Origin of the sequence: Hafnia paralvei (genome assembly GCF_020150375.1) — a bacterium.
Classification (GTDB): Bacteria; Pseudomonadota; Gammaproteobacteria; order Enterobacterales; family Enterobacteriaceae; genus Hafnia; species Hafnia paralvei.
The window spans coordinates 2,527,000-2,584,670 of sequence record NZ_CP083737.1; the positions used below are offsets into that span (position 1 = coordinate 2,527,000).

Annotated in this window: 55 protein-coding genes (2 of these 55 only partly in view); 26 read left to right on the plus strand and 29 right to left on the minus strand. The window is 46.6% G+C overall.

What is annotated here, in order from left to right:
• Both K9N75_RS11975 and sodB read left to right on the plus strand, forming a co-directional pair.
• Positions 1-3, plus strand: the end of a protein-coding gene (locus K9N75_RS11975; RefSeq protein ID WP_008813580.1) for a C40 family peptidase. It extends 969 nt beyond the left edge of the window; the window shows 3 of its 972 coding nt (coding positions 970-972); its start codon lies off the left edge, out of view; it ends in the stop codon at positions 1-3.
• A 321-nt stretch (positions 4-324) separates the two neighbouring features.
• Entirely contained in the window at positions 325-903 is a 579-nt protein-coding gene (sodB, locus tag K9N75_RS11980) for a superoxide dismutase [Fe] (RefSeq protein WP_130974553.1), read from the plus strand.
• Between the two features lie 91 nt (positions 904-994).
• Here the strand turns inward: sodB and cydH are convergent, their stop codons facing one another.
• The gene (cydH, locus tag K9N75_RS11985) at positions 995-1,084 is read right to left on the minus strand and encodes a cytochrome bd-I oxidase subunit CydH (RefSeq protein ID WP_020303734.1); all 90 of its coding nucleotides are present in this window, start codon (positions 1,082-1,084) and stop codon (positions 995-997) included.
• 356 nt (positions 1,085-1,440) lie between these two features.
• Between cydH and purR the strand changes: the two genes are divergently transcribed.
• Genes purR through K9N75_RS12000 form a run of 3 tightly spaced genes read left to right on the plus strand, consistent with a single transcriptional unit; the run spans position 1,441 to position 4,742 of the window.
• Positions 1,441-2,466: an HTH-type transcriptional repressor PurR gene (gene purR / locus K9N75_RS11990; RefSeq protein ID WP_008813582.1), complete on the plus strand. Its 1,026-nt coding sequence runs from the start codon at positions 1,441-1,443 to the stop codon at positions 2,464-2,466.
• A gap of 3 nt (positions 2,467-2,469) precedes the next feature.
• On the plus strand, positions 2,470-4,119 hold the full coding sequence (locus K9N75_RS11995) for an ABC transporter permease (protein ID WP_096080801.1): 1,650 nt from the start codon (positions 2,470-2,472) through the stop codon (positions 4,117-4,119).
• Entirely contained in the window at positions 4,116-4,742 is a 627-nt protein-coding gene (locus K9N75_RS12000; protein WP_061060018.1) for an ATP-binding cassette domain-containing protein, read from the plus strand. The genes K9N75_RS11995 and K9N75_RS12000 overlap by 4 nt, the downstream gene beginning before the upstream one ends.
• A 1-nt stretch (position 4,743) precedes the next feature.
• Here K9N75_RS12000 and punR read toward each other — a convergent pair whose 3' ends face one another.
• Positions 4,744-5,652 (minus strand): DNA-binding transcriptional activator PunR, encoded by a 909-nt coding sequence (gene punR / locus K9N75_RS12005; RefSeq protein WP_008813585.1) that lies wholly within the window; start codon positions 5,650-5,652, stop codon positions 4,744-4,746.
• A gap of 140 nt (positions 5,653-5,792) precedes the next feature.
• On the opposite strand from punR, the gene punC reads away from it, so the two are divergent.
• Complete coding sequence (punC, locus tag K9N75_RS12010; protein WP_224451660.1) at positions 5,793-7,019, plus strand: purine nucleoside transporter PunC; 1,227 nt, start codon at positions 5,793-5,795, stop codon at positions 7,017-7,019.
• 319 nt (positions 7,020-7,338) lie between these two features.
• The gene (gene cfa / locus K9N75_RS12015) at positions 7,339-8,490 is read left to right on the plus strand and encodes a cyclopropane fatty acyl phospholipid synthase (protein WP_175319893.1); all 1,152 of its coding nucleotides are present in this window, start codon (positions 7,339-7,341) and stop codon (positions 8,488-8,490) included.
• 61 nt (positions 8,491-8,551) lie between these two features.
• Here cfa (K9N75_RS12015) and htpX read toward each other — a convergent pair whose 3' ends face one another.
• From htpX to msrC, 4 genes are all read right to left on the minus strand, one after another.
• Positions 8,552-9,433, minus strand: a complete 882-nt coding sequence (htpX, locus tag K9N75_RS12020; protein ID WP_008813588.1) for a protease HtpX — start codon at positions 9,431-9,433, stop codon at positions 8,552-8,554.
• A 228-nt stretch (positions 9,434-9,661) separates the two neighbouring features.
• Positions 9,662-11,692 (minus strand): carboxy terminal-processing peptidase, encoded by a 2,031-nt coding sequence (gene prc, locus K9N75_RS12025; RefSeq protein ID WP_061060016.1) that lies wholly within the window; start codon positions 11,690-11,692, stop codon positions 9,662-9,664.
• Positions 11,693-11,711: 19 nt separating this feature from the next.
• Positions 11,712-12,419 (minus strand): RNA chaperone ProQ, encoded by a 708-nt coding sequence (proQ, locus tag K9N75_RS12030; RefSeq protein ID WP_008813590.1) that lies wholly within the window; start codon positions 12,417-12,419, stop codon positions 11,712-11,714.
• A 101-nt stretch (positions 12,420-12,520) separates the two neighbouring features.
• A complete protein-coding gene (gene msrC / locus K9N75_RS12035) occupies positions 12,521-13,012 on the minus strand; it encodes a free L-methionine (R)-S-oxide reductase MsrC (protein WP_008813591.1) in 492 nt (163 codons plus the stop codon).
• A 334-nt stretch (positions 13,013-13,346) separates the two neighbouring features.
• Between msrC and yebS the strand changes: the two genes are divergently transcribed.
• From yebS to K9N75_RS12055, 4 genes are all read left to right on the plus strand, one after another.
• Complete coding sequence (gene yebS, locus K9N75_RS12040) at positions 13,347-14,591, plus strand: membrane integrity lipid transport subunit YebS (protein WP_008813592.1); 1,245 nt, start codon at positions 13,347-13,349, stop codon at positions 14,589-14,591.
• Positions 14,560-17,190 (plus strand): PqiB family protein, encoded by a 2,631-nt coding sequence (locus K9N75_RS12045; RefSeq protein ID WP_008813593.1) that lies wholly within the window; start codon positions 14,560-14,562, stop codon positions 17,188-17,190. The genes yebS and K9N75_RS12045 overlap by 32 nt, the downstream gene beginning before the upstream one ends.
• A gap of 919 nt (positions 17,191-18,109) precedes the next feature.
• Positions 18,110-18,658 (plus strand): GNAT family N-acetyltransferase, encoded by a 549-nt coding sequence (locus K9N75_RS12050; RefSeq protein WP_008813595.1) that lies wholly within the window; start codon positions 18,110-18,112, stop codon positions 18,656-18,658.
• Between the two features lie 23 nt (positions 18,659-18,681).
• Entirely contained in the window at positions 18,682-19,323 is a 642-nt protein-coding gene (locus K9N75_RS12055; RefSeq protein ID WP_185922176.1) for a Vat family streptogramin A O-acetyltransferase, read from the plus strand.
• A gap of 220 nt (positions 19,324-19,543) precedes the next feature.
• Here the strand turns inward: K9N75_RS12055 and K9N75_RS12060 are convergent, their stop codons facing one another.
• Complete coding sequence (locus K9N75_RS12060) at positions 19,544-20,476, minus strand: Dyp-type peroxidase (protein ID WP_008813600.1); 933 nt, start codon at positions 20,474-20,476, stop codon at positions 19,544-19,546.
• Positions 20,477-21,105: 629 nt separating this feature from the next.
• On the opposite strand from K9N75_RS12060, the gene K9N75_RS12065 reads away from it, so the two are divergent.
• Positions 21,106-22,254, plus strand: coding sequence for a porin (locus K9N75_RS12065; protein ID WP_174705398.1), 1,149 nt, complete (start codon positions 21,106-21,108; stop codon positions 22,252-22,254).
• Between the two features lie 59 nt (positions 22,255-22,313).
• Here K9N75_RS12065 and K9N75_RS12070 read toward each other — a convergent pair whose 3' ends face one another.
• The 4 genes from K9N75_RS12070 to osmE all read right to left on the minus strand — a co-directional run bounded on the left by K9N75_RS12070 (position 22,314) and on the right by osmE (position 25,625).
• Positions 22,314-22,781: a hypothetical protein gene (locus K9N75_RS12070; RefSeq protein ID WP_008813602.1), complete on the minus strand. Its 468-nt coding sequence runs from the start codon at positions 22,779-22,781 to the stop codon at positions 22,314-22,316.
• A gap of 149 nt (positions 22,782-22,930) precedes the next feature.
• Positions 22,931-23,368 (minus strand): peptidoglycan-binding protein LysM, encoded by a 438-nt coding sequence (lysM, locus tag K9N75_RS12075; RefSeq protein WP_061060010.1) that lies wholly within the window; start codon positions 23,366-23,368, stop codon positions 22,931-22,933.
• 452 nt (positions 23,369-23,820) lie between these two features.
• Entirely contained in the window at positions 23,821-25,017 is a 1,197-nt protein-coding gene (locus K9N75_RS12080; protein ID WP_008813604.1) for an MFS transporter, read from the minus strand.
• 269 nt (positions 25,018-25,286) lie between these two features.
• The gene (gene osmE, locus K9N75_RS12085; protein ID WP_004095010.1) at positions 25,287-25,625 is read right to left on the minus strand and encodes an osmotically-inducible lipoprotein OsmE; all 339 of its coding nucleotides are present in this window, start codon (positions 25,623-25,625) and stop codon (positions 25,287-25,289) included.
• Positions 25,626-25,873: 248 nt separating this feature from the next.
• Here osmE and K9N75_RS12090 point away from each other — a divergent pair, with 248 nt between their 5' ends.
• Complete coding sequence (locus tag K9N75_RS12090; RefSeq protein ID WP_114445550.1) at positions 25,874-26,269, plus strand: YidB family protein; 396 nt, start codon at positions 25,874-25,876, stop codon at positions 26,267-26,269.
• A gap of 271 nt (positions 26,270-26,540) precedes the next feature.
• Here K9N75_RS12090 and K9N75_RS12095 read toward each other — a convergent pair whose 3' ends face one another.
• The gene (locus tag K9N75_RS12095) at positions 26,541-26,885 is read right to left on the minus strand and encodes a hypothetical protein (protein WP_020303730.1); all 345 of its coding nucleotides are present in this window, start codon (positions 26,883-26,885) and stop codon (positions 26,541-26,543) included.
• A gap of 186 nt (positions 26,886-27,071) precedes the next feature.
• Positions 27,072-27,374: a YmdA family protein gene (locus K9N75_RS12100; RefSeq protein WP_130961184.1), complete on the minus strand. Its 303-nt coding sequence runs from the start codon at positions 27,372-27,374 to the stop codon at positions 27,072-27,074.
• A 339-nt stretch (positions 27,375-27,713) separates the two neighbouring features.
• Between K9N75_RS12100 and K9N75_RS12105 the strand changes: the two genes are divergently transcribed.
• Positions 27,714-27,938 carry a YobH family protein gene (locus K9N75_RS12105; protein ID WP_039186601.1) on the plus strand — a complete coding sequence of 75 codons (225 nt, stop codon included), beginning with the start codon at positions 27,714-27,716 and terminating at the stop codon, positions 27,936-27,938.
• 295 nt (positions 27,939-28,233) lie between these two features.
• Here the strand turns inward: K9N75_RS12105 and pfkB are convergent, their stop codons facing one another.
• Positions 28,234-29,190, minus strand: coding sequence for a 6-phosphofructokinase II (pfkB, locus tag K9N75_RS12110; protein WP_039186598.1), 957 nt, complete (start codon positions 29,188-29,190; stop codon positions 28,234-28,236).
• A 306-nt stretch (positions 29,191-29,496) separates the two neighbouring features.
• Between pfkB and K9N75_RS12115 the strand changes: the two genes are divergently transcribed.
• Positions 29,497-29,739 carry a DUF4060 family protein gene (locus K9N75_RS12115; protein ID WP_008813610.1) on the plus strand — a complete coding sequence of 81 codons (243 nt, stop codon included), beginning with the start codon at positions 29,497-29,499 and terminating at the stop codon, positions 29,737-29,739.
• A gap of 109 nt (positions 29,740-29,848) precedes the next feature.
• Here K9N75_RS12115 and K9N75_RS12120 read toward each other — a convergent pair whose 3' ends face one another.
• Genes K9N75_RS12120 through copC form a run of 3 tightly spaced genes read right to left on the minus strand, consistent with a single transcriptional unit; the run spans position 29,849 to position 31,518 of the window.
• A complete protein-coding gene (locus K9N75_RS12120; protein ID WP_008813611.1) occupies positions 29,849-30,202 on the minus strand; it encodes a YebY family protein in 354 nt (117 codons plus the stop codon).
• Positions 30,203-30,247: 45 nt separating this feature from the next.
• Positions 30,248-31,132 carry a copper homeostasis membrane protein CopD gene (gene copD, locus K9N75_RS12125; protein WP_096080795.1) on the minus strand — a complete coding sequence of 295 codons (885 nt, stop codon included), beginning with the start codon at positions 31,130-31,132 and terminating at the stop codon, positions 30,248-30,250.
• 8 nt (positions 31,133-31,140) lie between these two features.
• Positions 31,141-31,518: a copper homeostasis periplasmic binding protein CopC gene (gene copC, locus K9N75_RS12130; RefSeq protein WP_008813613.1), complete on the minus strand. Its 378-nt coding sequence runs from the start codon at positions 31,516-31,518 to the stop codon at positions 31,141-31,143.
• 1,512 nt (positions 31,519-33,030) lie between these two features.
• Between copC and ompC the strand changes: the two genes are divergently transcribed.
• Positions 33,031-34,143 (plus strand): porin OmpC, encoded by a 1,113-nt coding sequence (gene ompC, locus K9N75_RS12135; protein WP_004094994.1) that lies wholly within the window; start codon positions 33,031-33,033, stop codon positions 34,141-34,143.
• A 118-nt stretch (positions 34,144-34,261) separates the two neighbouring features.
• Here ompC and K9N75_RS12140 read toward each other — a convergent pair whose 3' ends face one another.
• The 9 genes from K9N75_RS12140 to cfa (K9N75_RS12180) all read right to left on the minus strand — a co-directional run bounded on the left by K9N75_RS12140 (position 34,262) and on the right by cfa (K9N75_RS12180) (position 42,711).
• Complete coding sequence (locus tag K9N75_RS12140) at positions 34,262-35,065, minus strand: alpha/beta fold hydrolase (protein ID WP_130961181.1); 804 nt, start codon at positions 35,063-35,065, stop codon at positions 34,262-34,264.
• A gap of 88 nt (positions 35,066-35,153) precedes the next feature.
• Entirely contained in the window at positions 35,154-37,202 is a 2,049-nt protein-coding gene (locus tag K9N75_RS12145; RefSeq protein WP_224451661.1) for a S9 family peptidase, read from the minus strand.
• A gap of 138 nt (positions 37,203-37,340) precedes the next feature.
• Positions 37,341-38,198, minus strand: coding sequence for an EAL domain-containing protein (locus K9N75_RS12150; protein WP_224451662.1), 858 nt, complete (start codon positions 38,196-38,198; stop codon positions 37,341-37,343).
• Positions 38,199-38,859: 661 nt separating this feature from the next.
• Entirely contained in the window at positions 38,860-39,219 is a 360-nt protein-coding gene (gene yebF / locus K9N75_RS12155; RefSeq protein ID WP_004094971.1) for a protein YebF, read from the minus strand.
• Positions 39,220-39,320: 101 nt separating this feature from the next.
• The gene (gene yqfB / locus K9N75_RS12160) at positions 39,321-39,629 is read right to left on the minus strand and encodes a N(4)-acetylcytidine aminohydrolase (RefSeq protein ID WP_008813617.1); all 309 of its coding nucleotides are present in this window, start codon (positions 39,627-39,629) and stop codon (positions 39,321-39,323) included.
• 39 nt (positions 39,630-39,668) lie between these two features.
• Positions 39,669-39,974, minus strand: a complete 306-nt coding sequence (locus K9N75_RS12165) for a YebG family protein (RefSeq protein ID WP_224451663.1) — start codon at positions 39,972-39,974, stop codon at positions 39,669-39,671.
• A gap of 97 nt (positions 39,975-40,071) precedes the next feature.
• A complete protein-coding gene (locus K9N75_RS12170; protein WP_224451664.1) occupies positions 40,072-40,581 on the minus strand; it encodes a GNAT family N-acetyltransferase in 510 nt (169 codons plus the stop codon).
• Positions 40,582-40,659: 78 nt separating this feature from the next.
• Complete coding sequence (gene cspE, locus K9N75_RS12175; RefSeq protein ID WP_004094959.1) at positions 40,660-40,869, minus strand: transcription antiterminator/RNA stability regulator CspE; 210 nt, start codon at positions 40,867-40,869, stop codon at positions 40,660-40,662.
• Between the two features lie 690 nt (positions 40,870-41,559).
• Positions 41,560-42,711, minus strand: coding sequence for a cyclopropane fatty acyl phospholipid synthase (gene cfa / locus K9N75_RS12180; RefSeq protein WP_008813620.1), 1,152 nt, complete (start codon positions 42,709-42,711; stop codon positions 41,560-41,562).
• Positions 42,712-43,138: 427 nt separating this feature from the next.
• On the opposite strand from cfa (K9N75_RS12180), the gene purT reads away from it, so the two are divergent.
• Positions 43,139-44,317, plus strand: coding sequence for a formate-dependent phosphoribosylglycinamide formyltransferase (gene purT / locus K9N75_RS12185; protein ID WP_039186580.1), 1,179 nt, complete (start codon positions 43,139-43,141; stop codon positions 44,315-44,317).
• Positions 44,318-44,360: 43 nt separating this feature from the next.
• Here purT and K9N75_RS12190 read toward each other — a convergent pair whose 3' ends face one another.
• Positions 44,361-44,543, minus strand: coding sequence for a YoaH family protein (locus tag K9N75_RS12190; RefSeq protein WP_008813622.1), 183 nt, complete (start codon positions 44,541-44,543; stop codon positions 44,361-44,363).
• A gap of 185 nt (positions 44,544-44,728) precedes the next feature.
• On the opposite strand from K9N75_RS12190, the gene pabB reads away from it, so the two are divergent.
• The 3 genes from pabB to sdaA all read left to right on the plus strand — a co-directional run bounded on the left by pabB (position 44,729) and on the right by sdaA (position 48,743).
• On the plus strand, positions 44,729-46,120 hold the full coding sequence (pabB, locus tag K9N75_RS12195) for an aminodeoxychorismate synthase component 1 (protein WP_224451665.1): 1,392 nt from the start codon (positions 44,729-44,731) through the stop codon (positions 46,118-46,120).
• Positions 46,117-46,689 carry a CoA pyrophosphatase gene (locus tag K9N75_RS12200; protein ID WP_008813624.1) on the plus strand — a complete coding sequence of 191 codons (573 nt, stop codon included), beginning with the start codon at positions 46,117-46,119 and terminating at the stop codon, positions 46,687-46,689. The genes pabB and K9N75_RS12200 overlap by 4 nt, the downstream gene beginning before the upstream one ends.
• Positions 46,690-47,378: 689 nt before the next feature.
• Positions 47,379-48,743 (plus strand): L-serine ammonia-lyase, encoded by a 1,365-nt coding sequence (sdaA, locus tag K9N75_RS12205; RefSeq protein ID WP_114445555.1) that lies wholly within the window; start codon positions 47,379-47,381, stop codon positions 48,741-48,743.
• 91 nt (positions 48,744-48,834) lie between these two features.
• On the opposite strand, the gene K9N75_RS12210 is transcribed toward sdaA, so the two are convergent.
• Positions 48,835-49,716 carry a hypothetical protein gene (locus tag K9N75_RS12210; protein ID WP_224451666.1) on the minus strand — a complete coding sequence of 294 codons (882 nt, stop codon included), beginning with the start codon at positions 49,714-49,716 and terminating at the stop codon, positions 48,835-48,837.
• Between the two features lie 177 nt (positions 49,717-49,893).
• Here K9N75_RS12210 and celB point away from each other — a divergent pair, with 177 nt between their 5' ends.
• From celB to K9N75_RS12240, 6 genes are all read left to right on the plus strand, one after another.
• A complete protein-coding gene (gene celB, locus K9N75_RS12215) occupies positions 49,894-51,174 on the plus strand; it encodes a PTS cellobiose transporter subunit IIC (RefSeq protein ID WP_039186573.1) in 1,281 nt (426 codons plus the stop codon).
• A gap of 35 nt (positions 51,175-51,209) precedes the next feature.
• Positions 51,210-52,175, plus strand: coding sequence for a glycosylasparaginase (locus K9N75_RS12220; protein WP_039186571.1), 966 nt, complete (start codon positions 51,210-51,212; stop codon positions 52,173-52,175).
• Positions 52,168-53,643, plus strand: coding sequence for a M17 family metallopeptidase (locus tag K9N75_RS12225; RefSeq protein WP_039186568.1), 1,476 nt, complete (start codon positions 52,168-52,170; stop codon positions 53,641-53,643). The genes K9N75_RS12220 and K9N75_RS12225 overlap by 8 nt, the downstream gene beginning before the upstream one ends.
• Before the next feature lies 1 nt (position 53,644).
• A complete protein-coding gene (locus K9N75_RS12230) occupies positions 53,645-53,956 on the plus strand; it encodes a PTS sugar transporter subunit IIB (protein ID WP_008813630.1) in 312 nt (103 codons plus the stop codon).
• A 1-nt stretch (position 53,957) separates the two neighbouring features.
• Positions 53,958-54,269: a PTS lactose/cellobiose transporter subunit IIA gene (locus K9N75_RS12235; protein ID WP_039186566.1), complete on the plus strand. Its 312-nt coding sequence runs from the start codon at positions 53,958-53,960 to the stop codon at positions 54,267-54,269.
• 332 nt (positions 54,270-54,601) lie between these two features.
• A complete protein-coding gene (locus K9N75_RS12240) occupies positions 54,602-56,173 on the plus strand; it encodes an EAL domain-containing protein (protein WP_102961587.1) in 1,572 nt (523 codons plus the stop codon).
• Positions 56,174-56,233: 60 nt separating this feature from the next.
• Here K9N75_RS12240 and K9N75_RS12245 read toward each other — a convergent pair whose 3' ends face one another.
• Positions 56,234-57,671: the 3' portion of a TerC family protein gene (locus tag K9N75_RS12245; protein ID WP_130961174.1), read on the minus strand. It continues 122 nt past the right edge of the window; only the last 1,438 of its 1,560 coding nucleotides appear in the window; the start codon falls outside the window, past its right edge; the stop codon is at positions 56,234-56,236.

Here is a 57,671-nt window from a genome sequence, read left to right on the forward strand (position 1 = left end):
TAGATATGCCAAGCAACAGGGATTTATTCATATAACGGATAATCCCTGTAATTTCCCCTCTCCTTTCTCAATATCCTTCCTTAGTACCTTGATGTCTCGCAGTGTTACTGATGGACAATTCATCAATTGATAACCAAAAAGCAAAATTTAGCCTGTTATTAGACTCAAAACTTGCTAAAATCGATCCCCATAACAAGAGCACAACAAGATCGTTTCAAATTTAAAAACCCGCACACTGACGTTAACGTTAGTGTGATGCGTGAAACATAAAACACTTGCGTGTAACTGTTTCATCGCAAAATAGATCAATAATAGGAGAGAGCAATGTCTTTTGAATTACCTACATTACCATACGAAAAAAACGCACTCGAGCCGCACATCTCCGCAGAAACTCTGGAATACCATTACGGTAAGCATCACAACACCTACGTGGTAAACCTAAACAACCTGATCAAAGGCACCGAGTTTGAAGGTAAATCACTGGAAGAGATCATCAAGACCTCTACTGGCGGTATCTTTAACAACGCCGCTCAGGTTTGGAACCATACCTTCTACTGGCACTGCCTGTCTCCAAAAGGCGGCAACGCACCTACTGGCGCAGTAGCAGACGCCATTAACAAAGCCTTTGGTTCTTTCGAAGCCTTCAAAGAAGAACTGACTAAATCTGCCGTGGGTAACTTTGGTTCTGGCTGGACGTGGCTGGTTAAAAAAGCGGACGGTTCTTTAGCTATCGTTAATACCTCAAACGCAGCAACCCCATTGACCAGCGGCGACAAACCACTGCTGACCGTGGACGTTTGGGAACACGCTTACTACATCGATTACCGCAATGCGCGTCCTAAATATCTGGAGAACTTCTGGGCTCTGGTAAACTGGGAATTCGTCGCTAAAAACTTGGCATAAGTTTTTAACGTACGTATATAAGAAAGGCGGTCGATTGACCGCCTTTTGTTTTAGTCATGTTAATAACTAAAGATTCCAACACGTCTTTAAATCAGTGCAGCGCTGCTACAAAGCTAAAGATAACAATAACTGCCAAAGCAGCAACCGTCGTCATTAGGGAATATTTCAGATCGGTTTCCATGTGCTCATCTCCCGCATTTCGTTATCAGATCAATTTTTATTATACATAAACACTTGCAGAAAGTGTGTGAAATCATTTTTACATACATCAAATGAGATCACACGCAGAAAATCATTCTATTATTCTTTCTCTTATCCCCTAATTTTGACTTCCCCTTTTGCATTTTATAGGCCAAAATTTACGGTTTACTGCTACGTATCAGCTTTCATAACGAAAAAGAATAGGCTGGCACTCGAAGTCTCTGCATATTCATTTATTTTATGTGCTTTCATTCGGTGTAATTTTAGATGTACGTAAGCAAACGATTAACACAATAGCTATGTTTTGATTACATAAGCTTAGGAGTCATCTGTTTCATGGCAACGATTAAAGATGTGGCAAAACGCGCGGGCGTTTCCACCACGACTGTGTCTCATGTCATTAATAAAACGCGCTTTGTCGCCGAAGAGACCAAAGCCGCGGTATGGGAGGCAATTAAAGAGCTGCACTATTCTCCCAGTGCCGTCGCCCGTAGCCTGAAAGTTAACCACACTAAATCGATCGGTTTACTGGCCACCTCCAGTGAAGCGCCCTATTTTGCTGAGGTCATCGAAGCCGTAGAGAACGCCTGCTACAGCCAAGGCTATACCCTAATTCTGTGCAATTCGCATAACAATCCAGAAAAGCAAAAAGCCTATCTCGCCATGTTGGCACAAAAGCGTGTTGATGGCCTGCTGGTGATGTGCTCTGAGTATCCAGAGAACCTACTACAGACGCTAGAAGACTACCGCAATATTCCGATGGTCGTTATGGATTGGGGAACGCAGCGCAGCGACTTTACCGATGCGATTCAAGATAACGCCTTCGAAGGGGGCTATTTAGCGGGCCGTTATTTGATTGAACGCGGCCATCGTGACATTGGTGCCATTACCGGACAGCTGTCGCGCAATACCGGCGGTGGACGCCTGCGGGGCTTCCTGAAAGCGCTACAAGAGGCCAATATCCCAACGCGCGATGAGTGGATGGTTGAAGGTGACTTTGAACCCGAGTCTGGATACAAAGCTATGCACCAAATCCTCTCGCAAAAGCATCGACCGACAGCCGTTTTTGTGGGTGGAGACATCATGGCCATGGGCGCCATCTGCGCCGCAGATGAAATGGGGTTGCGCGTCCCACAAGATATTTCGGTGATCGGGTATGATAACGTACGTAACGCACGTTACTTCACTCCGGCATTAACCACTATTCATCAGCCGAAAGAGCGTCTAGGTGCGATGGCCTTTGATATGCTGCTTGATCGTATCGTGAGCAAACGCGAAGATTCTCAGACTATCGAAGTGCACCCTAAATTGGTAGAGCGTCGTTCAGTAGCCGATGGCCCTTATCTGGACTATCGCCGCTAAGCGATGAAGAACGGCTGCTCCTGTCTCGCGCTGTTCCCTCTTGTGCTGATACTTGCTGGTGCGCTGCCGATTGCGGCGGCGCTACTGGTTATGCTTCAACCCCTTTCAGATACTTTTTCCCTTAGCCATTTTCTTGCGTCGTGGCACCTGTTGCTACAATGGCCAGGTATATTGCAATCCATCACGCTGAGCATATTCAGTGGTTTTGCCGCCACGCTAATATCACTATGGCTAGCTCTGGCGTTATGTGGGCAGGTCATTCTCAGACAGAATAGTCATATCGCGCGGGTTATCTCCACTGCTATTCTCGCTATACCGCACATTGCTTTAGCGACCGGATTGATCCTGCTGTTGTCCCCATCGGGCTGGTTGCTAAGGGTCATTTCCCCCACGCTTACCGGATACTCTCGCCCACCTGATTGGCTGATAATCAACGATCCTTATGCACTTTCATTGACGTTGCTATTAGCGGTGAAAGAAACGCCTTTCCTGTTTTTAATGGCGCTGAATATCGCCGGACGTATTGATGTTCGACGACAAATACAGTCAGGTGTGGCGCTAGGCTATCCTTCAACTCGCGTCTGGTGGCTGTTGTTAGTGCCACAGATTCTGCGCGGCCTGCGGTTGCCCGTCTTCTGCGTGTTGGCATTTGGCTTATCCGTGGTGGATATCGCTATTTTACTTGGACCACAGCAGCCCACAACGCTATCCCTACAGATTTGGCAATGGATGACCGATCCGGCACTGACGCATCAAGTATTGGCGACCAGCGGAACGTTGCTCCTGCTTGGGATCACGCTTTTTAGTTTTGTCCTCTGGCTGATGATTGAAAGGGCCTGGCTGCGCTATTGCCGCAACGCGCACGGTCAAAGACGCTATAAACGTCATATGACGCTACGGCCTCTATGGATCGTTGGCATACTGCTGACGCTGGGTTCGTATAGCGTTTTGTTTATCTGGTCGATTGCTTGGCGATGGCCGTTCCCTGCTGCCTTACCACTGCAATGGACATTCGATTATTGGCTCAGCAGCCTAAGCCAACTCGGTACCCCCATCATCAATAGCCTGCTCATCGCTGGCATCGCCAATCTCTGTAGTCTGATTCTCTGTGTAGGCTTTCTTGAATGGCAATTCTTACGCCATAAAATCACGGGATTATGGCTGCTACTCACACCTCTTTTGCTACCGCAAATCAGTCTGATTTTTGGTTTACAACATTTAGCGGCTTGGTTCGACGTGATTGGCCTGCTGCCCAGCGTGATTTTCGCCCATGCGCTGTTTATTACGCCTTACTACTTCCTCAGTCTGAGCGGCACATGGCAGGCTTTTGATCGTAGACTCCTTTATACGGCCCAATCACTAGGGAAAACCCCGTGGTCGTGCTTCTGGCATATTAAAATTCCACTATTGAGTAAACCGCTGGCGATATCCGTCGCCCTAGGCTTTGCTGTCAGTATCGGCCTTTATCTGCCGACTCTGGGGTTCGGGGCTGGTCGTTTCCCTACTTTAGCGACCGAAACGGTGGCCTACGCCAGCGGAATCGATCGCCGCATGGCCGCCGTTGCAGCTCTGTGGCAAACCTTTCTGCCACTGCTCGGCTACGGGTTAGCACTGTTTATCCCCGTCACATTCTCAAGGAGTAAGCAGCAATGAGCACGTTGACTCTCGAACAGTTTCAAGTCTATTTACATGATGTGCCGCTAACGCCTGAACTCAACGTGAGTGTGGCCGGCGGAGAAACGCTTACGCTAATGGGGCCGAGCGGGTGTGGAAAATCAAGCTTGCTGTTAGCGCTTGCAGGACATGCACATGCTCCGATTTCACGACGAGGAAAAGTGAAAATTAATGGGCAAGATGTGACACACCTTCCAGCCCATCAACGCAAAGTCGGTCTGCTATTTCAAGATGACTTATTATTTCCTCATCTCAACGTAGAGCAAAATCTGTTATTCGCGTTGCCTGATGATGTTGCTCGGACAGAACGCCACTCACAGGTGACTCAAGCCTTAGCAAAGATTGAGATGAGTGAGTTTTCCCGCCGCTTTCCAAATGAACTCTCCGGCGGGCAACGCGCCAGAATCAGCCTGCTTCGCACCCTATTATCTAGCCCTGCGGTCGTTGCGCTAGACGAGCCTTTTTCTAAGCTCGATAAAACACTGCGCCAACATTTTCGTCGCTGGGTCTTTGATGAGTTAAAACAGGCCAATATCGCCGCCCTTTTAGTCACACACGATGAAGACGATGCGCCAGAAAATGGGCAAATGATTTGCCTGTAGTTTACTCTGGGCTCAGCCATTCCTGATTCATGGTTTCGGTATCTCCCAGATAATCCAGTAACCAGTCAATTGCCGGTGAGCGAGTATGATCCTCCCAGGTGACGCAGCAGGCGCTATCAGGAAACGGCTGCGCCAACTGCAAAATATGTAATTTCCCCGCACTGACCAATGGCTCTGCCATATGAGCCGGCATCAGCCCCACGCAAAGACCGCTTTCCAGACAATCGCAGGCAGACTGCCAGTCTGGCACCACTAAACGGCGCTGGTTATCAAGTAGCCATGTGTCGCGCTTAGGCAGATTGATTGACGTATCCTCAATGCACAGCGCAGGGAATGGACGAATTTTATCATCCGTCAGTTCGCCTTCGAGCATCGCCAACGGATGCTCTGGGCTGACTAGGCAATGCCAATGCAAAAAACCCATATCGCGAAATGAAAAACGTCCTCCGGCCGGCACCGCACGCGTTGCGCCAATAGCCACATCAACCCGTCCGGCAACTAAGGCATCCCACACACCGTTAAACACTTCTGGATGGATCATTAATTCCATATCAGGAAAGTGACGATAAAAATCCACGACCAACTGCCGACTCCTACGCGGGTTAACGATGCGATCGACGGCGATATTTAGCTGTCCACGCCAGCCGTTTGCGACTTGCTGACACTGGCGACGGGTGGAATTCATTTTTTTGATAATAGTACGCGCTTCTTCTACAAAAAATGCGCCTGCTTCGGTTAACTCCACATCACGATGGCGTCGTTCAAACAGCGAAACGGCTAACCATGTTTCCAACTGACGTACTGTGTAACTCACGGCAGACGGCACACGGTGCAGCTCTTGTGCTGCGGCGCTGAAACTCCCCGTTCTAGCAACCGCGTCTACAACCTCTAATGAGTATTCAGACCACATGTGCGCTACCTCACCTTTCTTGCTTTCAAAAATTTTCACTCATGATAGCAAATATTAGCGTTTCACAAGTAATTAGTGAGATCGCTAAACTCCCCACGTCACACTTTCACTCTGCAACAAATATATAACGAGTCAAAATAATGCGAACTTCCTCATTTTTTATGTTCTATCTGGCCGGCTTGAGCATGTTGGGATATCTGGCCACCGATATGTATCTTCCTGCTTTTGGTGCCATGCAGCAGGATCTGGGTGCGTCTGCGGGCGCAATTAGCGCTAGTTTAAGTATTTTCTTAGCCGGTTTTGCCTTTGCCCAGCTCGTTTGGGGCCCTCTGTCTGACCGTATTGGTCGTAAGCCCGTCCTGCTGATGGGGCTGACATTGTTCAGCCTTGGCTGCTTGGGAATGATCTGGGTAGACACAACTGTCGAGCTTCTGATTCTGCGTTTCGTACAGGCTATCGGTGTATGTTCTGCCGCGGTGACCTGGCAAGCGCTGGTAATCGACCGTTACAGCAAAGGCATCGCCAACCGCGTATTTGCCACCATCATGCCGCTGGTCGCACTGTCGCCAGCCTTAGCGCCATTACTCGGTGCATGGCTACTAAATCATTTAGAGTGGCAGGCCATTTTCGCCGTATTGTTCGGGATTTCACTGCTCCTACTGATCCCTACGTTGATGCTGAAAGATACGCGCCGTAAACCAACAGAAGATAAAACGCAGAAAAAAATTAGTTTCTTCCAGTTGATGCGCTCAAATATCTTCTCTGGCAACGTAATGATTTTTGCTGCCTGCTCTGCGGGTTTCTTTGCTTGGCTAACCGGTTCACCGTTCATTCTCGGTGATATGGGCTATGGTCCTAACGATATTGGTTTGAGCTATGTGCCACAGACGATTGCTTTCTTAATCGGTGGCTATGGCTGCCGTGCGCTGCTTAGCCGCATCGGTGGAAATCTGATGCTGCCTGTACTGCTGATTGTTTATAGCCTGTGCATGATTGCGATGTTTGTGATGGCGATGTTTAGTACACCAGGACTGTTCGCCATTCTTGTCCCTTTCTGCATCATGGCGATGGCGAACGGGGCTATTTATCCTATCGTGGTCGCGAATGCGCTAACGCCATTTCCTGAAAACAGTGGTAAAGCCGCCGCGCTGCAAAATACCTTACAGCTTGGCGTCTGTTTCCTTGCCAGCCTGCTAGTATCGGTCTTTGTTGAATCTGCGCTATTAGCAACTACGGCTATTATGGCGGGAACCGTTATTTTGGTCATGATCGGCTATTGGCTCAAAAGTGACAGCGTCACTAAAAAACTCAGCGCAGATAAGTTAACTACAACAGAATCAAGCAAAAAGCACGTTTCTCAACACTAGTATTTTTTGTCTCCTTTACGCTAACCCATTGACCAGCGGTATAGATTCATACTTGAGTCTGTCACCGCTGCGTCCTATACTGCAACAGTTGCATTCACAATTATTTTGCTAGTGAGTAACTTTTACTTTTCTGGCGTGCGGAGCACGTCACGTTTTCTAAAGGATGAGTCCCTGCTAAACGCATGGGTTTCCTCAGTTTTCCATTTTTCTAAGTCGGGTTTAAACACCGCGGGTTGGCCGTTGGTACTCGTGCGCCTACAGATTGCCCATGCGTTCTGGCAGGTCGAGTTATATGAAGAATATGGGTCATGGAGAAACTATGAGTTCATCGTGTATAGAAGATCTGAGCGTACAAAACAGTCAGTGGTACAGAATTGCCAGTGAGATGTTGCAATCGGCAGATATAGAGGTAAATGGTTCACGCCCTTTTGATATTCGCGTCAAGAATCCTCATTTCTTTAAACGTGTATTGCAAGAGGGTTCACTGGGCCTTGGTGAGAGCTATATGGATGGTTGGTGGGAATGCGACCGATTAGACATTTTCTTCCAGAAAGTGCTACGTGCCGGACTGGAAAACCAGCTTCCCCATCATATTAAAGATACGTTGCGCGTTGCGGCGGCTCGATTGACAAATCTACAATCTAAAAAGCGTGCATGGATCGTGGGTAAAGAGCATTACGATTTGGGCAATGACCTTTTTAGCCTGATGCTCGATCCCTACATGCAGTACTCCTGTGGATACTGGAAAGACGCCACCACGCTTAAGCAGGCGCAAGAAGCCAAGCTAAAACTTATCTGTGAAAAACTTCAGTTAAAACCGGGTATGACGCTGTTAGATATTGGCTGTGGCTGGGGAGGACTTGCCGCTTATGCCGCTAAGCACTACGGCGTGTCGGTCGAAGGTGTCACTATTTCTGCGGAGCAGCAAAAATTAGCACAGGAACGTTGCAAGGATTTAGATGTAAAAATCCTACTGCAGGACTATCGCGATCTTGATTCGCAGTATGATCGCATCGTTTCAGTGGGAATGTTTGAGCACGTCGGACCGAAAAACTACCAGACCTACTTCAAAGTCGTTGCCCGAAATTTAAAGCCTGATGGTCTTTTCCTTTTGCACACCATTGGTGCTAATGAAACGAATATGAACGTTGATCCTTGGATCAATAAATATATTTTCCCTAATGGCTGCCTGCCTTCTATTAAGCACATTGCTACCACAAGTGAAGGTAAATTCGTCATGGAAGATTGGCACAATATTGGCGCTGATTATGACCGCACCTTAATGGCTTGGTACGAACGTTTTGTACAAAATTGGCCAAAGCTGGAACATAACTACTCTCAGCGTTTCTTCCGTATGTTCAGCTACTATCTGAATGCCTGCGCTGGTGCGTTCCGCGCACGCGATATTCAGCTGTGGCAGGTCGTATTCTCACCACGCGGCGCCGAAGGCGGTTTGCGTGTCGCGCGTTAAACAGAGCGCCATAAACGTCAAAGGAGCCTTTCGGCTCCTTTGTTTTTTCTATCGTGCTGAATTACTTCAGGTATTGGCCCGTACGCAGCGCTTCAATACGCTTGTCCAACGGAGGGTGAGACAGGAACAGTTCGCTAAAAGACTTATTACGGCCGTTAATGCAAAATGCCATCATGCTCCCTTCTTCCTGCGGTTCATAGCTGGTTTTTAGACGCTGCAATGCAGCAATCATTTTCTCGCGCCCCACTAAGTTTGCAGAACCCGCATCGGCACGGAATTCACGGTAACGCGAGAACCACATGGTGATGATGCTCGCCAGAATACCGAACACAATCTCCAGCACCATAGACACCGCGAAATAAATCATCGGGTTACCACTGCTGCTTTCACCTTCATCGCGATTGCCAGACAAGAACCCTGCCGCCACCTGCGCAATCAGGCGCGAGATGAAGATAACAAAGGTGTTCACCACGCCCTGAACCAGCGTCATAGTCACCATGTCACCATTGGCAACGTGGCTAATCTCATGCGCCAAAACGGCTTCAGCCTCATCACGGCTCATGTTTTGTAGCAGACCGGTGCTCACCGCCACTAATGAAGCATTACGACGTGCGCCTGTAGCAAACGCATTCATATCCGGTGCATGATAAATAGCCACCTGTGGCATATCAATGCCTGCCTGCTGCGACTGACGACGCACCGTTTCGACTAACCAACGCTCGGTTTCATTGCGAGGTTGCTCAATCACCTCGCCCCCAACCGAACGCAATGCCATCCACTTAGACATCAACAGAGAAACAATAGAACCACCAAAGCCGAACAGCAGTGCCATCACCATCAGCCCTTGCACGCTGCTGGACTGGATCCCTGTTAGGCTCAACACCACACCAAACACCAGCATAACGGCTAGGTTGGTTAGCAGGAACAAAGCGATACGCATCATATTATTTATTAATCCTCATTCATGGAGTACGCACTATGCGATGACTAGATCGTAAGGGCATCTGCGCGGGATTCAAGAGGTGTTAAGCAATAACACACTAAAGAAACATAACTTTACAATTTGACGTACTAAAAATCACATAACTGACGATTTATACACCAATACAACTGAGCCGCAGGCATAAAAAAAGAGCGATCTCTCGCTCTTTTTTACTCTAACTCGAATCGATTATTTTGAGCTGCCTTGCAGTTGCTGAGCAAGATCGAGCGCAATTTTCACCGTTTCGTCCAGATAAGGATCTGGCTCCTGATAATCCTTCGGCACATCATCAAGTGACTTGATTGGTTTTTTGCCGCTAGCTTTCAGTCGTTCATTAATACGCATCAGACGCGTTGCATCATCATCTTTGTTCTCTTTTTCACGCTGGGCGTAGTTAAGAGACACGATGTTTTTGCGATCTTTGAGTGCCTTATAGTGAGCGATATCCTGCTCGATATATTGGAACTCTGGGTTTGAAGCGATGCGCTTGTTGTGATCAGCAAGCAGTACCGGATCAAACTTCTGCACGTTGCCCGCACTCTCATAGGTCGCTGCTTTAATGCTGTCCCATGGCAGAGCGTTATCTTCAAAGCTTTCGCCAGTGTCGATGGACTCTAAACCGGTTGGCATGATGATATCAGGCGTAACACCCTTACGTTGAGTACTACCACCGTTGATGCGGTAGAACTTCTGGATGGTGTACTGCACGGAGCCTAATTCAGGCCACTCAGGACGCAGCATTTGATCGTAGATACGGTTAACCGAACGGTACTGTTGAACGGTGCCTTTACCGAAGGTCGGCTCACCAACAATCAGCGCACGGTCATAATCCTGCATCGCAGCGGCAAAAATTTCTGACGCTGACGCACTAAAGCGATCGACGAGAACAACCAGAGGGCCTTTGTAGTAAACAACCCCGTCGCTATCGGCATCTTCACGGATTTTGCCATTATTATCGCGCACCTGCACCACTGGGCCACTCGGGATAAACAGGCCTGAAAGCGATACGGCCTCAGTCAATGCCCCGCCGCCGTTGCTGCGCAGATCGATAATCACGCTGCTGACGTTCTGTTTTTCCAGTTTCTGTAGCTGTACTTTGACGTCATCGGTCAAACCAACGTAGAAGCCCGGAATATCCAACACGCCAACTTTCTTACCGTCGACGGTTTTCACACTCATCTTGACCGCACGATCTTCTAAACGAATGCGTTCACGGGTCAGCGTAATGGTGCGCGTTTTGGTGCCTTTGCCCGCTGGCAGAATTTCCAGACGAACTTTGCTGCCCTTCGGCCCTTTGATCAGCTCAACCACGTCGTCGAGACGCCAGCCGATCACATCCACCATCGGTTTGCCCGGCTGTCCCACACCAACAATGCGATCGCCCACTTTCAGCGCTTTACTCTTAGCCGCAGGGCCACCAGCAACCATTGAGTTAATCTGGGTGTAATCATCTTCCGTCTGCTGCAATACCGCACCAATACCTTCCAGAGAGAGGCTCATCTCGGTATTGAACTGTTCAGTATTACGCGGTGATAGATAGTTGGTATGCGGATCAATTTCATGCGCAAACGCGTTCATAAACAGCTGGAAAACGTCTTCACTCTTACTTTGCGTGAGGCGTTTAATCGCAAACTGATAGCGTTTGGTCAGGATTTTCTGGATCTCGGGCCAATCTTTGCCGGCGAGTTTCAGATTTAATTCGTCATATTTAACTTTGGCTGTCCAAAGCTTATTCAATTCTTCCGTGCTAGTTGGCCACGGCGACTTACTACGGTCGACATCAATAGTGTCGTTGCCATCGAAGGTCATCGGTGACTTAAGCAAAGAAAGTGCATATTCATAACGTTCAAAGCGACGTTTCTGAGCCAAATTGAACAACGCATAAGCGGTATCTAGCTGACCGGATTTCAGTTCATCATCCAGCGTCGTTTCACGGTCTTTAAACTGCGCCACATCAGAGGCCAACAACACGTTATGGTTGTAGTCCAACATATTGAGGTAGCGAGCAAAGATCTTTTTGGAAAAATCGTCATTCAAATCGAATTGACGATAATGAGAGCGTGTAAAACGCGACGTCACCCGTTCACTGACGGTCGCATGTTGCGGCTCTTGGCGCAGCTGCGGTAACTGATTAATGTTGTAAGCAACATTATCAGCCGCAAAGCTGGCACCAGCGAATAACGCCAGGGCCATCGCTGATACCCTGAAAATTTTGTTCATGCCTTGGTTGGCCTCCGTATCAGAACTGCAAGTGTTCTGCGCGCACAATCATCGCCAGACCGTTAGAAAGCTGAACGCGTACACCATCTTTGGTGATTTCCAATACGGAAGCGTCCATTGCACTTTTACCCGCGCTGACTTTTACATCCTGACCTACGGTCAGTTTGGTAATGTCAGTCACTGGCACAGTACGCGGCTTAGCTGATTCAGTGTTAGCGCGAGGCGTGCGATCCTGCTGTGGACGCGGAGTGCGTGGTTTACGCGCTTCTTTGTCTCCGTTAGCAGCATCGGTGCGACGTGCAGCAGGTTTTTTGCCCGCTGGACGAGGACGACGGTTTTCTGTCGCTTCACCGGCCTCACGTTTTTTCGCCTGCTGTTCTGCACGTTGTGCTTGAACTCGCGCTTTGGCTTCTTCTAATTGTTGACGAGCGTGTTCTACGTGCTGCTCTTCCAGCACCCCACACGAATTACCGTCAAGATCGACTCGTTCTGCACCCACTTTCACGCCGTGCAGATAACGCCAGCTTGAAGTGTACAGACGGAGCGCTGAACGTAGCTGAGTCTTGCTCAGTCCGTTTTCATCTCCCTGCATCCGCTCAACCAGATCTTGGAAGATACCGATTTTCAACGGACGTGCTTCGCCCTCTGCGCTAAAGCACTGCGGGAAACGCTGGGCTAAAAATGCAATGACTTCTTTACTACTATTCAACTTGGGTTGATTTTCCATGAAATTTCCTGATTACAACGGGTTTGCCAACCAGCGATGGCATGAACAGGCGACATTATAATGGCGCTATCGCCAAAAGCCACGCCATACGCACGACAACCTTATGCAAATGTCACAAATTTTGCGCTGTCACACTCTGCCAAGTGCTCACAAAGTGCGTAAACAACTGATTTCAATCCAGTTTCATCATCTTCGTCGAATCGGTCATAAACTGTGCTATCGATATCTAAAACACCAATAACCTGTCCATTTACCTCGAGAGGCAGCACAATTTCAGCATTGCTGGCGGCATCACAGGCAATATGTCCTGCAAAAGCATGCACATCGGCCACGCGCTGAACCTCATTTTTCGCATACGCCGTTCCGCAAACGCCCTTACCCACTGGAATACGTACACAGGCCAATTTCCCCTGAAATGGCGCAAGAACCAGCGTATTACCGTCAATGAGGTAAAAGCCTGCCCAGTTCACGTTCTCTAAACGCTCATAAATCAGAGCGCTAGCGTTAGACAATGTTGCAATAAAGTTATATTCACCACGGCTTAACGCAGCCAGATCGCGGGTCAGATCGGCATAAAACTCTTTTTTACTCATTTAAATCTCGTTACCTTGTTACTTGGACATCGCCATAAGGCTTGAATAATAGGTCACATTAACACTTGTGGCGCCAGATCTAAGACAAAAACACTTAAGCCTTTTTTAAGCAATACCAAGCGGTGTCCTTAAGTTTCTGAGCCTGAATAATGACGAGTATAAAATAAGCATTAAATGCGTTATCACACAAGACCTATCCAACATCACTACACATTAACTCGTTACACATTGTATCTTTAGGCTAATTCGTCCTACATTTTTATAACAATCATTCTGTTTTAAGGCTATCAATGCGATACTTCATCTCCTTGCGACACCCATTCTGCGTTTCTAAATGAATATCACACGAATAACAGCGCTCCCAGAACAGCACATCAAGCGTTGCCATGAATGCGACTATGTATTCAGCATACCTCCGCTGGATAAAAACCATACCGCCTACTGCCCACGTTGCTGTGCAAAGATCTGTTCGGGCCGTGATTGGTCGATGACTCGCCTAACTGCGTTGTCTGTCGCTATTTTGCTGCTGATGCCCTTTGCATTGAGCGAGCCGCTCATCCAGATCCGGCTGCTAGGGACTACCATTTATGCCAGCCTGCTTGAAGGCATATGGCAAATGGCCATCCAAGGCGATCCTGTGACAGCCAGCATGGTGGCATTTTGTACCGTCGGCGCGCCGCTCATATTGCCACTGTCGATTCTGTATTTACGTATTGGCGACAAATTAGGAATGAATCTTCGGCCGGTCCTATTAATGCTGGATAGGCTCAAAGAGTGGATCATGCTGGATATTTACCTCATTGGCATGGGGGTCGCCTGTATCAAAGTGCAGGAGTATGCCGATATTGATGTCGGTAATGCTTTTTTCGCTTATGTCATGGTGACATTGTTAACGCTAGTGACGCAGATCCATCTGAATTTGAATCAGCTTTGGGAGCGATTTTACCCGCGCATTCAGCCTAAAGTATCGCCTTACTCGATGATACTCTGCTGTGCGTGTCACTACACAGGGCTACCCGATGAACGGGGTCGGTGCCCTCGCTGCCATACCACCCTACATACTCGCCAGCCATACAGTTTACAAAAAACTTGGGCAGCGTTGATTGCCGCGATTATGATGCTGTTTCCTGCAAACTTACTGCCTATTTCTATTCTGTATGTGAATGGTGTGCGCATGGAAGACACCATTTTTTCCGGTGTAGTATCGCTCGCGACATCCGGAAATATGCCAATTGCTGCTATCGTATTTATAGCGAGTATTTTAGTGCCCTTTACTAAAGTCATCGTGATGCTATTTTTGCTTATCAGCATTCAGTTTAAAACACAGCACAGCCTAAAGACTCGCATGCGCTTACTGCGCATGGTGACGTGGATTGGGCGCTGGTCGATGCTCGATCTCTTCGTCATCGCATTAATGATGTCGTTGGTTAATCGTGACCAACTACTCTCTTTCACTATGGGACCGGCTGCCTTTTACTTTGGCGCCGCCGTATTCCTAACCATCCTCGCCGTGGAGTGGTTAGACAGCCGACTGATTTGGGATGCTCATGCAACAGGAAACGCCGAATACACCGACTAACGCGACGCTACGACGCAAACGTCGTATCTCACCGTTTTGGTTATTACCTTTTATTGCGCTGCTAATTGCAGGCTGGTTGATCTATTCCACCCTGCAAGAGCGCGGTGACACCGTCATCATCGATTTCCAATCGGCGGCGGGTCTGGTTGCCGGACGTACGCCGGTGCGCTATCAGGGGGTTGAAGTCGGCACCGTGCAAAAAATTGCGCTCAGTGAAGACCTCAATAAAATTGAAGTCAGCGTGAGTATCAAAAGCGATATGAAAGATGCGCTGCGCGATGGAACCCAGTTCTGGCTGGTAACGCCAAAAGCGTCTCTAGCCGGCATTTCTGGGCTAGATGCGTTGGTTGGCGGCAACTACATCGGCATGATGCCGGGAACCGGAAAACCAAGTAAGCATTTTGTCGCGCTAGATACTCAGCCTAAGTTCCGACTCAATACCGGCGAATTGTTGATTCATTTATTTGCTCCCGATTTGGGCTCTCTTAGCGCGGGCTCGCTGGTCTACTACCGCAAAATCCCAGTGGGCAAAGTGTATGACTTTACGATAGCTGAGAATCAGCAAGGGGTAAGCATTGACGTGCTTATCGACAAGCGTTTTGCCAATTTAGTGAAAGATAACAGCCGTTTCTGGAACGTCTCAGGCTTCAAAGGCGACTTTGGTTTAGACGGCGTTTCGGTGCAGATGGAAAGCATGGCGGCCTTGGTCAATGGCGCTATTGCATTCGACTCCCCACAAGACGGCAAGCAGGCTAAGGCAAACCATAATTACACGCTTTATCCTGATTTAGCGCATAGTCAACGCGGCGTCGCAATTGGCTTAGATCTGCCAAACGGTGATGGCTTGGCGGCCGATCGTACCCCGCTCATCTATCAAGGCCTGCAGGTCGGTACGCTAACCAAAATGACGTTAGAAAAAGATGGCAAGGTCAATGGCGAACTAACCATCGATCCTAGCATCGTTGATCTGATGCGTAGCGGAACGCGCATCAAAATGACCAGCCCTAAATTGAGCTTGGATAACGCTAAACTCAGCCAGTTGCTCACCGGTAACGTATTTGAACTGATTCCAGGTGAAGGCGATCCACAAAACCATTTCACCGTGCTTCCCAGTGCAGAATCGCTCTTACAGCAACCCAACGTGCTGAAAGTCACGCTAAGCGCCCCTCAAAGCTACGGCGTAGACGTCGGTCAGCCATTGAGTATGAATGGCATCAAAATTGGTCAGGTGCTTAATCGCGTTTTAAAAGACAATAACGTTGTTTTCGATGTTGCTATTGACGCGCAATATCGCAACCGCATTCATGCAGACAGCAAATTCATCGTAAACAGCCGCCTTGATGTTAAATTCGGCGTTGACGGCGTACAGGTACTTGGCGCTAGCGCGCAAGAATGGTTGGATGGCGGTATTCGAGTCGTGGCGGGCAGTAAAGGCGAGCCGAAAGATAAATATCCGCTGTATCAAAACAGTGAGCATGCAGAACAAGGGTTTGTTGGCGATCTGCCACCGGCCACACTAACGCTGCTGGCGGATACGCTACCGGACATTCAGACCGGCTCTGTGGTGCTGTATCGTAAGTTCCAAGTCGGTGAGATTGTCGACGTTCGTCCTAAAGTGAACACGTTTGAGGTCGATATCTATATCCAACCCGCTTATCGTAAACTGCTAACGCCACAGACTATTTTCTGGGCTGAAGGCGGCGCCAAGGTTCAGTTGAATGGCAGTGGATTAACGATTCAAGCTTCTCCTCTCGACCGTGCGATCAAAGGCGCAATTAGCTTCGATAACATTGAAGGGGTTAACGTCACCAAAGGACAGAAACGAGAGCTGTACGCCTCTGAAACTGCGGCCAGAGCAATTGGTAGCCAAATTACTCTGCGTACCTATGACGCATCTAAGCTTTCAGCCGGGATGCCAATTCGCTATTTAGGTATCGATATCGGTCAAGTGGAGTCGCTCAAGCTCTCCAATGAACGCAACGAAGTGTTGGCGAAGGCGGTGCTTTATCCTGAATATGTGGACTCTTTTGCTCGCCAAGGCACTCGTTTCTCCATTGTGACACCCGAGATTTCCGCCACCGGCGTCAGCAATTTAGAAACCCTACTTCAGCCATATATCAATCTGGAGCCGGGTCATGGACGCACCATGCGAACCTTTGAGTTACAACAAGCATCAATCGCAGACTCCCGCTATCTCGATGGCTTAAGCGTGATCGTGGATGCACCAGAAACCGGCTCGCTGCAAATTGGCACTCCGGTTCTATTCCGCGGAATCGAAGTGGGAACGGTTACCGGTTTGTATCTGGGATCGATGTCTGATCGAGTGCATGTAGCATTACGCATCAGCAAGAAATATCAGAGACTGGTACGTGAGAACTCGGTGTTCTGGCTGGCATCAGGTTATAACGTAGAGTTCGGCCTTACCGGCGGCATGGTTAAAACCGGAACATTCCAGCAGTTTATCCGCGGCGGTATTGCGTTTGCGACACCACCAACCACACCGCTCGCGCCACAGGCTCAGCCAAATACGCACTATCTACTTAACGATAATGCACCAGATAAATGGCAGAGCTGGGGTACCGCGATCCCTCTACGCTAATATCTCAAACGGCCTAATTCGATTAGGCCGTTTCTTCCTCGAGCTCTCTAATGAGCTCAAAACCGCGGGAAGCTTCTACGCTTTCGAGTCATAGTCCATATCCCGATAGAAACCACGCGATGCACCTCGTGGCGGGTTAAAATGAATATGCTTATCTAACGCTCTATAAATTCTAAATACTTGCCAAAAACTGACTATTCAGGCCATCAGAGGGTTATCAAGCCCCCTCTGCGCCGCCATATTTGGCACAAGAGCCCCCTAAGCGAAACGCCGCGCAGAACCTGAGCCTAAGAGCATTTCAGCAATATATTGATAGCAATTAAGGCATTAACATTTTCTGTTACCGCGCTTAATCGCACGATTTGCTAAAAACTGGAAAAAAAAGCATCGTCGACTACTATTAAATAGCAAGGCAATCCAAGCCTGCATTAATGCCAACTTTTAGCGCACGGCTCTCTCCCAAGAGCCATTTCCCTAGACCTGATACAGGAGTCGTATCAGGTCTTTTTTTATATACTCTTATAAAACAACTCCTCGCGCCATTCTCAATGGCTTCCCCCATCCTCTCTTTTTAATCAGTGACGATGTTATTCTCAAGGTATGTGGGCTATCTAAGGAACCTCATTGGACGGCCAGACAAAATGGCGACAATCTTTCGAATCTTGCCCCCTTTGTTGACTTGATATGGAACAAACATTACTGATGCCCTATTATCCAGAGACAAATTTTATATAGTGGAAAGTGATAAGAGACGTGACCAAAACGTTCCGTGCTCCCCCTTACAAGTAACGTCGTTTTTTCAGTTTTGTAAGGTTGTAAGACAATGAATATAGCCAAGCGTATTTGGACTATCTATAGAAGTAGCTAATAATTTCAATCAGGTATAGACCGGATAATAGAAACAAGTAGAGAAGAACGTATGCAGATACCCACGCTAAAAACAGAGCGCTTGCTGTTAAAGCCATTAGTTTCTGAAGATGCACTCCAAATTCAGAAACTCTTTCCACGCTGGGAGATTGTGCGCTATTTAGTGTCATCGATTCCTTGGCCTTACCCGGACAATGCTGCATCGCATTACGTTGATAACATCGCCCTGCCTGCTATGGCAAAAGGACTCGCTTGGTTTTGGACTATACGGCTTCGGGATGATCTTGACAATTTGATAGGCGTTATCAGCCTGGACGATGCGAAAGATAATAATCGTGGTTTCTGGCTGGTACCTGAATATCAGGGTCGAGGATTAATGCGGGAAGCCAGTATTGAGGCAACAAATTACTGGTTTAACACTTTGAATAAGCCCGTTTTGCGAACATCAAAAGCGGCCGAAAACATACGTTCTCAGCAAATTTCAGCCAGTAGCGGCATGCGATTAATCAAAACCGAAAAGGCACAATTTATCGGTGGACTTTTAGACTCAGAATTGTGGGAAATTACTCGTGATGAGTGGAATATCCATCACTCGAACTAACAGAATATGACACCGGAGAGTGTATGCAAGGCCCAGATCCACTCAATAAACATCCAATGGAAGGTTTCCCTCAGGTTTGTTTCATCAAAAATACGGTGACGAATCCAAATATTATCATAGGTGATTTCACATATTACGATGATCCAGAAGACTCTGAGAATTTTGAACGGAATGTTCTCTATCACTTCCCCTTCATCGGTGACAAGCTGGTTATCGGTAAATTTTGTGCTATCGCAAAAGGTGTCCAGTTCATAATGAACGGTGCGAATCACAAATTATCAGGCTTCTCTACGTTTCCGTTTTATATATTCGGGAATGGATGGGAAAAGGCGATGCCACAGCCTGAAGATTTGCCATTCAAAGGTGATACAATAATCGGGAATGATGTCTGGATCGGGTACAAAGCCCTGATCATGCCCGGCGTGAAGATCGGCAACGGCGCGATTATTTCCTCTCAGTCTGTTGTCACTTCGGACGTCCCTGCTTACACCATCGTCGGTGGTAATCCAGCAAAAGTCATTAAGAAACGATTTTCAGATGAAATAGTATGTGAATTAGAAAAACTAGCGTGGTGGGATTGGCCTGTAGAAAAGATAACTAAACACCTCACTGCAATAATGTCTAATGACATTAAAACCCTTCGTACAAAATTCACAATGCGATAGTTTTCATTCTCATACAATAATCAACAGAGGTTCACTACTGATATACCCGCCCCCTATTATAGCTATGGAGCTATAGTTCTATAGCCAACATAAAGTCATCATAAATTCAGCACATGAAAGTTTCATTGCGATGCAGGTCAGTAGATTAGCGTTTAAAAAATATGCTTACCCGATGACCCATGACCCATGACCTGCACCTTTCGTGCACACAAAAAAGCTATCAACCACCCAATCTTTCTAGCAAGTCAGGAGAAGGAATAAAAAATAGCGTACCGGTCACGGCGACACTAAAATCCAACAATTTATCTGAGTTACCGATAGGATCGCCGATAAACATATTCTCCAACATACGTTTAGTCGTTGAAAAATAACGAGAGTAACCAATAAAGTATGTGCCATATTCCCCTTTGGCTGGATTTGAAAATGGCATATTTGCGCGTACGATTTTCAGGTCGTTCCCTTGCTCATCCTGAATATTAGTGACAACGTTATGAGTGTTCTCATTTTTCTCTTCGTCAGCTAACTCTACATCATTGAATTTATGGCGCCCAATCACCTTCTCTTGCATTTCAGTCGGCAAATCTTCCCATGCTTTCATATCATGAATATATTTTTGAACGAAGGCATAGCTACCACCACGAAAACTAAGGTCTTCATCACCGATCACAGCACATTCAATACGCTCATCTGGGTATTCTGGATTTTCTGTACCATCTACAAATCCAATAATTGAGCGTCCATCAAAATAACGAAAACCATGGACTTCATCGACAACAGTCGTTATCTCTGACAATTTCTTGCAGATAATGGATGCCATTTCATAGCAAGCATCAACACGTAGAGCCCTGATATGAAAAAAGATGTCACCGGGGGTAGATACTGCCGTATGTTTTTGCCCTTTGATTTCCTCAAATGGAAATAACTCTTTAGGTACGGGTTGTTCAGGGAAATATTTTCTCCATGCCTGAGCACCAAACCCCATAACGCTACTTATCTGTAGTTCTGGAAAACGATTTCGCATACTTCTTGAAATGGCTGAAAACTCTGAACAAAAATCAATTAACGTGTTTTTGGTTTCTACGGTATCCATCAGGTTGAATACCAAAAAAAAAGCATTCTCACCAGGTCCATTCGTTACATCAAAATGACTCATATCTACTCCTGTTTTTATCTTTTCGTCTAAAGTCCTAGTGATGATAACAGGGGGTTCATCCCCTTTAAATGAAAATTTTGCCGTTAAGATTAACGTCAAAAGTAAAGATAACACGCTGAAAAACAATGATGAAAACTAGGTAGGCTACCGATGTTAGAGCACTTTCTACACCTACGCCGATGTGACTTCTGGCTTAATAGAGGAAGTGTCATCTTGGTGAACTGCTGTGCATTTCGGCAAAATTCGATAAAGAGAATAATCCGGTGTCCTAAAACGGCTCAACAAAAAATACCAATACGGTATTATTTACCCCCTAAAATATCATTTTTATTTTACCCAATATATTTAACGTTCATATAGCAGCCACTTTGATTTTAAAATCACCATCTTAAATAATAAAGCAAACGCTCCCTTGCATGAAATACGAAACCAGACTCTCTATTTTTTAGTTTAATTATACGGCTATTGTTGCTTTTTTTGTCGCTATATAGTTGAATGCACACCGCATTTGGCTGTTGAATATAAACCTCAATGGCTTTATGTATTTCTATTATTTTACCTATAAAACAGTTACGAATGTAAATTACATATTCACGAATATGCAGGGATAAATAATGTTTAAACATCATGTGGCTAAAAAAGTAGCATTAGCTGTGGCATTGGGCTGTGCGTCGTTCTCTTCTTTCGCAGAAATTACATTGCTGGAACAAAATCCTCAGGCTGGCGATCCGCTGAGCCGCCTGAAGTTTCAGGTTGGTGGTAGTATTCGTCCTCAGTTTATTGACGAGATGGGTAACAGCGATAAAGGATCTTACAAACGTAACGGCTATGATGGTGGTACTCGTGTCCGCTTCTCGGCAGATTACTATCTGTTTGACGATGTTAGCCTGATTGGCTATTACGAACTGGGTCTAAATGTTCCAGCCATATTCAACTGGGATAATCACTATGCCGAAGGCGCCGCAAATACCGACCGTCGTATGTTGTTTGGAGGTCTGAAAAGCGCAACGTGGGGGACGCTAACCTACGGTAAACAAAATAGTATTTACTATACGGTTGTCGGTGCAAAAACCGATATCTGGGACTTCGACATGCAGGCGCAGGCTCCAGGTAATGGTTATAACGGTAACTATGATGGTTCTTACCGCAGTTACAATCTGGTTCAGTATAAAAACACCTTCGGTCCCGTCGATTTATATGTAGGTGGTGTGTTACATGACGATTCTCACCCTGCCGGTTTAAATAACGGCAATCCATTGCGTTATCAGCGTAAAGGTGGTGGTGCACTGGGTGTGGATTACCACATTACTGATGAATTGACCTGGGGTACGGCATACAGCTATATCCAGCAAAGCATTAAGCAAAGCAACGGTGTAGACAACGGTAATAAAGATAATGGCCAGCAGTTGCTAGGCACCGGGTTAAGCTGGAAACCTGATAACTGGACTCTGGCGGCATCGGCGGGTTGGTATCGTAACTTCCTGATGACCGGTGTGAAAAACCGTCATGATTACTTTGCAGGAAACGCCTACGGCGTTGAATATTATGCAGGCTATACCTTCCCAGTAAGCCAGTATCTTGTGAAAAATATCACGCCTTACTACGCAGGCGACCGCCTGAAATTCAATACTGGACGTGATTATCAAAGTAACCACCAAACGCTAGGTATTTCGACCAAATTTGACTATGGTTTCCAAATTGACGTAGAGCACGTATTTACCAATACGACTGATAACAAAAGTGATCTGAATTTAGTTCGTCTGCGTTACGATTTCTAAGTTAATTCAAGAGATAAAAAAGCACCTAGATATATCTAGGTGCTTTTTATTAGCTTTGATCACATTTTATCGTAATTATCTGCGGCGCTATTGAAAGCTTGCGCTAAAGAAGCGTCCACGCCTTTTTGTGTTATCGAGTTCATATAGGCCTGCCATTTACTGTCCACGTCATTCAACGCATTTATCTGTGCAGACTCCGTGGTCACACTCTTAACACGTTCAACTTGGGGTTGAATGATCGCCATAGACGCATGCAGGATCTCGCCAGTACAGGCTTGAATTTTTGCTTTCTCTTCAGAGGTCGTCGCCTGTTGAGCCCATTGCGCGGCAACAACATTCTTACGTTCAGCCTCAACACCGAGCTTACGCATATTCACCAATAAATCAGATTTGGATTCAATCCGAGGATAGTGGCTTGCCGCAGGCACATCACAGGAAAAATAGCTTTTAAATGGGGATTGCCCTTCTGTGCTCACACAGCCTGCCAAAACAAACGCACTCAAACATAGGGTAAGAATCTTTTTCATCCAACCAGCCTCATTATTTTAAGTGGAGTGATAATAGCAAGACGGCGTCACAAGGCAATCAGCGGATAAAATGATAGTGAATGAAATATCATTGATTGATATGAAAAAAGCCGCATAGGCGGCTTTTCGGTTTGGATGGTTTAAGTCATTCACTTCTGAGGAATGATTAGCATCTGCCCCGGATAAATTTTATCAGGATGCGAAAGCATTGGCTTGTTAGCTTCAAAAATACGCATGTATTCATTGGCATTACCGTATTGCGCCTTAGCAATGGCACTTAATGTATCGCCAGCTTTTACGGTATAGAAATGGCTTTCAATCCCAGCCTGAGCGGCAGCAAGTTGATCATCCACCTGACTAATGCCAGCAACGTTACCAACTGCAACCAGAATTTTCTCCTTTAACTCTTGGCTGATCCCCTCGCCTGTTACCGTCGCCGTTCCATCATCGGTCACTTTGACGTCAACTTTATCTGCATCCGGTAAACCCAGCTTATTGATATGCTCTTTCAGCTTATCATCGCGGTTTCCACTTACTGCATCCCAGATTTTTTCACCAGCATCTTTTACAAAGCTAAGCAGTCCCATTTAGACCTCCAATGAAAGTGTCACTACAGTATTGAGAGACACAAAAAATACCTTTTTAGAGTCTAGCAGAATATGCATAGGCTGAAGCACTGTGACAACTCCGAGTTTGTCACTTCAGCTTGACAGACATGTAAATGCATCAATTTATTTAAATAACAATGGATTAGATTTCCGTGGAAAATCATTTTCTCATAGGGTGAAGCAGATCACGCTTCAAGTGCTCACATCGCGATATGGTGTTTAAACCGCAGGTCATGAAGGAGTCAAATGAAGAAGTTGATTTCATTAGTGTTAGGTGTTATTTCAACCACAATACCGGCCATCTCAATGGCTTACCCGGCGGAAACCCACCCATATGGCGGGACGGGATAACATCCATTAGTGGCTTTATTCCAACTAAACGTTATCTCCACGACTAAGGCCTCATTCGAGGCCTTAGTTTTGTGTCTAATTTATGACTCTACTGCTTGCGGTGAAACCGGACGCATAAATAATAGGATCATCACGATCCCTAATGCAGAGCAGGCAGCACCCACGGCAAATACCGACGAATAGCCTAAGCGGGTTGCCAGAATGCCAGTCAGTGGACCTGCAATCGCATACGAGACATCCTGAAATGCAGCGTATCCGCCCATCGCCGTACCACGCATATGTACTGGGACACGCTTCACGACTTCAACACCTAAAGCGGGGAACATCAACGAACATCCAGCTCCCGTCAATGCAGCACCGATTAAAGCAATAACCGACGTACTCGCGAAATAAATAAGAACTAATCCTACGGTTTCCACTAATAAAGAGGCGATTGCCACTTTTATCCCCCCTGCGCGATCGGGTAATTGGCCAAATAATACCCGCATTAAGACAAAAGAAAGCCCAAAACAGGTCAGTGCTAAACCGGCATGCCCCCAGCCATGAGAACCAAAAAAAAGTGAAATAAAGGTTCCAATAACGGCAAAACCTACACCTTGTAACGCTAAAGCGACACCGGGTTGCCAAATTTTCCCCAGCATTCTCCACATAGGTATACGTTGTCCTGCATGAGGTTCCACCGCCTTGACTTTAAAATTAATGAGTATGGCCACCAGCGGTAAAATTAAAGTGGAAATCCCCAACGCTGCGAACCCCCAATGCTGATTCAAAAGCAGCCCGAGCGGTGCTCCGGCAGCCAATGCGCCATAAATAGCCATGCCCGTCCAAGACATTACCTTGCCTGAACGCGAAGGACCCAAAAGGCCAAGTCCCCAGGTGAGGTTTCCGGTCAAAAGTTGGCTTTCACCAAATCCCAGCACTAATCGACCAACGAGCAGAATGACAAACTTGGTCATGGCTTCAGCAGGTAGCAACGCAGCCAAGAGATAAGCCACTCCAGCCAAAGAGCACGCCAGCATTCCTTGTAAGGTTGAGCGTTTGGCTCCTTGCTGATCCGCAAGGCGTCCCGCATAGCCACGTGTAAACACGGTTGCCAAAAACTGCGTACCGACTGCGATCCCCACCATGGTATTACTCATACCAAGCTGGTTATGCACGTACAATGGAATAACAGGTAAAGGTAATCCTACGGTGAGATAAGTAAGAAAAACAGCCGACGTCAAAGGAAACAGCGCATGATTTGCTTTGGGTGTACTAACAAAAACGGGATGTGACATACAGTGCTAACTCCAAAACAGCTGAGAGAAAGCCTAATAGAAACGCCTTCTCTCCTGCTTAAATAGCACACAGAATTAAACGCGTTGGATGACGTGAACGCTTACGCACAGATATTTATCGGTGTTGAATTGGAGCTTAGTGAGATTTTATATTTATGTCAATTTATAGTCTAAATGGCGCGCAATAAATAACCATTGGTAAAATAAGGAAATAAAAGCGGCTCCAAAGAGCCGCTTAGTCAACGCGAATTTATTACTATCACCTGATTTTATTTTTGCGGGTTAGTATCGTACTCAGCGCAAGACTGGTAACCCTTATTCAATACTTTGCCGGTATCATCAAAGCTTACAAAGTAGTTTTGTGGTTTTTTATCTGTACCTGTAATTAGGTAGGTGCTACACGTCCCGCGCGCATTTACCATGGTGATGCTTGTTGCAGGCTGACCTGCAATATCTACCACTTGTTGTTTAGTCATACCTACTTTTACATCTTTAACGACGGGCTCAGTAACATAACTTGCTGCACGATCGTAAGTACTACAAGCCGAAATAGCAAATGCCGCTGCTACCGCAGCGATTCCCATAACAGCTGATTTGGTATATTTCATTCTCTCATTCCTTGTAGCTATTGTGTTCTATAAGCCTAGGAGAAGAATCAAGATTATTCAAATGCTCAGTCCTTTTTTCCTTAAGAACCTTTCTTTTCGGATTGATCCTAAAGTCGAAATAGTGATGAAATTTTGCCCTAATAAACGATGATTAACCCTACTTTGCTAATTGGCTTCAATGCCACGCGCGGTATACTGTCTTCACGAAGTATAAGGTTTTCTTTATTTACCAAGTTTGGAGTCATATCATGGGATTACTGGATAGTTTAGGCGGAATGCTAGGCGGTCAAGGCCAGAATGCAGATCAAATCAAAGCAATTATGGCTTGGGTAGAACAACAAGGTGGTATAACCGCGTTGATCGAAAAATTTAAAAGCCAAGGCCTAGGAAGTATTATTGAATCTTGGATCGGTACAGGTAATAACCAACCGATTTCCGGCGAACAGGTTCAGAATGTATTTAGCATTGAATCTATTACTGCCCTTGCAAGCTCACTCGGCATTAATGCTGAGAATGCATCGCAACTGCTTGCAACATATTTACCTAAGCTGATCGATGGCTTATCACCTAATGGTGAAATTCCACAGGGAAATTCGCTGGTCAACGCAGGCTTAGATATACTTAAGGGTAAATTCTTCAGCTAATTCGCTAAGCCTTGTCGCTTAGGTGGCAAGGCACTCGAGAACCGTCATTATGCTCCACGATGGATTAGTCATTATTTGGGCAAGTCTTTTTATCTTTTATCCAATAACCCTATTATTAGGGACACTTTCACTTTGGGTCTTTTGGTCAAAACGCCATTATTTATGCAGCAGACTCATGATGTCATGTGTTGCGCTATTGATGCTTTTAATTATCTATAACGTCGTTGAACAATGGGCTCTCAGCTAAAACATAGGCATTCAATCGCGCTCGTTATACGCAGGATTTCGCCGCTTCCAGCAAGGCTTGTTGGCTGTTGCCGCGCGATGTCAAGAAAATCTCCACGTCAGATTGGTTATCGCTGATAGTTTGAATTTTGGCCGAAGCCATCTCACCCTGCCCGTCTAAGTAACTGGCAATCGTGTGTGTGTTATTATTGTTATAATAACGGGTAGCCGGATTAATATGAGACCACTTTTTATTTAGGCACTGAGAATAAATACCGGCTGCTCGGCTTATCTTTAAATCCATGACTTGGTGTTTATTCGCAGTTATTGATTCGGGACTACTACACCCGGCCAGCGCTATTAATAACGCAGCAGTTAATATTTTTTTCATTGAATGATTCCCCTTTATTGGCAGCGATCATACACGGTGTGAATAATCTGCGTTTTGCCGTTAGTGTGATCGCATTCACGCACTATCCGGACTTTACAATAGTGGCTCAAGGAGAAAAATCTTAAAGCAATTGAGGTGAGTGCTACCAAAATAGAAGAGTCTGGCAGCACCCAACCGGCAGAATAGTTAATGATAGCTAATCACTAAATGTCCCAAGTTTGGATGACCCACTATAGGTTGTAGCCGCACATTAGCCACGTTGGAGGGTAAAACAACCTGATCTCCCGATTTTAGCGCTTCATATGCGCGATTTTGATAGTCGCCATCCTGATAACATGACGAATGAAAACCTTTGACTGTAGGGATGATTTCACACCCAGACTCAACGAGAACGCCAACGAAACGTATGGTGCCCTTGTTGGCACTTACCGATGAATTAAGCGCCAGAGCAAATACCATCGCTGCAACCCATGCTCTATTCCTAAGCATATGTAACCTCCATTTATTATTCACTTTGAGAGTACTTACTAAAGGGAAAGATAAACTTGATTTACATCAGCTAAATACTTCGTAGATGACTATTTTAATAGTTTTAAATGTCACTTTATTTAAAAAAATGAAATTTTATAAAAATAATTTTTAGCTTTTACCAAAAAATTTTGAATAAACTCTCAAAAACAACAAATTACAGTGCAAGGTACCAGCTCTACAACGTCGTACTATTGGGCAATTTCTGACCGCTGCACATTAAGAATTAGGCTATAGACGCCCCCCATCAGATACTTGCTATGTTTATTACAACTTTTCTAAAGCTCAGGGGACTTCGGTTTGAAAACCATTCTGGCAGTATTTGTACTCACCTATGTAACGCTATTTTTATCTGGCTATGGCATCCTTATCGGCAGCCATAAAACTGTTGCTGGTCTTGGTTTGAAGTGTAAATACTTAACAGCGCGCTCTATCGTAGCAGCAGATTATCTGCACTCATCAAATGGCGTAATGGGGGTAGCTGAATGCCCTATTTTTAAGAAAGTTAGCAACATCGTTGATTAACAAACAACATAGCCCTCTGTATAACGTCAACCAATACGTAAGTAAAAATGCATCCACTTTTAAACATTCATAATATGAATATGTTAAGATCATGACCGCATTAGAGGATGTAGAAGTCATGATTAAGCAATTTTATTTTTGGATGATAGTGGGATGTGGTCTGTTCTTATTGATGTCTGGTTTTGTCATGAGATCAACATTTGAAGGTGCAATAGGTACATTGCTCATCTTATATAAAACGGTGATGGACTAAGTTTTCTACCCATCTCAATGATGGGTAGTATGAATTGGCAAGCTACACATCGTTAAGCGGTGTCTGTTGCTGGCAAAGATAGCCGTACAGAGCATTAACATCGTGCTGCTGACATAAGCGAGTTCCTTTATTGAGCGTAGCGGCACTGCCTGCTGCTACCCCATAGCGCGCAATATCCAGTAAGTCGGCCTGCTGTGATAACTTCAGCACCATTGCCCCCACCATACTGTCGCCCGCCCCTACGGTACTCCGCATTTTTACCGGCGGTGGAACCACCTGGACCCAGTGGTTCTGCGCCACCGCTAGCGCGCCTTGAGCCCCAAGAGAAACCACAACATATTTTGACTTACCGGCAGCGACAATCGACTGAGCCGCTTCTAACACTGAACTTGGCTCCTCAAGCAAATCTTTACCGCTAAGCTCAGAAAGTTCTTTCTGATTAGGCTTAACCAGCAACAGACCGCCGACTTCGAGCCCCGCTATCAGCGCCTGCCCCGAACTATCCAGCACGCACTCAATGCCTTTCGTTTGCGCTAAGCGTATGAGTGACTGTAATTCGTCCACCGTAACACCTTCAGGTAGACTACCGCTGATGACTAGAATACTGCCATGTGGAAGCGCTAACACGCATTCACGCAATTGATCAAACTCCTGCGTGGTTAATTTGGCACCCGGCATCACAAAACGATACTGCTCACACGTCACTTCAGTGTGAACATGCATATTTTGTCGAGTCCATGCCTGAGTTTTTACGGTTTGGATCTCTACACGTTCTTGTTGTAATAGCTCAGCCAAATGCTGTCCGGTTGGACCTCCTGCAGGAAAAATAGCGCAGGCTTTTCCACCAAGATGAGCAATAGCGCGCGCCACATTAATACCGCCGCCGCCGGGTTCATAGATAGGTTCAGAACATCGCAATTTGCCATCGGGATACAGCTTAGCAGTGGTTGTGGAAGTGTCTAAGGAAGGCGCTAGCGTCAACGTGAATATTGGTGTCATAACATATCCTTTTTATGTGATGCCTAGTACCAGACTAGCATCCTTGCCACCAATTTCGTTGTGCTAATTCATAAAAGGATCTTTGGGATCACCCTAAAAGATCTTTTTCGTCCCAGCGATGACAATTTGCGAGAGATATACAAAATAGCAGTTCAATAAATAAGCACTTTGCTTCGTTAAAACCGATCCGGATCGTGTCATAAAAAAGTCATGCTGCAATGTTATTGATATTGGTGCTATAACAAAGAGGTCAGCTTAGTACTGACAGACTAATAATTTGATGGATTTATGTATTACGGAGCCTCTATGAAGCGAATCATTAAAGGCGATACAAACTTCTCTCACCTCGTTGTCGCGCATGCAGCGATCGATCAGCATGCCAAAGCCTATGGCCTTGCCCGTCAAGGATGGCCTTCTACTTACCATATTAAATATCGAGATAAACTTATCGCGGTGGAAGTTGTGACCCGCCGTCAATCCTACGTTGCCACCGTCATGGTTGGCGCTCGAAGTTTAACCAAACTATGCGGTATGCCAGCCGCAGCATAAATCACACTCAGTGGCACGCTGGCAGGTGCCACCTAACATCATTCCGAGCCCATAAACAAAAAGAAGCGGCTTCGTTGCCGCTTCATTTGGTTCAGATGAGCCACAGTATCTACTGACAAAGTTGCTGCGCACGCTCAATGAAAGGAGCCACGCTCATTTTATGCCCCGCATTATCTGGGTCGTCTAACAGAATAGTTTCTAGCGGCTGAGCAGCCATTTTTTTTGTTTTGACCAATTCTGCCGCTTTCTCATCGAGCGGATACTGCGCCAACGTACTGGCGTTGATCACAAACAACGCGTGATCTTTAGTACATTGCAATTGCACTTCTTCTTTGACAAAAGCCCATTGTTTACCAAACTGAGCCTTGCTCACGGTTTCCACTGTGCGAGCAGCCAAAGCACTGCCTGATACGGTACAGCCCCAAATCGCCAATATTCCTGTCAATACAACACGTTTTTTCATCGCAGAATTCCACAATATTTCAATCTTAACCTGAGACTATCCTATCTAAATTGGCGGTTGTGTGGCGAAAAAACTTACCGCAGCCAACACCAGCAACGCCAATACCCACTCTACCGCCGCATTACGCGCCAGCAGTATAAAAGCTTGTTGTCGATTGCTGCCAATAGAGCGCACCACGCGATAACGATTATACAGTGCAATAGCCACCATCGCGGCCACCAGCAAGACTTTCCCCCACAGCCAACGCTCATAGAGAGAATTAAAGTCCAACGGCCAATGACCTAATATCAAAATAGTATTCGCCATCCCCGTTACGATAACGAATGCCACAGCCAAGTGTCCCCAGCGTGAGTAACGGATCACCGCATCCATAGCGAAATTTTTCGCCGCGGTCTGGCGCTGTAATTCTCTAATGCATAATCCAAACGGAACTAAGCCCCCAAACCAGAATCCTGCACTGAGTAAGTGAACACCGTTGTTCAGTCGATGGACGATACCGAGAACGCCTTGCTCTGCCGAGGCATGCCCTGTTCGCGCTAAGGTAACAAGCAATGCGAATGCCAATATGATGAGCATTCCACGACGCATAACTGCTGGGAGGCAAAGTACAGCCACGAGTAGTGAAGAGAATATCAGTTGGAACAGCCACGCCTCACCAAAGGTTGTCTGCATCACTGCGAGCCAAATCATAGGTTGGAAGGCATCGCCCCACCCATCCCCCATCAGCCCCGCTTGCAGTGCCACTATCAGCCAAGAGCTTAATGCACAAAGCGTTAAACACACGCCACGCAATGGATTAAGCTGCTTTTCCAAGCCGTTACGCAATTTGGGTGGAGCGATCCACCCAACATACAGCGCTAGGCCAAATATCTGTAATGCACTGGCAAAATGAATCCAGCGGCATAACACATAAAGAGCCGCAATACTCATGATTGGCCTTATTTCACAGAGAAGGTGTATTCGCCTTTAGTTTTATGTCCATCGACGGAAACCACATTCCAGTTAACATTGTATTCGCCCTGCTCCAACGGCTGGGAGAGTGGCAGTGACACATGTGTTTTATCGGCGCCTGTCACCAACAGCTTACCGGTTGTGATGTTTTTCTTTTCAGGGCCAACCACCGTTACTTTGCTGAAACTGGGTTCAATTCCCTCGCTAAACACCAAAGTCAGTTCGGAGGGTGCACTCACCACGCTTTTTGCCGCTGGGGTTTGCTCGGTAAGATGAGCATGTGCAAAAACCTGAGGCGATACGCTCAACAACAGCGCGGCGCAGAGTCCTGAAAGATGTATTTGGGTTGATTTGATCAATTTCATGGCGGTTGCGTTCCTTTTGTTAGAGGCAGGTGAAGATAAATCCAATCGGTACCACTGAGCCCACGCATTTCGTTTGAACACCCAAAATACGCTAGCATATTGATTTTAATCTTACATTTTCACTCAATTCATTACCATGCTATCTGCTACAAAATGACAACTTACTATTTACGTTTTGCTAGTAACTCGACGTTGCCTTAGCATTAATGCTTTCACTGCGAAATAAACCAGATCAATAACACCTTAAAAATCATACAATTGAACTATCTATACAAAATGGTGCTTGCAAGTTTGGTCTCAGAGAGCTTTAGTTAACAGGCATACCAACCTAACTACGGTTAAGAGAGGCCAAAATGAGTAAGGGAATGGATAGCAAAAAGAATGCGAAGAAGAAACCGTTGAAGAGCCCTGCAGAGAAACGCGCAGAGAAGAGAGCAAAACGCGCACATCCCGATGGTGAGTAATAAGTAAACGTATCTCGTATCTTAAACCCGCTACGGCGGGTTTTTTGTTGTTCAAATCTTTCCTTCGGAATTATCTAGTCAATTGATTCAGCTTAACTCACTTTCACTCTGAGCGATTTCTGTCTCTAGGCTTATTCCAGTGAAAATACTCCGTAGCAGTTGAATAATAGAACGCCATCCTGACTATATTCCCACCGAAAAAAATCCACTCTATTTCATGTTGCCCGCCTCAGATTGACATGGGCTAAACAATGAACAAATTGGTTTATTTTTATATAGAGACTGTAATTTCTTAACAATACGTGCTCTTAATTTATGATTTAGCATGAATAATCAAAAGCGTTATTTTTAAAACAAACGAATACATAAAATACAAGTTTGAAGGGGAAACAGAAAAAATCTATACCTGAAGTTACGCACGAATAATCAAAAACAAACTTAAAAACAGCATTTTTAGACAAGCAATTATTAATTATAGACCATAACAAACAGCCTCACCAATATATTTTCCATTGATACGCCCTCACAAAAACAATAACTAAGTAATTGTTTTTAAATGAATTTAAAAATATAAAAGATAAAAAAAACCGAACTCTAATAGGAGTTCGGCTTAAAAAGAATCTTAAGACACAGTAAAAAAATGCAGTAACAATGATGAGATTTAATTATACATCATAATTTTCACTTCAATTTGCAATTTGTGTGGTCGCTGGCAAATTATCATTTTCCAGTCAACATCAAGCATATGAGTCGTCACTTAACGATATCTTTTTAAAAGGAAAAAACAGTTTATTCGCCAGCGAATTTGTATATTAACCCCAGCCTCATTTACATTTTAATACATTTAATTACTATAAAATATAAATAAACGTCGTATTTGCACTTTTTATTTGTAGCGCATTAAACATATTATTAGGCTATGCTTGTAGCGTGAACTTTGACTGATGGAACGCACTTAAGTTCACACAGCAAGTGTAAAAAAACATAAATAAGCAGTGGCACATATATCTGACCTTGGCCGGTCAAAAAACTAAGAAGGAATATCATAGTGAAACGTAATCTGCTGGCAGTAATCATCCCTGCACTTTTAGTTGCAGGCGCAGCTAACGCTGCAGAGATCTACAACAAAGACGGCAACAAGCTGGATCTGTTTGGTAAATTAGATGGTCTGCACTACTTCTCCGATAACAACGGTTCTGACGGCGATCAGTCCTACGTGCGTTTCGGCTTCAAAGGTGAAACTCAGATTAGCGACCAACTGACCGGCTATGGCCAGTGGGAATACCAAGCCAACCTGAACCATACTGAAAGCCAAGATAACAACAACTTTACCCGTGTTGGCTTCGCTGGTTTGAAATTTGCCGATTTCGGCTCTCTGGATTACGGCCGTAACTACGGTGTGATCTATGATGTCGGCGCATGGACTGACGTGCTGCCAGAATTCGGTGGCGATACCTACGGTGCTGACAACTTTATGTTCCAGCGTGGTAACGGCATGCTGACCTACCGTAATACCGACTTCTTCGGTCTGGTCGACGGTCTGAACTTCGCTCTGCAGTACCAGGGTAAAAACGATAGCCCAACCGAATCCAACAATGGCCGTGACGTTCAAGGTCAGAACGGCGACGGTTACGGTATGTCTCTGTCCTACGATCTGGGCTGGGGCGTAAGCGCAGCGGCGGCTTACTCTTCATCTGACCGTACCAACGATCAGAACCGCATGAAATTTGGCCATGGCGATAAAGCAGACATCTACACCGGTGGTCTGAAATATGACGCTAACAACGTATACTTAGCAGCTATGTATACTCAGGCGTATAACGCTAACCGTTTCGGTGATTTCTCTGCAAGCGGTCCAGATGCAGTTTATGGCTTTGCTAACAAATCTCAGAACGTTGAAATCGTAGCACAGTACCAGTTCGACTTCGGTCTGCGTCCATCCGTTGCTTACCTGCAGTCAAAAGGTAAAGACCTCGGTAACGGCTATGGCGACCAAGATCTGATGAAATATGTTGATGTTGGTGCGACTTACTACTTCAACAAAAACATGTCTACCTATGTTGATTACAAAATCAACCTGCTGGATGACAACCGCTTCACCAACAACGCTGGCATCAACACCGATGACATCGTTGCACTGGGTATTGTTTACCAGTTCTAATTCGGTAATTAACGAATCTAGACAGTATGTGAATGCAACAAGGGGCCTAAAGGCCCCTTCTTTTATCTCGCAAAGGCATCAAATCAGCCGCGTTTTACTACTCTATCATCACGCCCCATCATTTCAACGGGACTAGGAAATTCAGCAAGGCTTGGTTGACCCACTCTGGCTGTTCAAGCGTACAAATATGCCCTGCCTGTGGGACGATCAGTTGTTTGCAATTCAGCAATTCAGCCATCAGATAGCCTTCTAGCGGTGGTCTTGGTGCATCTTGCTCACCCGTAATCACCAATGCGGGCATTTCGAGCTCTTCAAGCAGCGGGCAGTTATCGCCGCGGCCAAATATCATACGCCCTAGTGGCACAATACTTTGGCGTAAAGCCGATTCAGACATATCACTTAAATGCGCGGCTAATGCTTCGACTAAATGCGGCAAGGGGTCACGGCGGAAAAACATGGGGGCAATTTGTTCAACTAACGCAGCAGGCACTTTTCCAGCCGCCTCGATCGCATTAAGCATCGCATCATATTTTTTGAATGTCACTTCAGGCTCTAGCCCAACAAAAGTATCCATTAACACCAAGGCTCGCACACGTTCGGGAACCATCGCCGCGAGTTCTACCCCCCACATTCCCCCAACGGAAAGCCCTACGATCGCAAATTCGTTGATGCCTAGTGCATCAATGACCGCGAGGTGATCGCAAGCTAAATCCTTCAGAGAATGCCGCGATTGCGGCAGCGGGTCTGACTTCCCGTGTCCCCATAAATCAGGTGCAATAACGCGAAAGTGCTGGCTTAACGCCTCGATTTGAGGCGCCCACATGTTTGAATCAAACATGTAGCTATGACCCAGCAGCAACGTCAAGCCTTCGCCGCGATCGATATAGTGTATTTGACGGTCATTTATTGAGAGAAAAGGCATCAGAGGATCCTTGCGAATAGAGAAAAATTTTCAATAAAAAAGCCTATGCATGAGGCGATATTACGCACGAAAGCATAGGCATTAAAATTTACTGATGAATACCGGCTAAGGCCAGAATAAAAGCATACTCCAAGGCGATATCCTCATAAGCTTTGAAGCGCCCTGATTTACCACCGTGCCCTGCATCCATATCGGTATACAACAGCAACTGATTATTATCCGTCTTCATATCACGCAGTTTTGCCACCCACTTAGCGGGTTCCCAATATTGTACTTGGGAATCATGGAGCCCAGTGGTCACCAGCATATGCGGATAATCTTGGGCTTTCACCTGATCGTAAGGGCTGTACTGCTTGATATAGTGATAGTATTCTGCATCATTTGGGTTACCCCATTCGTCATACTCACCGGTTGTCAGGGGGATAGATTCATCCAACATCGTCGTGACAACATCGACAAAAGGCACCTGAGCCACTATCCCGTGATAGAGCTGAGGAGCCTGATTCACCACCGCTCCCATCAGTAAACCACCGGCGCTACCGCCCATGGCATATACTTGCTTAGGATTGACGTACTGCTCATCAACCAAATGCTGCGTTACGCTGATAAAATCGCTGAACGTATTTTGCTTATGAAGCAGTTTACCGTCCTCGTACCATTGTTGACCGAGATCAGCACCGCCACGAATATGCGCTAACGCAAAGACAAAACCACGATCTAACAGGCTCAAACGGCTGATGCTAAACGCCGGATCCATGCTACTACCATAAGAGCCATAGCCGTAAACCAACACCGGATTTTGTCCAGCCTTAAACATATCCTGACGATAAACGATGGAAACTGGTACCTGGACCCCATCATGAGCAGAAACCCATAATCGTTCGCTGCGGTATGCGCCCGAATCGAAGTTTTTCACTTCTTGTTGCTTCAGCAAAGTTCGCTCACCGCTATCCAAATCAATCTGGAAAACAGAACTTGGCGTAGTCATCGATGAATAACCATAGCGCAGCAGTGCGGTATCCGGCTCTGGATTAAACGACAGCCACGTCATATAAGTGGGATCGTCAAAACGAATGTGTTTTTCCTCGCCAGACTGCCAGTGGATCTGACGTAGATGGGTTAATCCCTGCTCACGCTCCTCCACCACCAGCCAATCTTTGAAAAGACTGAAGCCTTCAAGCATGACATCATCACGCGCGCAGATAATCGGCTGCCAAGCTTTCTCATCGGCAGAAGCCGACTGATAGAGACCAAAGTTTTTACCCTCTTTGTTCGAGCGGATATAAAACGTATCACGATAATGGTCGAGGCTATATTCATGGTCGCGACGGCGAGTGAGGAACGTCTGCGGCGTTGCATCGGTATCATCCGCATCCAGCATTAATATTTCAGACGTGGTCGTGCTAGAAATATGGATCAGGATATATTTGTTAGAGATCGTTTTTTCCAAACCCACATAAAACGTGTCATCCGTTTCTTCATAGATGAGCTGATCGTCCGCCACAGAAGTCCCCAGACGATGGCGATATACCTGATATGGCAGCAACGTCTGTGGATGTTTACGCACGTAGTAAAGCGAGGCTGAATCATTCGTCCATTCAAAATGACCAGCGGTATTTTCCAGCACTTCATCGTACCAGCTCTGATCGCCTAAACGCTTAATGCGAATGTCATACTGGCGGCGTGAAAGAAAATCTTCGGCGATTGCCATTAGTTGATTATCAGGGCTAACCTCAAGTCCACCCAAGGCGTAGAAATCATGCCCCTGCGCGCGTTCATTACTATCAACGAGTAGATCCCATTCCGCGTTCTCACCAGTATCAACCTTCTGGCGCACGTAAAGCGCATATTCCTGTTCTGGCTTATAACGAGACTGATACCGATAGCCATTTCGCTGATAAGGCACCGATTCATCTTCTTGCGGAATGCGCTCAACCATTTCACTAAACAGCCGCTGACGGAGTGCTTCTTCGCCGCGCATACAGGCTTCAGTATAAGCATTTTCAGCTTTAAGATAGCTAAGAACCGCATCATCACTGCGTTCATCGTCGCGCAGCCAATAGTAATTGTCGGTTCGAGTGTCGCCATGAATTTCCATGACGTGCGGATGTTTTGCTGCAACCGGTGCTTTATTCATTGTGTACACTTACCGCCTGTGATCTGATACTTCGTAACTCGATAGCGCTAATTCCTGACGAATGAATGACCAAGAATATTCATGCACCCTACTTGTCCGACGGATATGACACCATCGCCGATGTGCGGGGCGGAAAGTTTAACGCTTGTTGTCGATAGGACAAAACGCTTCCTTATCAACATCAGTATACGACCTGCGGATCTCGGTGAGTTGTTTACTCACAATTAAAAACTTTTTTTCACTCATTGGGCTAAACAGATAAAAGCCTTGAAGCGCCGGACATCCTAATTCTTCCAACTGCTTAAACTGCTCAGCAGTTTCAACATGTTCGGCCACAATATTCATATTCAGCGCCTTGGCGATCAAGATCAGATGTTCAACCAGTTGGCTCGCCTCAGGTTTGGCAAGGGCCTGAATTAACTCCCCTGGTATTTTAATCTGTGTCAGCGGGAGATCTTTTAGCAGTGCCAATAACTGATAGTTTTCACCAAAATGATCAATGGATAAACCGACGCCCAATGCGCGTAATCGTTCTAATTCCGCAAGAATTATCTCGTCACTAAAAAGTTCGTTATTGCCCAACAGCTCAATAACTAACTTATCTGCGGGTATTGCATAACGTTCGATATAAACAGCGAGCTGATCGATAAAACCCTGAGTGTAAAGCTGAGCGAGTGGCAAATTAAACGACAAGGCCAAATCAGATGAAACTGCCTGATGCAAATGCTGCAACAGCTGACATACCTGATCGATCAGCCAAAGGTTTAATGTCTGCATCAAACCAAAGCGCTCAAGTGAGTCTAAGAAATCTGAGGGCTGCAGGATGCCTTGTTGTGGATGGTGCCAACGCACTAATGCTTCTGCGCCGAGCAATGTGCCTTTAATATTACACTGTGGTTGGTAATCTAAATAAAACTCATGCTCTGTGAAGGCGGATTGCAGCGCTGCTTGCAACGCAATCTCTAATTCCAAAGGAGAAACATTTGGGGCTGGCATTCCCAAAACATTATAGTGCTTATTATTCATTTTGTTATCTAATTATTAATAAAGTGATGCTTGATTTAACTGCATTCAGATTAGTTCTCTCTAATCTCAAAACACTTAAACAAAATCATAAAATAAGTATTGATTACTGCTAACAACTATCAGCATTAAGTTGAAAAATTAGCGGGCTAAAGCCACTATCAACCATCACATCGAACACTTAAATAGGCCATTTCTGAGAATGCACTAACATGTAAAAACCATTAACAACCAACATATGGCGTATAAAATCGTCAAGAATTGGCCAAATAGTTTTTACTTTTCAAAAAGATAGGTTTTATGACGAAACTATTTTACATGATATTTCTTGAAGAAAGAAACCATGAATTTAGCACTTTTATCCTGATAAATAAAATTTTCAGACTTAGATTTCACAATAACGTAAATTTTTAGACCAAGATTTGTTATTTATAGCAGTTTACCAGTCAAAAATGTTTCTTTATGCTTTCTATTTTAAAGTTTCAGCGTTAGAGCAATAACAAAGGAATTTAATGATTGCGCAGATATATCGCGAGGTTAATACATAGTACCTGTGGGGTTTTACCGTGCTGCTAGAATATAAAAAACCTCTTTATCTATTAATAAAGAGGTTTCCAATGATGAACCGACAAATTTATTGCGGATGCGAATATTCGAGCTTGCCTGCTTTGCAATCAACTTTTACGGTATAGGTCTTATCAATCTTAGTACCGCGAACCGTCAACAAAAGCTGCCAATCGTTTCCATTTTGAGTGACCTGATCCTGATTAACCCACACGACTGGGGTGCTGGTGCCTAACAGATTTTTATCATCGGCCCAGCGTGGCAGGCGGTTTTGCAAGAAATCGTTTTTCACCATAGTAGACAACTGAGTCGCCGTGGTTTGCTCACAATTTGCGATCGTCACAACTCTCTGCTCACTCTGTTGAGCCTGAGCGACTCCGGCAGAAAAGGCAAATACCAGTCCAGTCACACTTAACGCAATTTTGTTCATCTTAGATCCTCTTTAAGCTTTAGCGCGGAGCTCTTCCTCACCGCTGCCGACTACTCCATCGTATGAACGCACGCTCTGTGTGCCGAACGCGACACAGCGTGCTATCGCATGTGAAAACTAATCACATACAATTCATTCAGTCCTGGGTAAATCTCGCTGATCACCTGCTTCAGCTCGCCCAGTGTCATATTCTCTTGTGCCGCATGAACCTCTGTCAGCTCGTTCATCAGTACTGGAGTGACGCTATCAACCTCAATCGTACAAAAATATTGTCCATCTTCATTACGACTGACGCTGAGCAACTCTCCTTTCTCAAAATGAGATTCGCTACTGTCGCGAATGGTGATAGTTTTCTTGCCTGACAAGATGTCAGATTCAAAACGGCTATAAAATGTTATCTCACGTTTCATTCTAGATCCAGAGAAGTAAATAATATGTGAACTAAAACACTAGGCTGCGTTATCAATCGCAACTTTAACCTTTTTTTCGGATTTTTTGTTTTCTTCAGTACTCTTTAGCGACGCCAATGAGCCTCCACGCAGCAGCTGAGAGAGTGAGTCTTTATGCTCGGCTAGATAAAAGCTCAGCGTTTCTATCGTGTCATCCTCAATATCCAAAGGTGACATTTTCAGCCATTCGCCCAAATTGTCAGCCAGATTGAGCATCTTATCGTAGGCATCAGCTTCTTTCTTACTGGCAAAGGTCATTTTTTCAACTCCATCACGAACGACGACGTACTGAATTTCAACGGACATAAATCACTCCAACCATACTGTATATAAAATCAGTATATGTATTTTTATCTTCTACTGCAAAATTGATGAGCGCGAGGAATAACGCCGAGGATTAAATCTAAAAGTAATAATACATCGCAACCCTCTGCACTAAGCCGGCGCTGCGCTCTCCATGCAGAAATTGTTCTAAAACGGGGAACTGTTCATCACCGACTAACGTGAAGCCAACTTTTTGGTAAAAAGGTGCGTTCCAAGGTAGATCAAGAAAAGTGGTCAACCCTACTCCGCTGAACCCGCGCTGGCGAGCGGCAACCAAAGCATGATCCACTAAATAGTGTCCAATACCACGTTGGCTAAATGTTGGTAGTACACTCACTTCAGCTAAAAGCGCAAACTTTCCATGAGTTTCAAGCATGACAAAACCAATCGGTTTCTCATTGCGAAGGGCTACCCACAAATTCTGCGCGCGCTGAGCTATCTCTAACCGCTCAGCAGAGACCGTTGTGTGGCGCAACGATTCAGGAAGTCTATCAGCAGGAAATTGTTCAGCGGCTAAACGTTCAACCTCAGCCAGCGCGGCAAGGTGCTGGGGCTCTGCGAACTGAAAGGTAATATTTTCATTAGTCATTGCTTGGATCCATTCTGAGGCTAAAATGCAAAAAACCCGCACTCGGCGGGTTTTGTCAGCATGATAATATCAGCTTAATTACAGCGCAATAACATCAGCCGCAGACGGGCCACGTGGGCTGTCCTGAATGGCGAATTCTACCTGCTGGCCTTCAGCCAGAGTTTTGAAGCCGTCACTCTTGATGGCAGAGAAATGGACGAATACATCTTTGGAACCATCAGCAGGAGTGATGAAGCCAAATCCTTTGCTTTCGTTAAACCATTTAACGTGACCAGTTTTCTTGCTCATTGAACTTTCCTTTACTTAAAATTGCTTGCCCTTAAAGGGCATGGTAGACCTATTATCCCGCGTAACTGACAAGACCTGACTTTGCTGAGAGATAATTAAACACCCATCAAAAAAATAAGTGAAAATATAAATCTAAGCATTGGGCAGGTCAAATCTAAGACCAGTGCGCAGAGTTTTCAGGCGACGCTATTAACGCATAGTTTTATGCGCAGCGCAAATATTTCATAACGAAAGCGAGCAAAGCTTAAATGCTTCAGATTATATCTTCTCTTTTTCTTTTAATTGCTAAATATTAGCTTATGCAATCATCTGAAAATTTAAATAAAACATTATTAATCAATAGAATAAAATAAAACCGCATGTCTTACATTATTTTTTATGTCTAAGCAAAAACATTAGCAAATAAAACCGAGACACGTGTCACAAATACAACTTCACTGTTGAGAAAATAGGCTGAATCAGGACGCGACTACCGGTATGAAATAAGACAATATAACCCCATGCTATTATGATGGTATCCAGAAAAGGTGAGAAAGTGTCAATTACGATAGGTTTGTTTTTAAGATGAAGTGCTCAAGGAGTAAACATCAACGATGCTATCTAGAATCTATGAACATTTTATTCCACCTCGTGTTATAAGCAAAAAACCGCAGCCACGCTGCGGTTTTTTAACTCACGTTAAAAGGCATGTTAGCGAGGAACGCGAATTCCGCCCTCCACCCCTTTCGGACTTAGCAACACCTGCCATAGCTGGATGTTTCGCGCACGAAACGCACCAGCGCAGGCATTCAAATAATAGGTAAACATGCGATAAAAACGATCGCTGTAGTTATCTTTAATCTCTGGCCAGCTTTGCTGGAATGCGTCATACCATGCCATTAGCGTGCGATCATAATCACAGCCAAAATTGTGCCAGTCTTCCAAAACAAACAGATCTTCGCTTTTCGAAGCAATATGTGCCACTGAAGGTAAGCATCCATTCGGGAAGATATACTTATTAATCCATGGATCAACATTGAGGTCGGTTTGGTTGGAACCGATGGTATGCAACAAAAATAACCCATCTGGTTTCAGATTTTTAGCAACCACTTCGAAATAGGTACGGTAGTTTTTAGGTCCAACATGCTCAAACATCCCTACCGATACGATGCGATCAAACTGCTCATCCAAATCACGGTAATCTTGTAGCAATATTTTGACATCAAGCCCCGCACAACGGTCTTGAGCCATTTTCTGCTGCTCAGCAGAAATGGTTACGCCCTGTACAGAAACACCGTATTCTTGCGCGGCGAACTGTGCTAATCCGCCCCACCCACAGCCAATATCCAGCAACTTCATCCCCGGTTTGAGCTGAAGTTTTTCGCAGATCATCCGCAGCTTGGCTTGCTGAGCTTGTTCAAGCGTTTCGGCATCTTTCCAATAGGCGCAGGAGTACTGCATATAGGGATCAAGCATACGAGAAAATAGATCGTTGCCTAAATCGTAGTGCTCTTTGCCTACGATCCATGCCCGTTTGCGAGTTTGATAATTAAAGATACGCGCTGAGGCAATACGCACAATATCACTGAAATGTTTAGGCAAATGTGTATCAAGCTCGGCGGCTAAAATACGTTGGAAAAATATATCTAGGCGGTCACATTCCCACCAGCCATCCATATAGCTTTCGCCCAGCCCCAAAGATCCCTCTTGTAACACGCGATGAAAAAACTCGGGATTTTTGACTCGGATATCCTGTGGTTGATTGCCGTTAATCGTGATCCCCGCTTGGCTAAGCATTTCCTCAGCGATTCGGTACCAGTTATCTGCTTTTATTTCTGAATCAATAACACATGTCGAACTCATTGCTTACATCCCCTATACCGCACTAACCCTCCTGCTGCGCGGCCATAACTGTTTTCAATCTACCAAAATTCAACACAGGGAGGGGATCCCGCCCCACCTAAGGCTGCAATCATCATACAATATAATTATCATACAAATAAACAATAAACTTTCAACGAGCCTAAAGGCTTTCGCGCTGAAAAATATATTTTTGCGCCTTATCACTGTATTCCTTGTCATTAATCTGAATTGCAAACTAATGACACCCAACAATAATTAGTCAGCTATGTGCTTTTAGTCCACTTATCTGCCGCAAAAAACGCCGCCTAATCTAACAAAAAGCATTTGTTGTTCTTTTTTCAGTGGCTAAATAGAATCGGATGCCAATACGCAAACGTTTTCGTATATACTGCGCCTGACTTTTTGGCTCGAACTTAGGATGATCATTATGTTGTCAATTGGAACCGCGCTGCGCCCACATGCTACCCGCGTCATGCTGTTGGGCTCAGGGGAATTAGGCAAAGAAGTAGCTATCGAATGCCAGCGTTTGGGTATCGAGGTCATCGCCGTTGACCGCTATCCCGATGCACCGGCTATGCAGGTTGCACATCGCAGTCACGTGGTTAACATGCTTGACGCTCAGGCACTGAAGGCGGTGATTGAACGCGAACGGCCTGACTTTATCGTGCCGGAAATTGAAGCGATTGCGACGTCGATGCTGGTAGAGCTTGAACGCGATGGTCAAAAAGTCGTTCCTTGTGCTCGAGCCACTCAACTCACCATGAATCGCGAAGGTATACGTCGTCTTGCCGCTGAGACACTTCAATTGCCTACATCCCGCTATCGTTTTGCCGATACAGAAAACGAGTTCAATGAGGCTGCACAGGAAATCGGTTTCCCCTGCATTATCAAACCAGTGATGAGCTCATCAGGTAAAGGACAAAGCCTGATCCGCAGTGCCGACAACATGGCACAGGCGTGGCAGTATGCACAATCCGGAGGCCGTTCCGGCGAAGGCAAAGTTATTGTTGAAGGCTTAGTAAAGTTCGATTTTGAAATTACGCTGTTGACGATCAATGCCTGCGACGGCTTACACTTCTGCGCGCCCATTGGACATCGCCAGCAAGACGGTGACTATCGCGAATCTTGGCAGCCACAGGCCATGAGCGATATCGCGTTGGCAAAAGCACACGACATTGCAGGTAAAGTGGTCACCGCGTTAGGGGGTTATGGCCTGTTTGGGGTTGAGCTTTTTGTTTGCGGTGATGACGTCATTTTCAGCGAAGTGTCACCTCGCCCGCACGATACCGGTATGGTTACACTGATTTCTCAAGATTTATCAGAATTTGCGCTGCATGTGCGCGCTTTCCTCGGTTTACCTATCGGCACAATCCGCCAATTTGGTCCAAGCGCCTCTTCGGTGATCCTGCCACGACTGCACAGCAATGATGTCGTTTTTGACAACACACGCAATGCACTGCAATCGCAGACACAGCTGAGATTATTCGGCAAACCTGAAATTGACGGCACACGTCGTTTAGGGGTCGCGCTGGCCTATGATGAAACCGTTGAGAAAGCCATTGCGCTCGCTAAACAGGTCAGCAATAGCGTTGTAGTGAAGGGATAAAACATAGGGGCGCGGAAAGGAGTCCGCGCCGCTTTCTGACTGATTAATCTTCGTCTTCGTCATCAAACGAGACTTGAATATGTGCACCGGTATGGTTGGCGCGAATTTCCGCGGCGACCTGAGCGATGGCTTCACCGCTGCTCATACCTTGCTCCATCAGTCTATGAATGCGATCGGCAGCCACTTGCTGTTCTGTATGTGATAACGCTGGCATTCCGCTGTTCATCAATAACTCCTGCTGCTGAATGTTAATACGGGGGCGTGAGTATAGCCGTAATCCCGCCACAAGCCTAGACATTGCATGGCCATTTAACACCTAATCTTGCCGCTGATTTGTGGTAGGCTTATGATCGCCTTATATATGCTTGAACAGGCAAAACCTGCATAACAAATAAAAGTGATCTATCGTTCATGAATGCCACTACCTCATCGTCTGCTTCGCTGTCACGCATTGATTTAAAGTATACCCCGGATGCCATTCTGCATTATTTTGCGCCACTTGCGCAGCAACCGTGGGCGATGTTGCTTTATTCTGGTGGGGCAAGCCATCCGCATAACCGTTTTGATATTCTGGTTGCCCAGCCGATTCTGACCTTAACCACGCACGGTGAACAAACCGCCATCGCAGAACAGAGTGAAGTGCGTTACAGCACGCGGGATCCCCTCTCTCTCGTGCAAGAAGAGCTACAGCGACTGCTCCCAAAGATGAGTGAGCAAGAAGACACACCGTTTTGTGGTGGTGCCGTTGGCCTATGGGGATACGATCTCGGACGCCGTTTTGAAACGTTGCCTGCGTTAGCTCTCGCCGATCTCACTACACCTGATATGGCGGTAGGCATTTATGACTGGGCGTTAGTTGCCGATCATCAACTCAAGCGTTTAACGCTGCTAGCTCATGGTGATGCACAGTCTCGGCTTGACTGGCTGAGCCGCCAGACAACTCAGCCACCTCAACATTTTCAACTGACGTCTGGCTGGCAGGCTAATCTCACCAAAGCCGAATATGACCAACGTTTTGCCCAAATTCACGACTACCTGCACGCCGGTGATTGTTATCAAATTAACCTCACTCAGCGTTTTAGTGCTCGCTATCAGGGCGACGAGTGGCAAGCCTTTTTACGCTTAAATGCGCAAAATCGCGCCCCCTTCTCCGCCTTTATCCGCCTGCCGGACAGTGCGATTCTAAGCGTTTCTCCCGAGCGTTTTTTGCAATTGGAACAAAAGCAGATTTCAACACGCCCCATCAAAGGTACCCTGCCTCGCTTAGCCGATCCACAGGCCGATAAAATCCAAGCGCAGAAGCTGGCTGATTCCAAGAAAGATCAGGCTGAAAATTTGATGATTGTCGATTTGATGCGAAACGACGTTGGCAGAGTCGCACTAGCCGGCAGCGTGCGGGTGCCTGAACTGTTTGTGGTTGAGCCTTTTCCCGCCGTCCACCATTTGGTTAGCACTATCACGGCTACGTTGCCAGAAACGCTCAACGCGACTGATTTATTACGCGCCTGCTTCCCTGGAGGCTCTATCACCGGTGCACCAAAAATTCGTGCCATGCAAATCATCGAGGAACTCGAGCCTCACCGGCGTAATGCCTACTGTGGCAGCATTGGCTATATCAGTTGCTGTGGCAATATGGATACAAGCATCACCATTCGCACGTTATTAGCCGAAAACGGCCAAATACATTGCTGGGCTGGCGGTGGTATTGTGGCCGACAGTCAGGTTGACGCGGAGTACCAGGAAACCTTTGACAAGGTAGGGAAAATCTTGCCGATACTTGGCGATATGGAGATATTGTCATGATGCAGCTTAGCCCTGAGCTCGCTGAATTTGTGACACGCTTTCAGCTTCAGTCGCCTTTACCGACCCATGAAGGGCATAACCTACGTCAAGCAGCGGTGCTCATCCCGATAGTCAATCGCCCACGGCCCACGCTGCTATTAACTCAGCGATCTAGCCATCTACGCAAACATGCTGGTCAAGTCGCCTTCCCTGGGGGCGCAGCCGACATCACCGACGGTTCACTGATTTACACCGCCCTGCGTGAGGCTCATGAAGAAATCGCACTGCCGCCAGAATCTGTTCATATCCTTGGGCAGCTTCCCGCGGTGGATAGCATAACCGGTTTTCACGTGACCCCTATCGTCGGCCTGCTGCCAGCCGACATCACACCAATCGCCAGTGAGGACGAAGTTGCTGCGGTATTTGAAATGCCACTTCATGAGGCTCTCGCACTCTCACGCTACCACCCGCTAGACATTCACCGACGTGGTCACAGCCACCGAGTTTATCTCTCGTGGTATGAGCGTTTTTTTGTTTGGGGAATGACGGCAGCCATCATTCGTCGGCTCGCTCAGCAGGTTCATTGTTAGTCTATTATCTCTGGTAACAATCGAATTCTTCGCCTCTTATTTTCATCAAAAAAACTAATCCAAAGCTAAATTTCCCTCATCCATTCGGACTGATTAGGTATTCCTCGATCCCAGTCACTCTCTTTTTTCTGTGATCGGCTAAAGTAAATACAATAACCTTTGGTAAATACGGGTAAATTCGCCCGTCGTCGCTTGATTTATCTGGCATATGCCGCAATATCATTGATAAGTCACTATGAAATTCGAGATGTACAGAGCGAGATTTTTTTCATCATACCCGGCCTGATTTTGCTTAAGGCCCAGTGAAAATAGGACGTATTTGTCGCATAAATACGCGCCCAATCCTTACCCGATGTAGGGTTAATCGATTTTTTTGCGTTTGAGATAGATAAAATGAAGGATTGGACGTGCGTCACCCATAAAGTTCGGCTATTGTTGGCGCGTTTTTATCATGACGTGACCATGATGCGAAATGTTACATTAATTTTTATAATGTGAACCTGCTTCCACGGCAGCAAAAGCATTGGACGTTAGAGCAAAAGCACCAGAAAAAACCACGGACCAACGGTGGCAAATCCGTTATCCGCAGTCTGTACCCTATAACGGGTATAATAACTTTTATATAAAGACAGCATCTCACGGAACACTCGGTGTTCTTATGAGAACAATGTCTACTAAGGAGTCCCAACGTGATTAGCGTTTTCGACATGTTTAAGATCGGTATCGGCCCTTCTAGTTCACATACCGTGGGCCCGATGAAAGCCGGCAAACAGTTTGTCGACGATCTGATTGATAAAGGGTTGCTACCTTCTGTCACGCGCATTTCCGTCGATGTTTATGGCTCTCTTTCCCTGACGGGGAAAGGCCATCATACTGACATTGCGATCATCATGGGTTTGGCGGGCAATATGCCTGACACCGTTGATATTGACGCAATCCCGGGCTTTATTCGCGACGTCGAGCAACGTCAGCGCCTGCTGTTGGCTAATGGCCAGCATGAGGTTGATTTCCCACGTGAAGGCGGAATGAATTTCCGCAGCGACAACCTGTCCCTGCACGAAAACGGCATGCAAATTCATGCGTTTGCCGGTGACAAGGTGATCTACAGCAAAACCTATTACTCTATCGGCGGTGGCTTTATCGTTGACGAAGAACACTTCGGCAAAGATCAGGCTGGCGGCGTTACCGTACCTTATCCGTTCCATTCAGCCCAAGAACTGCTGGATCATTGCAAAGAAACCGGCTTGTCTATCAGCGGGTTAGTCATGAAGAATGAATTGGCTCTGCATACCAAAGAAGAGATCTATGCTTACTTTGGTGACGTATGGACAACCATGCAGGCCTGCATCGATCGTGGTTTAAACACCGAAGGTCTATTGCCGGGGCCATTACGCGTGCCGCGTCGTGCCTCAGCCCTACGCCGTATGTTGGTTACGACCGACAAATATGACAAAGATCCAATGACCGTTATCGACTGGGTAAATATGTTTGCCTTGGCGGTTAACGAGGAAAACGCCGCTGGCGGGCGCGTCGTTACAGCGCCAACCAATGGTGCCTGCGGGATCGTTCCTGCGGTATTGGCCTACTATAACCACTTTATCGAACCTGTTACGCCAGAAGTGTTTGTGCGTTACTTCTTAGCTTCCGGCGCAGTGGGTGCACTGTACAAAATGAACGCGTCAATCTCAGGTGCCGAGGTCGGTTGTCAGGGTGAAGTGGGCGTTGCCTGCTCAATGGCCGCTGCAGGCCTGACCGAGCTGCTTGGCGGTAGCCCAGAGCAAGTATGTGTCGCCGCTGAAATCGGAATGGAACACAACTTGGGGCTGACCTGTGACCCTGTTGCGGGTCAGGTTCAGGTTCCTTGCATAGAACGTAACGCCATTGCATCGGTTAAAGCGATCAACGCATCGCGCATGGCATTACAGCGAACCTCTGAGCCACGTGTTTCTCTGGATAAAGTCATCGAAACGATGTATGAAACCGGTAAAGACATGAATGCTAAATACCGCGAAACCTCTCGCGGTGGTTTGGCCATTAAAGTTCAGTGTGATTAAGTAAGTTCTTAAGCCCGAGTCTCTCACTTCACCATGAGATTCTCGGGTGTCACACCTCTAATATACAAAATACTGAAGCCTCCGCTGTACGTTAATAAGAATCCCCCTGCCTTGCCCAAAACATTTCAGGCGTCATGTCGCCTAATTTCTTCTGCGGCCACTGTTGGTTGTACTGAACACTTATCTGTTGCAAATAACTATCTAAATCCATCGCGACAAGCGCAGGGATTAATTCGCTCAACGCACACTCTAATCTTAGAGTGATATCGGTGGTATCTTCAGCCCGTAATGTCAGAGGTAAGCCCTGCTCAGCACTCCATTTCTGTAATGGATGATCGGGCGACAATTCGTTTCCGAAAAGCTTTTTATTTTCAGTCTCAATAGATTGTATAGCAGCAGGCACTTCCGCCATCAGCGACGTTAGCCAATGTACCACCAGCATAGGCGAGGCACCGGCAAAGGCGCGTGCTGCGATCCAACCACTGACCTCCTCTTGTGCCCACAAAACATGATGCTCGCCGCCATCCTCGGGTAACAGACTCACTCGCTGATAAAACAACCGTAATTTTCCCGGCTTAATCCCCGCTTTAAGCGCTTTTTTACCACGTAGTTCTCTGGCCTCTAGCACATTCATATGCGCCAGCTCACCGCTGCGTAAATAACGATCTAAGCCCGCTCGCGAAACACTTTGCTGCATTCCCACATTGACTAATATTAGCAATTCATCAAGCGGCATCATGAGCTTTTGTCTCAGCCAGTTGATCAGCAGACTTTGCTCTGGTCTCAATACCTTGTGCACGTTTTTAGGTGCGGTGTGCTGATCGGCCACGTCTTGCCTCTGACGCCAGCGACGTACCGTAGCGACAGAGATGCCAAGCTCCTGTGCCAATACACGGTCGCTCTTATCGGACTGCTGAATATAGCGACGGATGCGCGGCGTAGTCGTTGCATTTGCATGTAGTTTTATTTCCATTACATCCCCCGTTGAAAACTCCACTCATGATATCCAATCATGTGAGACTTGTTTGCCATAACCGTCACATTGTGAACTAACGCAACTTTATCGTTACGCTATTCACACATAATCGCCGCATAAAGAACCTCTTCTTTCCGTTACTTCATCATAAAAACCAATTTTGCGGAGTTCACTATGAGCAACGTTTTAGGATTTCTAGAGGCAAAACTTATGCCGCTGGCAGCCAAAGCTGCGCAACAGCGTCATCTGTGCGCTATACGTGGAGCCTATGTTTCATTCATGCCGTTTATTATTGTCGGCTCGGTGCTACTGATCATTTCGTCGTTTCCAAGCCAAAGCTATCAGCAGTTTATGAGCGGCATGTTTGGCTCCACTTGGAGCAATATCGTTGAGATCCCGTTCAACGCTGTTTTCTCCACTATGTCACTGTTTATCAGTTTTCTGGTTGCCTATCGCTTAGCTGAACACTATGAAGAAGACCGTGTATCCTCTGGCATTTTGGCACTGGTATCTTTCCTCATTCTAACGCCGTTCATCAAAGTTGAAGCACTTGGCAACCTCACCGTCGTCCCCACTGAATGGATCGGGAGCAAAGGCCTGTTTGTCGCGATGATTGGCTCCTTGCTGTGGACCGAGCTGTTTTGCTTCTTAAAGCGCAAAAAGCTGGTCATCAAAATGCCGGAAGGCGTTCCTCCTGCTGTGCAGGAATCTTTCGCCGCCTTGATCCCCGCGCTCATCGTCATTGTACTCGTACTTGCAATCCGCATTATCTTCGAGCACACCCGTTATGAAACCATTCATCAATTCATCTATCAGGTAGTCGCCACGCCGGTACGCCATTTTGGTACCTCTTACGTAGGGGCACTGCTAACCGTGCTATCGATTACTATTCTGTGGTCGGTCGGCATTAACTCCGGTTCCATGGTGAACGGCATCATTCGCCCACTTTGGATGGAAAATCAGACCGATAACATTGCCGCCATTCAGGCCGGCGTAACGCCGCCACACATTATTACCGAACAGTTTTTCGATATGATCTGGATGGGCGGCGCTGGTGCCACGCTGTCTTTGGTTATTGCTATGCTGTTCTTCGCACGCAGCAAAAGCATGCGCGAAGTGGCTCGTTTAGGGGCTGGAGCATCCGTTTTCAATATCAATGAGCCTATTCTGTTTGGCTTACCTATCATAATGAACCCGATCATGTTAATCCCTTTTAATCTGGTGCCTTTGGTGCTAGTGACGGTGCAATACATTGCCATGAAAATCGGCATGGTGGCTGTCACCACCGGCGTATTCATTCCTTGGACGCTGCCGCCTGTCATTAGCGGTTTTATCGTCACCGGCCATCTCAGCGGCAGTCTGATGCAAATTGTAAACCTCCTGATTGGTGCAATGTTGTATCTGCCCTTCTTACGCATTTTAGATAAGCAATATTGCACGGCTGAAAAAGCCTAATTTGTGCTCGCCATACACAGGATAAGGAGCTTTACATGTGGGGAATGATCGCAACATGGCGCATGGCGCTCGAAGGCATCATCAGCGCCAGCGAAACGTTAAAGAATGGAGAAAAATCAGCTAAGGCGGTGGTTAACGCCGTTGCTGAAGTGGAGGACTTCCCATTCTACAAATCCGTTGGCTACGGCGGTTTACCCAATGAGAATGGCGAAGTCGAGCTAGATGCGGCCTTCATGGATGGCGATACGTTGGCCTTTGGCGCGGTCGGCAATTTGGTTGACATTGCTAATCCGATTCGCGTGGCTCACGCTCTGAGCCGCGAGCGCTTTAACAGTTTACTCGTCGGTGTAGGCGCCCGTGAATGGGCGCTTAGCCAAGGTTTTCCTGAGAAAACCATGCTAACCGAACGCGCCCTGCAGCATTATCGTAAACGCTGTCATGAGACTATCGATCGTGGTCTGAGCCCCTATGATGGCCACGATACCGTAGGCATGATCGGTTTGGATAAGCGCGGATCCATGAGCGTGGCGACGTCCACCAGCGGACTGTTTATGAAACGTCGCGGCCGCTTGGGCGATTCTCCGATCATTGGTTCTGGATTCTATTGTGACAGTCAAATCGGTGCTGCCACCGCCACCGGCGTTGGTGAGGATCTGATGAAGGGCTGCACCAGCTACGAAATCGTCCGTCGTATGGAAGGCGGCATGTCGCCACAAGACGCTGCTGATTCCGTCATCGGCGAATTGGAAGACAAACTGATGGCACGCTTTGGCCGCGTTGGCGATTTGTCCGTCGTGTGTATGAACCGCCTCGGAGAATTTGGCGTATCCACGAATATCCAAACATTTTCATTCGTCGTCGCTACACGCGACTTGCCAGCCACCGTTTATTTAGCCGAGCGCCGGGACGATCACACCCACTACGCCCCTGCTGATGAACAATGGATGGCTGATTATGCCGCGCGCATCCGTGCCCCTATCGGAGAACCTCAATATGATTAAGTCTCAGGTAACCAGCGACTATTCAGTATCCGCAGACGCTGATAGCCATTTGATTTCATTTCCTAGCAGTATTTTACTGGCTCAGGCAGGGCTCCACGTCGAACTACTATGCGCATTGCAGAAAGACGCATCCACCTCCGTGGCAGACTGCTCTTACGGTTGTCACCCTTTTGGTCGTGTTACCTTGCTGCCAACCGACCATGGGTTCGATTACCCGAGCCACAAACTGCAAGCGGCGCTGCGTCCTCTACTGCGCAAAACCCACTGTTCTGCGCTCACCGTTGACTGTAGCCTGTGGGATACTGAAAGCCAAACGGACCGCGCACAACTCACTTCTCTTTTGATCTTCTTACTTAATCTTGATTATCAGTTGAGTGATTTGGGTTTAAAAAGCACGACGATACAAAACCAACGTATTACGCAACTCACGCTCTGGTGCCAGCCACACCATCAAACCTCGTTGGAAAAATTGCTGCGGGAAGCAAAGGCAACATCCGTCGGAATGATGGCTGCGCGTCGAATTGCTGATTTACCGAGCGATCGCTGTACTCCCGAATTTATCGTTACGGAAATAGAAAAACTGATTGCGCCTTATCGCTCTCTCCGCTGCGAAATTCTGGAAGAAAATCAGATCAAGTTACAGGGTTTAGGCTTGCTGCACGCCGTGGGTAAAGGTGCTAGCAATCCGCCCCGGCTGATGATTTTGCGCTATGAAGGACGCGATCAAGGGCCATTTAGTGCCTATGTGGGTAAAGGCATTACGTTCGATACCGGCGGACTATGGCTGAAAGGCGGTGACGGCATGTATACCATGAAATACGACATGTGCGGCGCCGCCAACGTCTTTGGTTTGCTTATCGCCGCCGCCGAGCTGAAATTACCAGTGCGTCTGATTGGTGTATTGGCACTGGCAGAAAATATGATTGGCCCCGACGCTATGCGACCAGGTGACGTTGTCACAAGTTATTCTGGCCTGAACGTTGAGATCAACAATACCGATGCTGAAGGCCGACTGGTGCTGGCCGATGCCATCGCCTATGCCAGTAAACTCACCTTAGACGATCAGCAGCCACAGTACATTATCGATATGGCCACACTCACCGGTGCCGTAGTGAAAGCGCTCGGATATGACCTTACCGGCTTATGGAGCCAGAACCAAGAACTGAGCCACAAACTGACTCAGGCAGGGCGAGAAGTTCGCGATGAAGTCTGGTCATTGCCCCTCGACGCTCGTTTCGCGCCGCAGGTAGAAAGCGCCATTGCTGACGTGTGCAATACGCCAACCAATAATGCCGCCATCAGCACGTCGGCAGCCTATTTTCTGAGCCGTTTCTGCCCAGACGATATACCTTGGGCGCACCTAGATATCAGCGGAACCGCGTTGTGGCGTGAACAGGGCCGCAGCGTGGCTTCTGGACGTCCAATCCCCCTTTTAATGCAGCACTTGCTAAACGATTTGGAGAAATAACATGAAAAAGATTCTGTTGGTGTGCGATTTAGGTATGTCTACCAGTTTGATGGTCAAGAAGATGCAAGAAGCAGCGAAAAGCCGCGGTATTGATGTCGAGATTTGTGCCAAGTCCGTTCGCGACTATAAAACCTGTGCCGCTGAATTTGACGTTGCCCTACTCGGCCCTCAGATCCGCTACAAATTGCCCGAGTGCGAAAAAATCGCGCAGGAACAGGGTAAACAAATCGCCTGCATTGACATGATGGCCTATGGCACCATGAAAGGCGACAAAGTTTTAGATCAAGCGCTTGCTCTCATTGAAGGAGCTTAAGATGGATCTTGAAAATGAAGTCATGGAACTGATTGCGAACTCGGGCTATGCGCGCAGTTTGGTTTTTCAGGCTATCCGGTGTGCTCGTGAAGATAAGGATTTCGCTCAGGCAGAAACCTACATGCAGCAGGCGCAGGAAGCCTTATCGTCAGCTCACCATGTGCAAACGAAGCTCATTGAAATGGATGAAGGCACTGGAAAAATTCCTGTGCATCTGGTCATGGTACACGCACAAGATCATCTGATGAATGCCATTATGTTGATGGAGTTAGGGCGCGAGATTATCGCATTACATCAACAGATAGCGCATTAGTCTCCAAAACCATCCTTGTCCTCAAGGATGGTTTTCTTTCCCGTGAATACATATTTTATTCACATCGCAAAATAAAACACATAATCATAAATTATAATTAGTGAGAATTTTCTCTAAGTCTGTATATAAAACAACAGGCTTGGGTTGGATAATTCTTAATTAATCTCACTTTTACTCAGCCAACGTTTTTTATTCATTTCACAATATCGATTTTTCATTCATATTTACGTTACTATCCACGCACATTTTCTTTTCAATAGCTACACTTACGCAAAGAGTGAACCATTCATTGACGGTATGTTGGCTAGGATTTTCCTGTTAAGGGATGCCTGATGCGCTTTTCGAAAGTGGCAGTTAAAAAGTATCGTATCTATCGTTTATTCCTTGCCGCTGGAGCAGGACTATTTGCTTTTACGATTTCTATGGGGGGGCGCTATAGCCAAGAGCTTGATACCGTTCATTCAGCACAGCATAAAGCCGCTCTTTCTGCCGTAAAGCAAATCGATCATTTGCTCAGTTCAGCCAATGACATTTCTACTACTCATAATGAGCTGATCAATAGCACTTGCCCACAGGCACAGCCACGCTTGTTGAATATGTCTGTTCAATTGCAAACTGTACGGGCAATTTTGTTAGTCAAAGAGGGGCTTATTTTCTGCTCCAGCCTGTTTGGTCACCGAGATTATTCGCTGGGCACCATGTTTCCCCCTTTTGCAAAACCTGGCCACAATTTGATGCTAAAAGCGGCACTGCTGGTTAAGCGCGGCAGTCCGACGCTTATCTATTGGGTTCCCACCCGTACCGATCCCTCAAGCGGCATGATCCACGTTTTCCATATTGCTATGCTGTCTAACTTCATCCTTGAGCCACAAAAGCCCTATGTTGATTACATGGCGCTCAACGTTGACGGAAACACCTTAATTTATGGGCATAATAACATTCTGCGCACCGCTGAGATCACCGATAAACCTAGCGTGTCGCAGGCTTCTAGCCACTACGCCTATTCCGTTGGCGTGTTTTCAGATCCAGACTGGAAGTTAGCTTTGCGCTCGCTGCCGCAGCACATCCCTCTGTCATTGCTGGTATTTTTGCTTGCGGGGATTATTGTATTCATCGTTTCTGCTAACCGGATGAATTTGGCCTATCACATCTCTTCAGCCATTCAACGCAAGCAATTTCAACTATTCTGCCAACCCATCATCCAAACTCAGAGCGGCGAATGTGATGGCGTTGAGATCCTGCTACGTTGGCATGATGAGCGTCAGGGATGGATTTCCCCGGACATTTTCATTCCGTTGGCAGAGCAACACGGTCTGGTGCAGTCTTTAACGCGACACCTTCTCTATACGCTTGAACAAAATCAGCTTTTGTTCCCACAGACACCCGATTTTTACATCAGTATCAACATCGCTGCCGAACATTTTTCTCAGGGGCAAATTACGAAGGATTTAAAAAGCCTTTGGTATCAATCCAATCCTCAACCTAAGCTGATGTTGGAACTGACTGAACGCACCGAGCTTCAACAGGCTGATTATGAACAGCTACACGAACTGCGCGCGCTAGGTGCGTCTTTAGCGCTAGATGATTTTGGTACAGGGCATAGCTCACTCAGTTATCTGCAAAATCTGCATCCTGACGTATTAAAAATCGACAAAACTTTCTGCGCCACCATCGGTACAGATGCGATTAATGCCAAAGTCTTAGACAGCATCATTGCGTTAGGTAAGGAGCTCAAACTGAAGATGATTGTTGAAGGCGTAGAAACCCAACTGCAGGCACATTATTTGCGTAAATTAGGCGTGTGCGCAATGCAGGGTTACTTCTTTGCTCGCCCAATGCCAATCGCGGAGTTTCCCCAGTGGCTGATGCGCCATCAAGCCAGACATAAAGATACCGTGCAATAGCTTATCGATGTTTACCCCCCGAACCGAGGGGTAAACATTTGATTCGACTAGCTCTGACGATTATTCATCACCGAACTCTGAAGGCTGCGCGATTCGCTCAATGTGAATCAGCTCAATACGGTAGTCCTTCACCTCCATCACTTGGAAGCGTAAACCGTGCAGCTCAAGAACTTCACCAGCCTGCGGCATCTGATCAAAATGAGCCAATAACAGCCCCGCGACCGAAGCGCAATCTGACGAAGACTCGCTCACTAAGCCATCCCAGCCCAGCATTTGTTCCAAGGTGTGCAGATCCGTCCCCCCCTTCACCAACCAGCCATTTTCCTGTACCACGACGTCTGGGGTTTCATCTTCATCGGGGAATTCACCGGCGATTGCTTCTAGGACATCAAGCGGTGTAACCACCCCCTGAACCATACCAAACTCGTCGCTCACGATCACCAGCCTACCTTTGGCCTGACGTAACACGCCGAGTACATTGATAACATCCAAACTTTCCAATACCACAATCGGCGCGCTTCGGGCGGCAAATTCAGCCACGGAAACACCCTCATCCAATGCGACCAGCAGGTCTTTCGCCCGCACAATTCCCACCAATTGATCCAGCTCACCGTCGCACACGGGAAATAAACTGTGCGGCGTTTCCAACAACTGGCTGCGGATCTCCTGCGGCGAGCGTCGGCAATCAACCCACGTAATTTCATTACGCGGCGTCATGATAGTACGCAAAGAGCGGGATGCGAGCGTTAACACGCCACTGATCATATAGCGCTCTTCGGCAGCAAACGTTTCTTCTTCTTTAGCCACCACCACATCTTCACCGCGGTGCCCATTTTGCTTGTCCTTCCTACCGCCCATCATATTGATAATTGCCTCGGCGGTACGCTGGCGCATCGGGCGACGGCGTTCATGTTTGATGTAGTTCCTGCGCGCAATCTGGTTGAACATCTCGATAAGGACCGAGAACCCGATGGCGGCATACAGATAGCCTTTCGGAATGTGCAGGCCAAAACCTTCAGCCAGCAAACTCAGGCCGATCATCAGCAAGAAACTCAAGCACAGCACGACAACCGTTGGATGCTCATTGACAAAGTTGGTCAACGGCTTAGAAGCCAACAGCATTATGGCCATTGCGATAACCACCGCGCACATCATCACCGGCAGACTATCAACCATACCCACCGCCGTAATAACGGCATCGAGTGAGAATACGGCGTCAAGAATGACAATCTGCACCACCACAGACCAGAAGCTGGAATACCCTTTGTTATTCACTTCATGGGTATGCCCTTCCAACCGCTCATGTAACTCCATGGTGGCTTTAAACAGTAAGAACAGCCCCCCGACCAGCAGGATCAAATCTCGTCCAGAAAAGACAAAATCGCCTACGCTAAATAGCGGGCGCGTTAATGTCACCATCCAAGAAATCACCGACAACAGCGCCAAACGCATTAGCAGCGCTAACGATAAACCGATGATACGGGCTTTATCGCGCTGC

Excerpts from the sequence above, each read along its gene's own strand:
- sodB (WP_130974553.1), top strand. The coding sequence starts at position 325 with ATGTCTTTTGAATTACCTACATTACCATACGAAAAAAACGCACTCGAG.
- cydH (WP_020303734.1), bottom strand. The coding sequence starts at position 1,084 with ATGGAAACCGATCTGAAATATTCCCTAATGACGACGGTTGCTGCTTTG.
- purR (WP_008813582.1), top strand. The coding sequence starts at position 1,441 with ATGGCAACGATTAAAGATGTGGCAAAACGCGCGGGCGTTTCCACCACG.
- K9N75_RS11995 (WP_096080801.1), top strand. The coding sequence starts at position 2,470 with ATGAAGAACGGCTGCTCCTGTCTCGCGCTGTTCCCTCTTGTGCTGATA.
- K9N75_RS12000 (WP_061060018.1), top strand. The coding sequence starts at position 4,116 with ATGAGCACGTTGACTCTCGAACAGTTTCAAGTCTATTTACATGATGTG.
- punR (WP_008813585.1), bottom strand. The coding sequence starts at position 5,652 with ATGTGGTCTGAATACTCATTAGAGGTTGTAGACGCGGTTGCTAGAACG.
- punC (WP_224451660.1), top strand. The coding sequence starts at position 5,793 with ATGCGAACTTCCTCATTTTTTATGTTCTATCTGGCCGGCTTGAGCATG.
- cfa (WP_175319893.1), top strand. The coding sequence starts at position 7,339 with ATGAGTTCATCGTGTATAGAAGATCTGAGCGTACAAAACAGTCAGTGG.
- htpX (WP_008813588.1), bottom strand. The coding sequence starts at position 9,433 with ATGATGCGTATCGCTTTGTTCCTGCTAACCAACCTAGCCGTTATGCTG.
- prc (WP_061060016.1), bottom strand. The coding sequence starts at position 11,692 with ATGAACAAAATTTTCAGGGTATCAGCGATGGCCCTGGCGTTATTCGCT.
- proQ (WP_008813590.1), bottom strand. The coding sequence starts at position 12,419 with ATGGAAAATCAACCCAAGTTGAATAGTAGTAAAGAAGTCATTGCATTT.
- msrC (WP_008813591.1), bottom strand. The coding sequence starts at position 13,012 with ATGAGTAAAAAAGAGTTTTATGCCGATCTGACCCGCGATCTGGCTGCG.
- yebS (WP_008813592.1), top strand. The coding sequence starts at position 13,347 with ATGAATATCACACGAATAACAGCGCTCCCAGAACAGCACATCAAGCGT.
- K9N75_RS12045 (WP_008813593.1), top strand. The coding sequence starts at position 14,560 with ATGCAACAGGAAACGCCGAATACACCGACTAACGCGACGCTACGACGC.
- K9N75_RS12050 (WP_008813595.1), top strand. The coding sequence starts at position 18,110 with ATGCAGATACCCACGCTAAAAACAGAGCGCTTGCTGTTAAAGCCATTA.
- K9N75_RS12055 (WP_185922176.1), top strand. The coding sequence starts at position 18,682 with ATGCAAGGCCCAGATCCACTCAATAAACATCCAATGGAAGGTTTCCCT.
- K9N75_RS12060 (WP_008813600.1), bottom strand. The coding sequence starts at position 20,476 with ATGAGTCATTTTGATGTAACGAATGGACCTGGTGAGAATGCTTTTTTT.
- K9N75_RS12070 (WP_008813602.1), bottom strand. The coding sequence starts at position 22,781 with ATGAAAAAGATTCTTACCCTATGTTTGAGTGCGTTTGTTTTGGCAGGC.
- lysM (WP_061060010.1), bottom strand. The coding sequence starts at position 23,368 with ATGGGACTGCTTAGCTTTGTAAAAGATGCTGGTGAAAAAATCTGGGAT.
- K9N75_RS12080 (WP_008813604.1), bottom strand. The coding sequence starts at position 25,017 with ATGTCACATCCCGTTTTTGTTAGTACACCCAAAGCAAATCATGCGCTG.
- osmE (WP_004095010.1), bottom strand. The coding sequence starts at position 25,625 with ATGAAATATACCAAATCAGCTGTTATGGGAATCGCTGCGGTAGCAGCG.
- K9N75_RS12090 (WP_114445550.1), top strand. The coding sequence starts at position 25,874 with ATGGGATTACTGGATAGTTTAGGCGGAATGCTAGGCGGTCAAGGCCAG.
- K9N75_RS12095 (WP_020303730.1), bottom strand. The coding sequence starts at position 26,885 with ATGAAAAAAATATTAACTGCTGCGTTATTAATAGCGCTGGCCGGGTGT.
- K9N75_RS12100 (WP_130961184.1), bottom strand. The coding sequence starts at position 27,374 with ATGCTTAGGAATAGAGCATGGGTTGCAGCGATGGTATTTGCTCTGGCG.
- pfkB (WP_039186598.1), bottom strand. The coding sequence starts at position 29,190 with ATGACACCAATATTCACGTTGACGCTAGCGCCTTCCTTAGACACTTCC.
- K9N75_RS12115 (WP_008813610.1), top strand. The coding sequence starts at position 29,497 with ATGAAGCGAATCATTAAAGGCGATACAAACTTCTCTCACCTCGTTGTC.
- K9N75_RS12120 (WP_008813611.1), bottom strand. The coding sequence starts at position 30,202 with ATGAAAAAACGTGTTGTATTGACAGGAATATTGGCGATTTGGGGCTGT.
- copD (WP_096080795.1), bottom strand. The coding sequence starts at position 31,132 with ATGAGTATTGCGGCTCTTTATGTGTTATGCCGCTGGATTCATTTTGCC.
- copC (WP_008813613.1), bottom strand. The coding sequence starts at position 31,518 with ATGAAATTGATCAAATCAACCCAAATACATCTTTCAGGACTCTGCGCC.
- K9N75_RS12140 (WP_130961181.1), bottom strand. The coding sequence starts at position 35,065 with ATGCCTTTTCTCTCAATAAATGACCGTCAAATACACTATATCGATCGC.
- K9N75_RS12145 (WP_224451661.1), bottom strand. The coding sequence starts at position 37,202 with ATGAATAAAGCACCGGTTGCAGCAAAACATCCGCACGTCATGGAAATT.
- K9N75_RS12150 (WP_224451662.1), bottom strand. The coding sequence starts at position 38,198 with ATGCCAGCCCCAAATGTTTCTCCTTTGGAATTAGAGATTGCGTTGCAA.
- yebF (WP_004094971.1), bottom strand. The coding sequence starts at position 39,219 with ATGAACAAAATTGCGTTAAGTGTGACTGGACTGGTATTTGCCTTTTCT.
- yqfB (WP_008813617.1), bottom strand. The coding sequence starts at position 39,629 with ATGAAACGTGAGATAACATTTTATAGCCGTTTTGAATCTGACATCTTG.
- K9N75_RS12165 (WP_224451663.1), bottom strand. The coding sequence starts at position 39,974 with ATGTCCGTTGAAATTCAGTACGTCGTCGTTCGTGATGGAGTTGAAAAA.
- K9N75_RS12170 (WP_224451664.1), bottom strand. The coding sequence starts at position 40,581 with ATGACTAATGAAAATATTACCTTTCAGTTCGCAGAGCCCCAGCACCTT.
- cspE (WP_004094959.1), bottom strand. The coding sequence starts at position 40,869 with ATGAGCAAGAAAACTGGTCACGTTAAATGGTTTAACGAAAGCAAAGGA.
- cfa (WP_008813620.1), bottom strand. The coding sequence starts at position 42,711 with ATGAGTTCGACATGTGTTATTGATTCAGAAATAAAAGCAGATAACTGG.
- purT (WP_039186580.1), top strand. The coding sequence starts at position 43,139 with ATGTTGTCAATTGGAACCGCGCTGCGCCCACATGCTACCCGCGTCATG.
- K9N75_RS12190 (WP_008813622.1), bottom strand. The coding sequence starts at position 44,543 with ATGAACAGCGGAATGCCAGCGTTATCACATACAGAACAGCAAGTGGCT.
- pabB (WP_224451665.1), top strand. The coding sequence starts at position 44,729 with ATGAATGCCACTACCTCATCGTCTGCTTCGCTGTCACGCATTGATTTA.
- K9N75_RS12200 (WP_008813624.1), top strand. The coding sequence starts at position 46,117 with ATGATGCAGCTTAGCCCTGAGCTCGCTGAATTTGTGACACGCTTTCAG.
- K9N75_RS12210 (WP_224451666.1), bottom strand. The coding sequence starts at position 49,716 with ATGGAAATAAAACTACATGCAAATGCAACGACTACGCCGCGCATCCGT.
- celB (WP_039186573.1), top strand. The coding sequence starts at position 49,894 with ATGAGCAACGTTTTAGGATTTCTAGAGGCAAAACTTATGCCGCTGGCA.
- K9N75_RS12220 (WP_039186571.1), top strand. The coding sequence starts at position 51,210 with ATGTGGGGAATGATCGCAACATGGCGCATGGCGCTCGAAGGCATCATC.
- K9N75_RS12225 (WP_039186568.1), top strand. The coding sequence starts at position 52,168 with ATGATTAAGTCTCAGGTAACCAGCGACTATTCAGTATCCGCAGACGCT.
- K9N75_RS12230 (WP_008813630.1), top strand. The coding sequence starts at position 53,645 with ATGAAAAAGATTCTGTTGGTGTGCGATTTAGGTATGTCTACCAGTTTG.
- K9N75_RS12235 (WP_039186566.1), top strand. The coding sequence starts at position 53,958 with ATGGATCTTGAAAATGAAGTCATGGAACTGATTGCGAACTCGGGCTAT.
- K9N75_RS12240 (WP_102961587.1), top strand. The coding sequence starts at position 54,602 with ATGCGCTTTTCGAAAGTGGCAGTTAAAAAGTATCGTATCTATCGTTTA.